The sequence below is a fragment of the Actinomadura roseirufa genome (assembly GCF_900659635.1).
Taxonomy (GTDB): domain Bacteria; phylum Actinomycetota; class Actinomycetes; order Streptosporangiales; family Streptosporangiaceae; genus Spirillospora; species Spirillospora roseirufa.
On the sequence record NZ_CAACVB010000045.1, the window covers coordinates 1 to 41,772 of the forward strand.

At 71.9% G+C, this 41,772-nt stretch carries 43 protein-coding genes; 17 read left to right on the forward strand and 26 right to left on the reverse strand.

The genetic code is table 11. From position 1 onward, the window contains the following. The 6 genes from E1291_RS43890 to E1291_RS12770 all read left to right on the forward strand — a co-directional run. A partial coding sequence (locus tag E1291_RS43890) for a PP2C family protein-serine/threonine phosphatase (RefSeq protein ID WP_242614113.1) occupies positions 1–815 on the forward strand: 815 nt, incomplete at its 5' end. Next, positions 812–2,152: a vWA domain-containing protein gene (locus tag E1291_RS12750; RefSeq protein ID WP_131737982.1), complete on the forward strand. Its 1,341-nt coding sequence runs from the start codon at positions 812–814 to the stop codon at positions 2,150–2,152. The genes E1291_RS43890 and E1291_RS12750, both read left to right, overlap by 4 nt. 2 nt (positions 2,153–2,154) lie before the next feature. Beyond that, positions 2,155–3,054: an FHA domain-containing protein gene (locus tag E1291_RS12755; RefSeq protein ID WP_131737983.1), complete on the forward strand. Its 900-nt coding sequence runs from the start codon at positions 2,155–2,157 to the stop codon at positions 3,052–3,054. Then, positions 3,051–4,547, forward strand: a complete 1,497-nt coding sequence (locus E1291_RS12760; RefSeq protein WP_242614114.1) for a GlnX family signal transduction membrane protein — start codon at positions 3,051–3,053, stop codon at positions 4,545–4,547. Before E1291_RS12755 ends, E1291_RS12760 begins: the two co-directional genes overlap by 4 nt. Positions 4,548–4,558: 11 nt before the next feature. Then, positions 4,559–5,392, forward strand: coding sequence for a glutamate ABC transporter substrate-binding protein (locus tag E1291_RS12765; RefSeq protein WP_131737984.1), 834 nt, complete (start codon positions 4,559–4,561; stop codon positions 5,390–5,392). Between the two features lie 160 nt (positions 5,393–5,552). Then, a complete protein-coding gene (locus E1291_RS12770) occupies positions 5,553–6,752 on the forward strand; it encodes a hypothetical protein (protein WP_131737985.1) in 1,200 nt (399 codons plus the stop codon). Here E1291_RS12770 and E1291_RS12775 read toward each other — a convergent pair. Then, entirely contained in the window at positions 6,713–7,453 is a 741-nt protein-coding gene (locus E1291_RS12775; protein ID WP_207400708.1) for a hypothetical protein, read from the reverse strand. The genes E1291_RS12770 and E1291_RS12775 overlap by 40 nt on opposite strands. Positions 7,454–7,644: 191 nt before the next feature. Between E1291_RS12775 and E1291_RS12780 the strand changes: the two genes are divergently transcribed. Continuing rightward, entirely contained in the window at positions 7,645–8,151 is a 507-nt protein-coding gene (locus tag E1291_RS12780) for a PH domain-containing protein (RefSeq protein WP_131738020.1), read from the forward strand. A 63-nt stretch (positions 8,152–8,214) separates the two neighbouring features. Next, complete coding sequence (locus E1291_RS12785) at positions 8,215–9,396, forward strand: serine hydrolase domain-containing protein (RefSeq protein WP_131737986.1); 1,182 nt, start codon at positions 8,215–8,217, stop codon at positions 9,394–9,396. Here E1291_RS12785 and E1291_RS12790 read toward each other — a convergent pair. From E1291_RS12790 to E1291_RS12810, 5 genes are all read right to left on the reverse strand, one after another. Further along, a complete protein-coding gene (locus E1291_RS12790; RefSeq protein ID WP_131737987.1) occupies positions 9,378–10,217 on the reverse strand; it encodes an ABC transporter permease in 840 nt (279 codons plus the stop codon). The genes E1291_RS12785 and E1291_RS12790 overlap by 19 nt on opposite strands. Then, on the reverse strand, positions 10,214–11,116 hold the full coding sequence (locus E1291_RS12795; protein ID WP_131737988.1) for an ABC transporter permease: 903 nt from the start codon (positions 11,114–11,116) through the stop codon (positions 10,214–10,216). The genes E1291_RS12790 and E1291_RS12795 overlap by 4 nt, the downstream gene beginning before the upstream one ends. Then, complete coding sequence (locus E1291_RS12800; protein ID WP_131737989.1) at positions 11,116–12,312, reverse strand: polyamine ABC transporter substrate-binding protein; 1,197 nt, start codon at positions 12,310–12,312, stop codon at positions 11,116–11,118. Before E1291_RS12800 ends, E1291_RS12795 begins: the two co-directional genes overlap by 1 nt. 44 nt (positions 12,313–12,356) lie before the next feature. Then, complete coding sequence (locus E1291_RS12805) at positions 12,357–13,514, reverse strand: ABC transporter ATP-binding protein (protein ID WP_131737990.1); 1,158 nt, start codon at positions 13,512–13,514, stop codon at positions 12,357–12,359. A gap of 96 nt (positions 13,515–13,610) precedes the next feature. Further along, positions 13,611–15,035, reverse strand: a complete 1,425-nt coding sequence (locus E1291_RS12810) for a gamma-aminobutyraldehyde dehydrogenase (protein ID WP_131737991.1) — start codon at positions 15,033–15,035, stop codon at positions 13,611–13,613. Positions 15,036–15,195: 160 nt separating this feature from the next. Here E1291_RS12810 and E1291_RS12815 point away from each other — a divergent pair, with 160 nt between their 5' ends. Together E1291_RS12815 and E1291_RS12820 are read left to right on the forward strand one after the other, a co-directional pair. Next, entirely contained in the window at positions 15,196–15,684 is a 489-nt protein-coding gene (locus E1291_RS12815; protein WP_131737992.1) for an Lrp/AsnC family transcriptional regulator, read from the forward strand. An 82-nt stretch (positions 15,685–15,766) separates the two neighbouring features. Then, positions 15,767–16,015: a type II toxin -antitoxin system TacA 1-like antitoxin gene (locus E1291_RS12820; protein ID WP_131737993.1), complete on the forward strand. Its 249-nt coding sequence runs from the start codon at positions 15,767–15,769 to the stop codon at positions 16,013–16,015. 33 nt (positions 16,016–16,048) lie between these two features. Here the strand turns inward: E1291_RS12820 and E1291_RS12825 are convergent, their stop codons facing one another. Continuing rightward, the gene (locus tag E1291_RS12825; protein WP_131737994.1) at positions 16,049–16,471 is read right to left on the reverse strand and encodes an HIT family protein; all 423 of its coding nucleotides are present in this window, start codon (positions 16,469–16,471) and stop codon (positions 16,049–16,051) included. 615 nt (positions 16,472–17,086) lie between these two features. On the opposite strand from E1291_RS12825, the gene E1291_RS12830 reads away from it, so the two are divergent. Beyond that, complete coding sequence (locus E1291_RS12830) at positions 17,087–17,890, forward strand: ABC transporter ATP-binding protein (protein WP_131737995.1); 804 nt, start codon at positions 17,087–17,089, stop codon at positions 17,888–17,890. Positions 17,891–17,910: 20 nt separating this feature from the next. Continuing rightward, positions 17,911–18,576, forward strand: coding sequence for a hypothetical protein (locus E1291_RS12835; RefSeq protein ID WP_131737996.1), 666 nt, complete (start codon positions 17,911–17,913; stop codon positions 18,574–18,576). Positions 18,577–18,634: 58 nt separating this feature from the next. Here the strand turns inward: E1291_RS12835 and E1291_RS12840 are convergent, their stop codons facing one another. The 3 genes from E1291_RS12840 to rlmN form a co-directional block, all read right to left on the reverse strand. Beyond that, positions 18,635–19,462 (reverse strand): DUF1963 domain-containing protein, encoded by an 828-nt coding sequence (locus tag E1291_RS12840; protein ID WP_131737997.1) that lies wholly within the window; start codon positions 19,460–19,462, stop codon positions 18,635–18,637. A gap of 112 nt (positions 19,463–19,574) precedes the next feature. Beyond that, positions 19,575–20,087, reverse strand: coding sequence for a DivIVA domain-containing protein (locus E1291_RS12845; RefSeq protein WP_131737998.1), 513 nt, complete (start codon positions 20,085–20,087; stop codon positions 19,575–19,577). A 64-nt stretch (positions 20,088–20,151) separates the two neighbouring features. Continuing rightward, entirely contained in the window at positions 20,152–21,393 is a 1,242-nt protein-coding gene (gene rlmN / locus E1291_RS12850; protein WP_131737999.1) for a dual-specificity RNA methyltransferase RlmN, read from the reverse strand. Between the two features lie 127 nt (positions 21,394–21,520). On the opposite strand from rlmN, the gene E1291_RS12855 reads away from it, so the two are divergent. Continuing rightward, complete coding sequence (locus tag E1291_RS12855; protein ID WP_131738000.1) at positions 21,521–22,666, forward strand: suppressor of fused domain protein; 1,146 nt, start codon at positions 21,521–21,523, stop codon at positions 22,664–22,666. Here the strand turns inward: E1291_RS12855 and E1291_RS12860 are convergent. The 5 genes from E1291_RS12860 to rpsB form a co-directional block, all read right to left on the reverse strand. Continuing rightward, positions 22,663–23,682 carry a phosphatidate cytidylyltransferase gene (locus E1291_RS12860; protein ID WP_242614116.1) on the reverse strand — a complete coding sequence of 340 codons (1,020 nt, stop codon included), beginning with the start codon at positions 23,680–23,682 and terminating at the stop codon, positions 22,663–22,665. The genes E1291_RS12855 and E1291_RS12860 overlap by 4 nt on opposite strands. Next, positions 23,682–24,239, reverse strand: a complete 558-nt coding sequence (gene frr / locus E1291_RS12865; protein ID WP_131738001.1) for a ribosome recycling factor — start codon at positions 24,237–24,239, stop codon at positions 23,682–23,684. Before frr ends, E1291_RS12860 begins: the two co-directional genes overlap by 1 nt. Before the next feature lie 52 nt (positions 24,240–24,291). Then, complete coding sequence (pyrH, locus tag E1291_RS12870; RefSeq protein WP_131738002.1) at positions 24,292–25,071, reverse strand: UMP kinase; 780 nt, start codon at positions 25,069–25,071, stop codon at positions 24,292–24,294. 58 nt (positions 25,072–25,129) lie between these two features. Beyond that, positions 25,130–25,966 (reverse strand): translation elongation factor Ts, encoded by an 837-nt coding sequence (gene tsf / locus E1291_RS12875; RefSeq protein ID WP_131738003.1) that lies wholly within the window; start codon positions 25,964–25,966, stop codon positions 25,130–25,132. Positions 25,967–26,051: 85 nt separating this feature from the next. After that, positions 26,052–27,017 (reverse strand): 30S ribosomal protein S2, encoded by a 966-nt coding sequence (gene rpsB / locus E1291_RS12880; RefSeq protein WP_131738004.1) that lies wholly within the window; start codon positions 27,015–27,017, stop codon positions 26,052–26,054. A 391-nt stretch (positions 27,018–27,408) separates the two neighbouring features. Here rpsB and E1291_RS12885 point away from each other — a divergent pair, with 391 nt between their 5' ends. Next, entirely contained in the window at positions 27,409–28,095 is a 687-nt protein-coding gene (locus E1291_RS12885) for a murein hydrolase activator EnvC family protein (protein WP_207400709.1), read from the forward strand. Between the two features lie 689 nt (positions 28,096–28,784). Here the strand turns inward: E1291_RS12885 and E1291_RS12890 are convergent. After that, positions 28,785–29,696 (reverse strand): tyrosine recombinase XerC, encoded by a 912-nt coding sequence (locus E1291_RS12890; protein WP_242614117.1) that lies wholly within the window; start codon positions 29,694–29,696, stop codon positions 28,785–28,787. A gap of 157 nt (positions 29,697–29,853) precedes the next feature. Here E1291_RS12890 and E1291_RS12895 point away from each other — a divergent pair, with 157 nt between their 5' ends. The 3 genes from E1291_RS12895 to dprA are packed head-to-tail and all read left to right on the forward strand — an operon-like array spanning position 29,854 to position 32,909. Next, positions 29,854–30,207 carry a YraN family protein gene (locus tag E1291_RS12895; protein WP_131738007.1) on the forward strand — a complete coding sequence of 118 codons (354 nt, stop codon included), beginning with the start codon at positions 29,854–29,856 and terminating at the stop codon, positions 30,205–30,207. Then, positions 30,208–31,755, forward strand: a complete 1,548-nt coding sequence (locus tag E1291_RS12900) for a YifB family Mg chelatase-like AAA ATPase (RefSeq protein ID WP_131738008.1) — start codon at positions 30,208–30,210, stop codon at positions 31,753–31,755. Continuing rightward, a complete protein-coding gene (gene dprA, locus E1291_RS12905; protein WP_131738009.1) occupies positions 31,752–32,909 on the forward strand; it encodes a DNA-processing protein DprA in 1,158 nt (385 codons plus the stop codon). The genes E1291_RS12900 and dprA overlap by 4 nt, the downstream gene beginning before the upstream one ends. A gap of 1,034 nt (positions 32,910–33,943) precedes the next feature. Here the strand turns inward: dprA and E1291_RS12910 are convergent. From E1291_RS12910 to E1291_RS12955, 10 genes are all read right to left on the reverse strand, one after another. Then, a complete protein-coding gene (locus E1291_RS12910) occupies positions 33,944–34,258 on the reverse strand; it encodes a DUF2469 domain-containing protein (protein ID WP_131738010.1) in 315 nt (104 codons plus the stop codon). Beyond that, the gene (locus E1291_RS12915) at positions 34,255–34,977 is read right to left on the reverse strand and encodes a ribonuclease HII (protein ID WP_131738011.1); all 723 of its coding nucleotides are present in this window, start codon (positions 34,975–34,977) and stop codon (positions 34,255–34,257) included. Before E1291_RS12915 ends, E1291_RS12910 begins: the two co-directional genes overlap by 4 nt. 821 nt (positions 34,978–35,798) lie before the next feature. Further along, positions 35,799–36,716, reverse strand: a complete 918-nt coding sequence (gene lepB, locus E1291_RS12920; RefSeq protein ID WP_131738012.1) for a signal peptidase I — start codon at positions 36,714–36,716, stop codon at positions 35,799–35,801. 129 nt (positions 36,717–36,845) lie between these two features. After that, positions 36,846–37,196: a 50S ribosomal protein L19 gene (gene rplS, locus E1291_RS12925; RefSeq protein ID WP_131738013.1), complete on the reverse strand. Its 351-nt coding sequence runs from the start codon at positions 37,194–37,196 to the stop codon at positions 36,846–36,848. Between the two features lie 119 nt (positions 37,197–37,315). Then, positions 37,316–38,098, reverse strand: a complete 783-nt coding sequence (gene trmD, locus E1291_RS12930) for a tRNA (guanosine(37)-N1)-methyltransferase TrmD (RefSeq protein WP_131738014.1) — start codon at positions 38,096–38,098, stop codon at positions 37,316–37,318. Next, positions 38,095–38,607, reverse strand: a complete 513-nt coding sequence (gene rimM / locus E1291_RS12935) for a ribosome maturation factor RimM (RefSeq protein ID WP_131738015.1) — start codon at positions 38,605–38,607, stop codon at positions 38,095–38,097. The genes trmD and rimM overlap by 4 nt, the downstream gene beginning before the upstream one ends. 152 nt (positions 38,608–38,759) lie before the next feature. After that, positions 38,760–39,002, reverse strand: a complete 243-nt coding sequence (locus tag E1291_RS12940) for an RNA-binding protein (protein ID WP_021598307.1) — start codon at positions 39,000–39,002, stop codon at positions 38,760–38,762. 1 nt (position 39,003) lies between these two features. After that, positions 39,004–39,453, reverse strand: a complete 450-nt coding sequence (gene rpsP / locus E1291_RS12945) for a 30S ribosomal protein S16 (protein ID WP_131738016.1) — start codon at positions 39,451–39,453, stop codon at positions 39,004–39,006. 339 nt (positions 39,454–39,792) lie between these two features. Then, positions 39,793–41,361 (reverse strand): signal recognition particle protein, encoded by a 1,569-nt coding sequence (gene ffh, locus E1291_RS12950; RefSeq protein WP_131738017.1) that lies wholly within the window; start codon positions 41,359–41,361, stop codon positions 39,793–39,795. 118 nt (positions 41,362–41,479) lie between these two features. Next, positions 41,480–41,772, reverse strand: a 293-nt coding sequence (locus tag E1291_RS12955; RefSeq protein ID WP_131738018.1) for an ACT domain-containing protein, incomplete at its 5' end; no start/stop codon positions are given.

A 41,772-nucleotide genomic window follows, 5' to 3' on the forward strand; every position in this document is an offset into this window, starting at 1 on the left:
AGCTCGCGGCGCTGCTGGACTCCGGCGAGCACCCGGAGGCGGCCACCCGCGCCGCGGCGCTCAAGGCCGCCGCCGCGGTCGCCGCGCTCGCCGGGTCGCCCGCCGAGGCGCCGTCGTGCACGTACGTGTCCGCGGTGACCCGCGACGGGGCGCTGACCGTCGGCTGGGTCGGCGACAGCCGGGCGTACTGGCTGGCCGCCGAACCGGGCCCGCCCGCCGGCGGCGCGGGCGACGACGGCCCCGACACGGCCGAGTTCTCCCTCGACGACCTGGACACCGGGGACGGCGGCGGCGCGGACACCGCCGACATGGCGGACACCGCCGACATGGGGGACACCGGGGACATGGGGGACACCGGGGACATGGGGGACACCGCCGACATGGGGGACACCGGGGACATGGCCGAGCTCGGGCCGTCCCGGCAGCTCACCGAGGACGACTCGTGGGCGGCGATCATGGTGGCGGAGGGCGCGCTGACCGAGGCGGAGGCGGAGGCGCATCCGAACGCGCACGTCATCACCGCCTGGCTGGGCGCGGACGCCGAGGAGGTCCGGCCGCACGTGCGGACGTTCCGGCCCTCGGTGCCCGGCACGCTGCTGGTGTGCAGCGACGGCCTGTGGAACTACTTCCCGCACGCCGCGGACCTCGCGGCGCTGCTGCCCGACCCCGCCCACGGCCCGGCGTCCGACCCGCTCGGCGCCGCGCGGACGCTGGTGCGTCACGCCCTCGACGCGGGCGGCCGCGACAACATCACGGTCGCGGTGATCCCGGTCCCGTCCCCCGTCACCCCACCGAGCCCGGAGCATGACCGATGAGCCAGCAGCCGCAATTCACGATCAAGGTCGACCAGAACAAGTTCCTGCCCGAGGGCGGCCGCGAGGTGCACGCCATCGTGTCGGTGGAGGCGGGCGCCGCGGACGGCGCGCCCGCCGTGCCCGCGGCCCCGGCGGACGCCGCCGAGGTCATCATCATCGACACCTCGGGCTCGATGTCCTACCCGGACACGAAGCTGCGGGCGGCGATCGCCGCCGCGCAGACGGCGATCGACACGCTGCGCGACGGCGTGCACTTCGCCGTGGTGTCGGGGTCCAACACCGCGTCGATGGTGTACCCGCCGCACGCGGCGCTCGTCCCGGCGAGCGACCAGACCCGCCAGCAGGCCAAGCGGGCGCTGAGCCGGCTGAAGGCGTCCGGCGGCACCGCGATCGGGTCGTGGCTGCGGCTGGCCGACCAGCTGTTCGACGCCACGCCCGGCGGGATCCGGCACGCGATCCTGCTGACCGACGGCAAGAACCAGCACGAGTCGCCGGAGGAGCTCGACGCCGTCCTGTTCCGCTGCTCGGGCCGGTTCGTCTGCGACTGCCGCGGCGTCGGCACCGACTGGGAGGTCGCCGAGCTGCGCAAGATCTCCTCCGCGCTGCTCGGCAGCGTCGACATCGTCGCCGACCCGGCGGGGCTCGTCGCCGACTTCCAGGCCATGACGCGGGCGGCGATGGGCAAGTCCGTCGCCGACGTCGCGCTGCGGGTGTGGACGCCGCAGACCTCGAAGCTGCGGTTCGTCAAGCAGGTCATGCCGTCGGTGGAGGACCTGACCGCCCGGCGCGTCGACTCGGCCGCGCAGGCCGGCGACTACCCGCTCGGCGCCTGGGGCGCGGAGAGCCGGGACTACCACATCTGCGTGGAGGTGCCGCCGGGCGAGGTCGGCAAGGAACTGCGCGCGGCGTGGGTGAAGCTCGTCGTGCCGGGCGCGCCGGGCACGGAGGCGGCCGTCCTGGCGTCGGCGAACGTGCTCGCGCAGTGGACCGACGACGAGGCGCAGTCCACCAAGATCAACGCCCGGGTGGCGCACTACACCGGCCAGGCCGAGCTCGCCGCCGTCATCCAGGAGGGCCTGCAGGCCCGCAAGGACGGCGACCTCGACACCGCGACGGCGCGGCTCGGCCGGGCCGTGGTCCTCGCCGACGAGGCGGGCAACGACGCCATCACCGCGATGCTGCGCAAGGTCGTGGACGTCGTCGACCCGGCGACCGGAACCGTCCGCCTGAAGCGCAACGTCGACAAGGCCGACGAGATGCAGCTCGACACCCGGTCGACCAAGACCGTCCGGACCCGCAAGGACGAGACCGTGACCACACGGCGGGGCGAGGGCTGAGCATGGCGACCTGTCCCGGCGGCCACGTCTCCCAGTCGGACGACTACTGCGACGTCTGCGGCGAGCGCATGGGCGGCGCGCCCGCAGGCCCGCCGTCCGGTCCGCCGTCCGGCGGGGCCGCCCCCGGCGGCTCGGGGGCGGGCCTGGCCGGTACGCAGGAGCTTCCGTCGCGGTCCATGGGCGGGACGGCGTGCCCCGACTGCGGAACACCCGCCAGCGACCGTTTCTGCGAAGCGTGCGGCTACGACTTCGCCACCGGGGGCGGCCTGCCCACCCTGCCCCCGGGACCGCCCCCCGCGCCCCCCGCGGGTCCTCCGCCCGCGGACCTGGCGTCCGCGGACCTGGCGCCCCCGACCCGCCCGTCCCAGTCGCCCGCGAGCGGGCCCTCCCGCCCGGCCGGTCATTCGAGCATCCCGGCGCGCCCCCAGAACCCGGTACCGCCGCCCGCACCGGACGGACCGGTTCCCGCACCGCCCGGCCCCGGCACCGCCGCGTGGCTGGCGGTGGTGCGGGCAGACCGCGAGTACTACAACGCCGTCATGGCCGAGGAGGGACCTGACTCGGCGTCCCTCCGCTTCCCCCCATACGCACCGGTGCGGCGGATCCCGCTCGCCGGACGCGAGATCCTCATCGGACGGCGCAGCTCCTCCCAGCCGGTCGTGCCCGACATCGACCTGCGCGAGCCCCCCGAGGACCCCGGCGTCTCCCACACCCATGCGGTCCTGCTGGCCAAGCCGGACGGCACCTGGACGTTGGTGGACCCCGGATCCACCAACCGGACCTGCGTGAACGGTTCCACCGAGCCGATCCCCTTCCACGTCGAGGTCCCCCTCTCCGAAGGCGACCGGATCCACGTCGGCGCCTGGACCACCATCACGCTCACACGAGGCGAGGCGACATGACGGCCGTACAGCAGGCGCCCGCGGCGGGGACGCCCGCTACCCCGCCCCCCGGCGCCCCCCCGGCGACGCGGTCGCCGGCCCGGCTGCGGCGCGCGCCCGCCGCCCCGCCGAAGGGTCTGCGGCGGGCGCTGCCGCGCACCGTCGCGGGACGCGTCCGGGCGTTCACCGCGCTGATCGTCGTCGTGCTCGTGGCGCTGCTCGCGGTCGTCTGGGTCGCGGTCGCCAACGCCCGCCACGGCGTGCGGGTGATCGGGCACGACGCCGGTCCGCAGGTCGTCGCGACCGGCGACCTGTACTTCCAGCTCACCGACATGGACGCCCAGCTCGCCAACGCGCTGCTCGTCGGCGGGACGGGCAGCGGGCGGGACGCGGCGCTCGCCCGCTTCGACGAGGACCGGCGGAAGGCCGGCGACGCGCTGCTCAAGGCGTCCAAGCTCGCCGACGAGTCCACCGAGAACCAGACGGCCCGCCAGCTCCTGGAGGCCCTCGGGAAGTACGAGCGGCTCGCCGGGCAGGCGCTGCTGCTCGACCAGCGGTCCGGCCACGCGCCCGGCCCGCCAGGGGACGAGGTGCTCAGGCTGTACCGCGAGGCGACCACCCTGATGAAGCTCGACCTCCAGCCCAAGGCCTACAACCTGACGCTGGACAACGGCACGCTCGTCCGGCACACCTACGAGGAGCAGCGATCGGCCGTCCTCACGGGCCGCACCTGGACCATCGTCACCGGCGCCGTGCTGCTGGTCGCCCTGGCCGGGCTGCAGCTCTTCCTGGCGGTCCGCTTCCGCAGGCTGCTCAACCCGGCGCTGGCCCTCGCCACGCTCGGCACTCTCGTCCTGCTCGTGGCGGCCACCACCATGCTGTCGGGGCAGGCCGGCCATCTCCGCACGGCCAAACAGGACGGGTTCGACTCCCTCCTCGCCCTGTCGCGCACCCGCGCCATCAGCAACAGCGCCAACGCCGACGAGACCCGGTTCCTGCTGGACCCGGGACGGGCCGACGCGTACGAGCAGGTGTATCTGAGCAAGTCCCAGACCGTCCTCTACCTTCAGGCGCACAACCTGGCCGACTACAACCAGAAGATCCAGGGGGACCTGGAGTTCCGGCCGGGGCGCCCCGTGCCCTTCCTCGGCTTCCTGGGGACGGAGGCCGAGCGTTCGTCCCGTCCGGACCAGGTGGAGGCGCTCAGGAAGGTCCTGGGCGAGTACAGGCGCTTCCAGGCAGGCGACCGCCGGTTGCGCGACCTCGTCAACGGCGGCCGGCGTTCGCAGGCGGTCGCGGCTCGCAGTGGCACCGCGGAGGATTTCACCCGCTACGACCAGGCGCTGCAGTCGCTGATCGGCATCCACCAGGCCGCGTTCGACCGGGCCGTCGACGACGGCGACGGCGGGACGAGCGGCTGGTACGCGGTCGTGCCCGTCGCGGGCGTGGTGCTCGCGTTGCTCGTGCTGGCCGGGGTCCGTCCCCGCCTGGCGGAGTACCGGTTCTCCAAGTGAACGGGGGCGGAATGCGCGGACGCGTCCCAAGGGCGGCCCTGGCGGCGGCGGCGATCCTCGCGGCGGGCGCGTGCGGCATCGCCGACGCTGGGGAACGTTCCGTCGTCGGACGGCATGAGCTGGTCATCGGGGTGAACGCCGACCAGCCCGGGCTCGCCTCGCGCACGGCGTCCGGCGGGTACGAGGGCTTCGACATCGACGTGGCCAAGACGGTCGCCCGCTATCTCAAGGTCCCCGCCGGCAAGGTGCGCTTCAAGAAGGTCACCTCGGACACGCGCAAGGACATGCTCCAGAGCGGCGCGGTGGACCTCGTCGTCGCCAGTTACTCCATCACGCCGGAGCGCAAGGTCGACGTGACGTTCGCGGGCCCCTACTACGTGGCGCACCAGGACATCCTCGTCCGGCCCTCAGAGGTCGTGCGGAGCGTGCACGACCTCAAGGGCAAGCGGCTGTGCAGGGTCAAGGGCTCGGTGTCGTTCCCGCGCGTCCACGACGAGAAGGGCGTCGCCGCGGAGCCCGCCGACGCGACCGGCTACGACGACTGCGCCGCGCGGCTCGGCGCGGGCGCGCTCGACGCCGTCTCCACCGACGACCTCATCCTCGCGGGGCTGTCCGCGCGCGCGGCTCGCGACGGCCGGGCCTTGAAGATCGTCAACGCCCCCTTCTCGGACGAGCCGTACGGCGTCGGCCTCCGCAAGGGCGACGTGAAGGGCTGCGAGGCGGTCAACCGGGCGATCACGTCGATGTACCAGGGCGGGACGGCGCGGCGGCTGCTCGGCCGGTGGTTCGGCGGGACCGGGCTCAACATCACCACGACGGTGCCGCAGTTCGAGGGCTGCGACTGAGCGCGCACCCGCGGTCACCGCGCGGGACCGGGGAGCACTCTTGAGACCGGAGGGTCACTGAGATCAGTCGGTTACGTAAGTTCCGGTCGGCGCACGTGATCGTAAGTTATGGTCGCGATCAAAACCCGAATCGGTAAGAAACGGCCGCCCGAGGAGTGCGATGACGACGGTCATCCTGGTGGTGATGTGCGTCGTGGTCGGGGCACTGGAGCTCTACGCCGGCAAGCAGAGCAGGGACCAGGCGAACGCGTTCACACGCCGGATCGAGGAGCTGAACCAGCAGGTCACCAAGCAGAACGGCGTCCTCGTCACGGTGGGCGAGCAGCTCACCGCCGAGCTGTCGCGGGTCAAGCAGGACGTGCTGCCCGCGCTGGACTCCCGGCTCCGCCAGAACACCGGCCGGGTCGAGGAGCTGGCCGGGCTCGTCCACCAGGCCGACGAGTTCCTGCGCACCCAGTCCGGCCGGCTGCACGACCTGGAGCAGCAGCGGATCACGCTCGCCGCGCTGCGCCGCAAGCTGGGCGAGGTCGAGACGTCGGTGCGCGCGGCCACCGGAGCGGGCGCCGCCGCCGTCGAGGGACGCGTCGACACCGCGCTGGATCGGCTCGCCGACCTCGAACGCGGCGGCGCGGAGATCCTCGAGCTGCAGCGCACGCTGACCCGGACCCTGGAGGACGTCGAGGACGTCGTCACCGAGCTCCTGCAGTTCACCGAGAGCGGGCTGGACGACTCGGTGACGGCCGCGCTCACGGGCCGCCCCCGCACCGACGCGTCCGCCGCCGTCACCACGACGGGACGGCTGTGGACGCGCGACGACCAGCTCCAGGACATCCTCGCCGACATGTACGAGCGATGCGTGCGCGCGAACCGGCTCGGCGTCCGCTTCCGCACCGCGGAGGGCACCGACGGCCAGGCCCCCGACGCGCCCGGGCGGCGCCGCTACTTCCTCGGCGGGCAGGCCGCCGACGACCTCGCGGGCGCGTTCAGCGCCCTGCTGATCTCCACGGGCGCCGACCTCCCCCACAACGGCCTCACCCAGAACGGCGGGCGCCGCGGGCTGGCCAGGGTCGAGCCGGGCGTCCCCGCCGGCGTGGAGCCGCCCCGTCCCCCAGAGGACGAGGCGGCGCTGAAGGCGCTGCTGCGGACGCTGTTCGAGAGCTCGGGCGCGGTCGCGCAGATCGGCCCGCTGCTGGCCGTCCGTACGCGCGACGAGCTGGTCTGCGCGGTGCTGACCGCGGCGCAGTCCCTGGAGCTGGAGAGCGACGAGGTGTTCTGGGACCCGGCCGCCGCCGCCGACCGGCTGCGGCGGCTGCCCGCCCATCAGCTGTGGGACCTCACCGCCTGGGCCTCGACCGCGTAGGCGCCCGTGGAGGCGCCGCCCGGGTATGCGTCGTCCGGGTGGGCGCCGTCCGTCCCGTAGACCCGGACGCTCCGCTCGGCGGGGCCGCCGAGGCGCATGTACAGCGGGCACCGCACGGCGCGCGTGACGGGCTCCACCTCGACGCAGAGCCCCGCGCCCGCCGCGCGGTCGAGGAAGACGACGTTCTCCACCGCCCGCGCCCCGCGGACCGCGTAGGGCACCGAGTCGGCGTCGGCGGTGTCGTACAGCTCCTCGAAGGTCAGCCGGCGCGCGAACCGCATCAGCGCCGCCGCGGTCACCAGCCGGCTCCCGACGGCCGCCGCGGGGCCCGCGACGACGATGCCGAAGCTCGGGTTCTCCCTGCCCCGCACGTAGATCTCACGGTCGGGCTCCAGCCCCCGCCGCCGCTCGGGCACCTGCAGCCCGAACCCGGCGCCGCCGTCCAGGAACGCGGGCGGCCCGAACCCGGGCGCCGCGCCGCCGGGCACGGCGGACACCGGGACGGCCCCCGAGGGCGTCTCCCAGCCGGGCAGGTAGATGGCCAGGCCCCGCAGCAGCAGCCGCCAGACCGGCCGCCCGGTCACGTCGGGGACCGGCGCGCCCCACGCGCCCGGCCCGCTCCGGGGGTCGGCACGCGGGCCGGCGGCCCCGCCCGCGGAACCGCCCCATGCTCCTTCGCCCGGATCACGCACGCCGTCCATGCGGAACATCATCAGCCGCCGATCCACCGCGCACAAGGCCGCCGGCGCGGGCGTCGCGGACCGCCATGCCTAACCCCGCGGACCCTGCGGCGGCGCCGCGCGTTCGGCTACCTTTGAACCCGCCGGATCATCACGAGCCGGATCATGACGGACCGCATCATGACGAGGACGCCGCCGTGAATCTGCAGGACATGATGGTCTACCGCGACGACACCGGTGCGCGGACGGTCGACCGGTACCTGATGCCCTACGAGGGCCGGGTCATCGCCGTCCGGCGGCACCCCGCCGTCCTGATGGTGCCGGTGGGGGCCGTGGTCGGCGGCCTCATCGTGTGCGTCGCCGCCGGGGTGATCTCGGGCCTGCTGTGGGTGTGGTGGCTGTGGCTGGCGTCCCTGGGCTACCTGGTCTGGAAGGCCGTCGCCTGGTCCCTGGAGTTCTTCCTGGTCACCGAGCACCGGGTGATGCTGGTCAGCGGCGTCCTCAACCGCAACGTCGCGATGATGCCGCTGGCGAAGGTCACCGACATCGCGCTGGAGCGCTCCGTCGCCGGGCGGATGCTCGGCTACGGCGAGTTCGTCATGGAGTCGGCCGGGCAGAAGCAGGCGCTCCGCAACGTCGGGTTCATGCCGTACCCGGAGCAGCTCTACCTGGAGGTCTCGTCGGTGATCTTCGGCGTGACCGACTGGTCGCCGGACTGACCCGGCGATGACTTCCGCCGCGCCGCCGGGTCTCCACTTCCGTAACCCGATCGGAGTACCGACATGACCTTTTCCAAGGCGCGGCTCCATCGCCTGCGCGAGACCATGGCCGCGCACGTGGAGCGGGACGCGGTGCCGGGCGTCGTCACGGTCCTGTCCCGGCACGGCGAGACCCACGTCGAGGCGATCGGCGCGGCCACGCTGAGCGGCACCGCGATGCGCGCCGACACGATCTTCCGGATCTCCTCGATGACCAAGCCCGTCGTGGCCGTGGCGGCGCTGACGCTCGTCGAGGAGTGCAGGCTGCGGCTGGACGACCCGGTGGACGCCCTCCTGCCCGAGCTGGCGTCCCGGCGCGTCCTGCGCCGTATCGACGGCCCGCTGGACGACACCGTCCCCGCGGCGCGCTCCATCACGGTCCGGGACCTGCTCGACTTCCGCTGCGGCCTCGGCGTGGCGATGGACCTCTCCACCTTCGGGACGCCGTTCGACGCCGCCGTGCGCGAGATGGACATCATGGGCTTCGGCCCCCCGCGTCCGGATGCGCCCCACACCCCGGACGAGTGGCTGCATCTTGTCGGAACACTCCCGCTCCAGGCCCAGCCGGGCGAACGGTGGCTCTACACCACCGGCTCCACCATCCTCGGGATCCTGCTGGAGCGCGTCACCGGGCGTCCCCTGGAACAGTTCCTGCGCGAACGCCTCTTCGAGCCGCTGGGCATGCGCGACACGGGCTTCTCGGTGCCGCCGCCCGCGCGGGCCCGCCTCGCCGACGCCTGCTCGATGGACGACCAGGACGGCGGGCTCACCCTCTACGACGGCGCCGACGGCCGGTGGAGCCGGCCGCCCGCCCTCCCCGACGGTGCCGCCGGGCTCGTCTCGACCGCCGCCGACTACCTCGCGTTCGCGCGGATGCTCCACTCGGGCGGCGTCCACGACGGCGAGCGGGTGCTGTCGCGTCCGGCGGTCGAGCTGATGACCACCGACCAGCTCGGCGCCGGGCAGCACGCCGCCGCGCTCGGCGCCGCCCGCGGCTGGGGGCTCGGCGTCTCGGTCGTGCTGCGCCGCGACGAGCTGTACGCGACGCCGGGCCGGTACGGGTGGGACGGCGGCCTCGGCACCACCTGGGCGAACGACCCCGCCGAGGATCTGGTCGCGATCCTGCTGACCCAGCGGCCGATGCACCCGGCGCGCTCTCCGCTGCACGCCGACTTCTGGAACTCGGTCTACCAGGCCCTGGAGTGATCCGGCGCGCGGGCGCCGCGCCGCGCCGTCACCGCGGTGACCACCGCTCCGACCGCGAAGATCAGCGTGCCCAGCACGTTGACCTGCGGCGGCGTGCCCGTCCGCGTCGAGCCGTAGACCCACAGCGGGAAGGTGACCGTCGCGCCGCTCGTGAAGCCGGTGATGACGAAGTCGTCGATCGACAGCACGAACGCCAGCAACGCCCCGGCGACCACGCCCGGCATGATCATCGGCAGGGTCACCAGCCGGAACCGCGTCCACGGCCCGGCCCCGAGATCCCGCGCCGCCTCCTCCACCGCCGGATCCAGCCCCACCACGCGGGCGCGCACCGTCACCGCGACGAACGCGATGGAGAACATCACGTGCGCGAGCAGGATCGTCAGATAGCCGCGCGGCAGGCCGAACGTCACGAACATCGACAGCAGCGAGGCGCCCATCACGACCTCCGGGCAGGAGATCGCCATGAGCAGCAGGAGGCCGGTCGCGCCCCCGCCGCGGAACCGGTACCGGCCGAGCGCGAGGCCCGCGAGCGTTCCCGCGACCGTGCTGAGCAGCGTGCTCAGCAGTGCGATCGTCAGCGAGTTCACCACCGCCGTGACGAGGTCGTCCTTGTCGAGCAGGTGGGCGTACCACCTGAGGGTGAACCCCTCCCAGCGGTAGTTCTGCTTACCGTGCACGTCGTTGAACCCGAACGCGATCATGATCGCGACGGGCAGTATCAGCCAGCCGATCAGCAGCAGCGTGTAGGCGTGCAGGCCGTCGACGCGGCGTCGGCGGGGCGTCCCCCGCCGGGCGGGCGCCGGCCTCGTGCGCGTCGTCATCGTCCGGCCGCCTCCAGGACGTTCCGGGTGCCGAGCGCTCGCGCGTACGCGAAGACGCCGAGCAGCAGGATCGCCATCAGCGCGAACGACAGCGCCGAGGCGACCGGGTAGGCGCCGTTGTCGAAGTACTCCGACTGGATCACGTTGCCGATCATCGTGTCGCCCGGCCCGCCCAGCACCTCGGCGTTGACGTAGTCCGCCGACGCCGGGACGAACGTCAGGATCACGCCGGCGAACACCCCGGGCAGCGACAGCGGCAGCACGACACGCGCGAACGCCCCCGCGCGGCCGGCGTACAAGTCCCGCGCCGCCTCCACGACCCGCGGATCGATCCGCTCCAGCGCCACGTAGATCGGCAGGGCCATGAACGGCAGGAAGTTGTAGGTCAGCCCGGACACCACCGCGAAGCCGGTGTCCAGCACATGGAATCCCGGCGGCAGGATCCCGTGGCCGCGCAGCGGGCCGAGGACGGGCCCGTCGTCGGTCAGCACCAGCTTCCACGACACCGTCCGCAGGACGAACGACACGAAGTACGGGAGCAGGAGCAGCATCAGGTACGCCGTCTTCCCGCGGCCCCCGCGGAACGCGATCCAGTACGCCGCAGGATAGGAGAGCACGGCGCACGCGACCGTCGCGAGCAGCCCGTACCAGAGCGACCGGACGAACTGGTCGCCGTAGGTGTGCAGCCCGTCGGTGTAGTTCCGCCAGTGGAAGGTCTGCCGGAACCCGTCGACGAGGTCGCCCGTCTGGAGCGACAACGACACCATCGCGACCATCGGGACCACGAAGAACACCAGCAGCCACAGCCCGGCCGGCAGGACCATCAGGTAGGGCGCGAGCGCGCCGCGTACCCGCCCGGCGGACCCGCGCTCCCCGGTGCGACCTGCGGAGTCCGCCATCACGACCCCTTGGCGATCGGCTCGAAGGTCCTCTGGTAGCGGACCTCCTCGGCCTGCGTCAGCCGCCGGTAGTGCCGCAGCCGGGCCAGATCGCCCTCCGAGGGGAAGACCAGCGGGCTGGTGCTCAGCCGCGTCAGGTCCGCCCGGGCCTCGCCGGTCGCCCTCGCCGCGTCCGCCACGATGATCTGCCTGGTCGCCGGAACGGGCGTGATGTAGTTGACGAACTCGGTGAGCGGCGCGTTGTTCGCGGGGACGTACAGCCAGTTCATGAGCGTCAGCGCGTCCACCGGGTTCTCGGCCGTCCTCGGGATGCAGAGGTTGTCGGTCCAGAGAGTGCCGCCCTCCCTCGGCACCACGAACCGCACGTCCGGGCCGGCGAGGCTGTACACGTCGCCCGACCACGCCATCGTCAGCCACACCTCGCCCTTGCTGACGGCGTCGACGTAGTCCTGCGTGTAGTACTTGCGGACGATCCCGCGGTCCCGCTGCTCGCGCAGCCTCGCCGCGGCCCTGTCCCAGTCGGCCGGGGTCGACCTCTCCGGGTCGACGCCGATCAGGAACATCCCGAAGCTGCCGAGTTCCTGCGAGTCGCCCATCATGCCGACCCGGCCCTTGTACTTCGGGTCGAACAGCTGCGCGATGCTGGTGATCTCCTCCTTCACGTACTTCGTGTTGTAGGCGATTCCCGTGATGCCCGACTCGTAGGGGACCGTGAACGCGTTGCCGGGGTCGTAGGACGGGTTCCTGAACGCCGCGCCGGCGTGCGCGGCGACGTTCGGCAGCCGGGACCGGTCCAGCGGCGCCAGATAGCCCAGCCGGCGGCACTTCTCCAGCTGGATGCCGTTCGTCATCACCATCAGGTCGAAGCCGATCGACTGGCCCGCCGCCAGCGGCGCCTGGATCTTGCCGAACCAGGGGCCGGTCTCCTGGATGACCTCCTTGTAGGAGACCGTGATGCCCGTCTCCTTCTCGAACGCCTTGATGGTCCGGTGGTCGTCCTGCATGTACCCGGGCCAGTTCGCCCAGCTCAGCTCGCCCGTCCCGGACCTGCCCGACCAGAACTCCCGCACGTCGTCCCGGCCGGCCTCCGCCCTTCTCCCCTGTCCCTTCACACCGCACGCCGACAGCGCGGCCGCGGCGCCCGCTGCGCCCAGCAGCCGCAGCGCGTCCCGCCGCGCGAGGGTGGAGCGTGCCATCCGCGGCCGCGTGAGACCGCGCGAGAACGCGGGATCGACCCCGCTCACCGAGGGGCTCCAATGGCGTAGGAGTGAAGCGGATCCCACGACAGCCACACGCCGTCCCCGCGGGCGGCGGCATCGTCGGCGGACGTGGCGTTCTGCTGGAACACGACCATGTCGGCGCCCGCGGACGTGGTCACGTTGTAGCTGGTCGAGGTGCCCAGGTAGACGACCTCGGTGACGGTCCCGCGGACACCGCACAGGCCGTCCGCCGGCTCGTCCGCCCCGATCCCGATCTTCTCCGGGCGGATGGTCAGCTCCAGCCGCTCCCCCACCGCGACCCGCAGCCCGTCCCGGACCGGCACCTCCACGCGCCCGTCCGGGCCGAAGGACAGCGCCGCCCGGCTCCCCCCGCCGGTGACCTCGCCGACCTCCCCGGCCAGCAGGTTCGACGTCCCGATGAACCCGGCCACGAACCGCGTCGCCGGACGCTCGTAGATCTCCCTCGGCGTGCCGAGCTGCTCGATCAGCCCCTCGTTCATGACCGCGATCCGGTCCGACATGGTGAGCGCCTCGTCCTGGTCGTGCGTCACGTACAGGAACGTGATGCCGACCTCACGCTGGATCCGCTTCAGTTCCACCTGCATGGACTGGCGGAGCTTCAGGTCCAGCGCACCGAGCGGCTCGTCCAGCAGAAGCGCGCGGGGGCGGTTGACCAGCGCGCGCGCCAGCGCCACACGCTGCTGCTGCCCACCCGACAGCTCCGACGGACGGCGCCGCTCCCGTCCCGCCAGGTCGACGAGATCCAGCATCGCTCCCGTCCGCGCCCGGATCTCACCTTTGGGGACGCCGCGGCGGCGCAGCCCGAACGCGACGTTCTCGAACACGCTCATATGCGGGAACAGCGCGTACGACTGGAACACCGTGTTGACGTCCCGCCGGTTCGGCGGGACCCCGGTGACGCCGCGTCCGTGCAGGCGGACCTCGCCGGCCGTCGGCTCCTCGAAACCGGCGATCATCCGCAGCGTCGTGGTCTTGCCGCAGCCCGAAGGGCCGAGCAGGGAGAAGAACTCCCCCTGCCCGACCTCCAGATCGACGCCGCGGACCGCGGCGACGTGCTCGCCATGGACGCGGAACGCCTTCTCCACTCCGGCGAGCTCGATGGCGGGAACCGCACGACCGGGGTCGTCGCGCGCGGGAGCGGGCTGGGTCTCGGTCATGGCAGGGGGTTCCTTCACGGGTCGGTGCGGCCCATGACCGCGCGGTCGGTCACTCCGGGGGACGCCACCCGCCCCGGCCGCGCCGGCGCTCGGCGGTCAGCCGCCGATGTAGTGCATGACGTGCTTGACGCGGGTGTAGTCCTCAAGTCCGTACATCGACAGGTCCTTGCCGTAGCCGGAGTGCTTGAAGCCGCCGTGCGGCATCTCCGACACCAGTGGGATATGGGTGTTGACCCACACGGCGCCGAAGTCGAGGGCCTTGCTCATCCGCATGGCCCGTCCGTGGTCGCGGGTCCACACGCTCGCGGCCAAACCGTACCTGACACCGTTCGCCCAGGCCACGGCCTGCTGCTCGTCCGAGAACCGCTGGACCGTGATGACCGGGCCGAACACCTCGTCCTGGACCAGCTCGTCGTCCTGGCGAAGCCCTCCGACGACCGTCGGCGCGAAGAAGTAGCCACGGTCACCGATCCGCTCACCGCCCGCGAGGACCTCCGCATGCCCCGGCACGCGCTCCACGAACCCCTGCACGCGCTCAAGCTGCCCCGCGCTGTTCACGGGACCGTAGAAGGCGTCCGTGTCGCTCGGAGGCCCGACCGCGGTTCCCTTGGCCGCCTCCGCCAAGGCGGCGGTGAAGTCGTCGTGCAACCGGTCCGCCACCAGCACGCGGGTGGCCGCCGTGCAGTCCTGGCCGGCGTTGAAGTACCCGGCCTCGGCGATGCTCGCCGCCGCGGACTCCACGTCCGCGTCGTCGAACACGACGACCGGCGCCTTGCCGCCCAGCTCCAGGTGCACCCGCTTGAGGTCCCTCGCCGCCGAGGCGGCGACCTCCATCCCCGCGCGCACGCTGCCGGTGATGGACACCATCTGCGGCACCGGATGCTCCACGAGCGCGCGGCCCGTGTCCCGGTCACCGCACACCACGTTGAACACGCCCGCCGGAAGGAACTCCGCCGCGATCTCCGCCAGCAGCAGCGTGCTGACCGGGGTCGTCTCGGACGGCTTGAGCACCACCGTGTTCCCAGCCGCCAGCGCGGGGCCGATCTTCCAGCCCGCCATCATCATGGGGTAGTTCCAGGGCGTCACCTGGGCGCACACCCCGATCGGCTCCCGCCTGATCGAGGACGTGTGGTCCGCCATGTACTCCCCGGTGGCCTTCCCCTCCAGCACCCGGGACGCCCCGGCGAAGAAGCGGAGGTTGTCCACCATCGGCGGCACCTCCTCCTCCAGGGTCAGCTGGATCGGCTTGCCGGTGTCGCGGCTCTCCGCCTCGACCAGCTCGCCCGCACGCGCCTCCACGGCGTCGGCGAACCGCAGCATCGCCAGGCTCCGCTCCCGCGGCGTGGCGTCACGCCAGGCGGGGAACGCGTCCGCGGCCGCCTGGAAGGCGGCGTCGACGTCACCGGCGCCCGACACCGGCGCCAGCGCGTACGGCTCGCCGGTACTCGGGTCGACCACCTCCTGGGTTCGCCCGTCCTTGGCGTCCACGTACTCGCCGCCGATAAAGTTGCGCAGCCGCATCCTCGACCCTCCCTGGGCACCTTTGCCCGCCGTGTCCTGATGGCCCGACCCTGACAGAGGATCAGGCCCAATACAAGTGATTCCGTTCTTACGATCAAGTTTCACGACTGATTCACTTGAACCGACCGCTTGCACCCCTGTCGCACCGAGGAGGCCAACGATGCCGGGACAGCCGCCCGCCCGCCGGGGCTCGGCCCGCCCCGCCGTCCCGCTCGACGAGACCGCCAGGCAGATCATCGAGCAGCTCCAGCAGGACGGGCGGCGCTCCTACGCGGCCATCGGCAAGGCCGTCGGCCTCTCCGAGGCCGCCGTCCGCCAGCGCGTCCAGCGGCTCCTCGACTCCGGCGTCATGCAGATCGTCGGCGTCACCGACCCCCTCATGCTCGGCTTCTCCCGGCGGCTGATGGTCGGCGTCAGGTGCGAGGGCGACCTGGAGCGGATCGCCGACGAGCTCGCCGCCGTCGACGAGATCGACTACGTCGTCATCACCGCCGGCTCCTTCGACGTCCTCCTCGAACTGGTCTGCGAGGACGACGAACGCCTCCTGGAACTGCTCGGCCGCATCCGCGCCGTCCCCGGCGTCGTCTCCACCGAGAGCTTCGTCTATCTCAAGTCACGCAAACAGACCTACTCCTGGGGCGGCCGCTGAACCGAGTTCTCGTCCTAAATGGGGATGCCCGAGCCGCTTCTCCCGGCGTACGTTGAAATGCCGTAAGGAAGGAGACCGGCCCATGCCCGAGTCGGTTCGCCAGGGCCTTCCCGCCGACGACCACATCGTCCTCCGCACTTCTCCCGAACAGCACCGCGCGCTCCTCAGGGCCGCCGACCTCATCGGCTGGACGCTCCACGACTACGTCCTGTCCGCCGCTCTGGACCGTGCCGAGCGCGACCTGCACGAACACGCCGCGTCCCAGGAGCCCCCGCCCCCGGAACCCCAGACCCCGGAACCCTTCGTCGCCGTGATAGCGGCCCTCACCTGACGCACCGGACACGACGCCGCGCACGGCCCGCGTTCAGCCCCGCCCGCCGGAGGCGTCCGCGAGCCGTGCCGCGATCCCGGCCGCCTCGGCGTCGGACTCGTACTTCTGCCGCGGCCAGAAAAATCCGCGCAGACCGTCCTTCCGGTTCCGCGGCACGATGTGAACGTGGAGGTGCGGCACGCTCTGGCTGACGCGATTGTTCATGGCCACGAACGACCCCGCCGCCCCGAGCACCGACTCCATCGCCCCCGAGAGCCTTTGCGCGTGCCCGAAGAACGTCCCGAGCGACTCTCCCGGCAGATCCGTGAGCGTCTCATAGTGCGTCCGCGGAACCAGCAGGGTGTGCCCCTTGAACAGGGGCCGCATATCGAGAAAGGCGAACACATCCCCCTCGTCCAGCACGACGTGCGCAGGCCGCTCACCCTTGACGATCTCGCAGAACACACAACTCTTCACGCCCTCACCTCATCCTCCATTCTTCCGACCCCCCCCCCCCGGCCACAACCCACCGCCACCCCCGGCCCCAGCCCCAGTTCTGGCCCACACCACCCCACACCTCCCCTTTCGCCGCAGCCCACCCGTCCCCTTTTCAGCCCGCCCCTTCCAGGTCCGGCGCTCCCCGCTCAATCCACGCACCCGAATTCCCGGCCACACCGCCTCCACTCCAAACGCACCGCCTCCAAACCACTCGCCCCCCACACCGCGAACAACACTCAGCACGCACACACACCCCGCACTCCCCGCCCAACACCTCCAGGTCGCCGCCAGCACCTGCCCACACACCGTGCGCGACCCCACGCGATGCTCCAAGACACACGGCCCCGGCTCTCCCCCACCACCCCCCAACTCCGATATTCCTCGTGCAGGCACACGGCTTGGTCCTGAGCCACGACGTCCTGCCTGCGTGTACGCGTCCCTGGCCGGCAGCCGATCAATGTGGACAGTGGCAACCCGAGCAGGGTGCCGAGCATCGGTGCGTTCGAGCTCCCCGGCCCAGTGCTTCGGGGCGGTTACGCGTGGCTCGCAGGCCTAACGGGCGCCTTACGCTGCGATCGTTAGCGTCCGGGGACTATGCGGCTTGAGAGCGTCGCCTTCAGGTATCACCGGAACGATCCCTGGGTTCTCAGGGATGTCACGCTGTCCCTCCCGCCAGGACAGGTCTTCGAGGTGACCGGGCGCAACGGTGCGGGGAAGTCCACCTTGCTCCGGCTGATCGCGGGGCTGCGGAAACCGCGCAAGGGAGTCGTCAGCGACCGGCCCGAGCGGGTCGGTTACGCGCCCGAGCGCTTTCCCGTGGATCAGCCGTTCGCTGTCCGCGCGTACCTGACGCACATGGCCGCCATCCGCAAGGTCTCCGCCGACGCGGTGGACACCTGGGCCGAGCGTCTCGGATTCGGGCACCTCCTCGATGTGCGGCTTCCCGAGCTGTCCAAGGGCAGCGCTCAGAAGATCGGGCTCGCGCAGGCTCTGATGGACGACCCCGGCCTGCTCATCCTCGACGAGCCGTTCGCCGGTCTGGACGCGGCCACCCGGGACGCGCTTCCCGGCCTGATCGGCGAGCTCGCCTCCGCCGGCACGACCGTGGTGGTCAGCGACCACCAGCGCTGTATTGAGGCCCTTCCGGGCGTCGACCGGCTGCGCGTGGCCGAGGGGACGGTGCGCCGTCTCGCCCCGGAGGACATGGCGGAGCCCACCAAGGGCGACGCGACGGCCGCCATGAAGGGCGACGAGGGCGATGCGACGGTCGGCATGACGGGCGACGCGAACGACGCGCCTTGGACCGTGCTCGAGATCGTGGTGCGGGAGGACGAGGCCGAGACCGTGAAAACCAAACTCCGCGCCGACGGCTACCAGGTACGGAGGCCCGCACAGTGATCGCCCTAGCCCGCTTCCAAATGACCGGTTACATGCGCTCCCTGCGCCTCCTGCACCCCCTCATCGTGGTGGCGCTCATCGTGGCGCTCGTCCTCCTGCAGGGCCCGAGCGGGTCCGAGGCGGGCAAGCTGGCCGTGGGGACGCTCGGGGACGTGGCGGCGTTCATGTTCCCGGTCTGGGCGTGGGCGGCGCGCGCGCTGCTCGACACGCAGCCCGACGAGCAGCGCGCGCTGTCGTCCACGGCCGTGCGCCGCGCGTCCGTACCGGCATGGGCGGGGCTGCTGGCCGCGTACTGCGTGAACCTGTGCCTGGGCGTCCTCGCATTGGCGGTCCCTCTCCTTCAGGCGTTCGCGGCGGAGTCGCCCGGCCGGGCGATCCTGACGGGGGTGGCGCTGTGCCCGCTGGTGGCCGTCGCCGGGACGCTGCTGGGCGCGTGGACCAGCCGGGCCGTCCTGCCGGACCCCGGGGTGTCGCTGCTGGCCCTGCTCGGCGGTGCGGTCGCGCTCCTCCTGCTCGGCATGGGACGGCTCTCGCCGCTCTCCGTGCCGATGATCGGCTGGATCCGGTCCGCCCATGACGGCCCCGGCAGGTTCGTCTCGGACTTCCCCGCCATCGCCCTCCATCTGGCCCTGTGGTCACTGGTGGTCGGCGCCGGGTACGTCCTTCACCACCGCACCCGGCACTGACCCCCATGGCGAACGGACGCCGAGCCGTCGTCGCGGCCGATGCCGTGCCGGTGCCCCGTCAGGTCGCCTGGACGGTCAGCCAACTCTGCTCCAGGGGGTCGCGCTCGCGGGCGCAGAAGTAGACGCGGCCCGGGTCGCCCCAGTGCCAGCCGAGGCGCTTGTCGGAATCGAGTTGCAGTAAGAGGCGCCACTCGTCCACGGCGGCCTGCTCATCCGCGGACAGGTGGACGTCGTCAAGGGATTCGAGCGTGCGACCGGACGAGGCGTACAGGCAGTCGGGGCCGACCGGGCGCTGAACGAGGGCCGGCCAGCCGCCCAGCTGGTGGACGGGAGCGTCGTCCGGCCAGGCGTGCTGGGACCAGGCCGCGTGGAGCTGCTCGTACACCTGCAGGAAGCCGCTGTAGGTCAGCTCCAGCCGCCGGGCCACCGGCTCCTGGGGCGAGGGCAGGGACAGGAACGGCGCCACTCCCAGTCGGCATCGCGGGAAAGGCGACGCACCGGGCGGGGCCTCCGCGGGCTCCAGGTAGCCGGTGAAGACGCGCCAGCCGTCCCGCTGGGCCGCCTCGTCGCCCCACGGACGCGGCGCCTCACTGGCGTAGTAGAACGCGGCCTTTCCGGCGGTGGGCAGGCCGGGGATCTCGCCCAGCGAGGCGAGACCGGCGAAGTCGATCGCGCCGAGGAAGTCGAGCGGGCGTCCCTTCCACAGTGGCCAGGCTCTGCCGGGCGGGAGCAGCGGCGTGCCGCCGAGATGGACGCTGACGTCTCCCTCGGCGCCGAGCCGGAGCGCGGGTCTGGTCAGGGGCAGCAGCGCGGCGGTGACCTCGGGCGCGAAGAAGAGGCCGAAGAGGGAGCGCAGCCGCCGAAGCTGCGCGGCGAAGTGATCCATGTCACGTAGCGTCGCGCGCTCGGGGGCTCCGCGCCAACCCCTCCGCGAGAATGTGGATAACTTCGTTGCCGACGTCCGGCCACCGTCCGGTCAACGATCGTTCACCCGCAGGTCAGCGGCGTTCGAGGGCTCCCGCCAGCTGGACGAGGAACCGGTCGACCTCCTGCTCGTCGTAACCGGGTCCGAGCCTGACCACGCGGAACGCGCTCTCGCGCACGTCGCGGGCGGTCACCGGCGGGGCCGCGCCGCGCAGCCCGGCGACGATCCGGTCGAGGAACGCGTCGACGTCCCGCACGTCGTACCCGGAGCGCAGCCGCGCGCTGGAGAAACGCGCGTTCTGGATCCAGTTGACGAGCCAGCCAGGGTGCACACGGGGACGGCCCGACCGCTCGCCATTAGGGGCGACCGTCTGAAGCTCCCTGATGCACTCCCGGACCAGCTCGTCCACCGCACGCTGCTCGTAGCCGCGCAGGACGATGTCGAACCTGGTCGCGCGGACCTCGTCGGCGGACAGGGGCGGCCCGCCGGTCAGCGCCCGCGAGATGCGTTCGAGCAGGACGTCCACCTGCCCGCGGTCATAGCCCCGCAGCGCCACCGGCGGCCGCGCACCCGTCTTCCCCGGCACCCGTGCTCCTCAGCCCGCGTCCCCGCGCGCCCTCGGCGCGCCGGGAGCGCGCCCGCGGGCGCGCTCAGTCCCTGGTCGCCGCGGCCAGCTGCCCGCAGGCCCCGTCGATCTCCCTGCCCCGAGTGTCGCGCACCGTGACCGGGACCCCGTGGGCCTCCAGGCGCCGGACGAACTCCCGCTCGTCCTCGGGACGCGAGGCGGTCCACTTGGAACCGGGCGTCGGGTTCAACGGGATCAGATTGACGTGTACGCGATTCCCGCGCAAGAGCCTGCCCAGAAGATCGGCCCGCCAGCCCTGGTCGTTGATGTCCTTGATCAGGGCGTACTCGATCGAGACGCGGCGGCCGCTGCGGTCCGCGTACGCCCACGCGGCCTCCAGGACCTCCGCCACCTTCCAGCGGTTGTTGACCGGGACGAGGTCGTCGCGCAGTTCGTCGTCCGGCGCGTGCAGGGACACGGCCAGCCTCACCGACATGTCCTCGGCGGCCAGCTTCTCTATGGCGGGGACGAGACCGACGGTGGAGACCGTGACCGAGCGTTGGGAGATCCCCAGCCCGGCGGGGGCCGGATCCGTGATGCGCCGCACCGCGCCGATCACCGCCTTGTAGTTGGCCAGGGGTTCGCCCATGCCCATGAAGACGATGTTGGAGACCCGTCCGGGGCCGCCCGGGACACGGCCGCGGGCCAGGGCCCGCGCGCCGGCGGTGACCTGCTCCACGATCTCCGCGGTGGACAGGTTGCGGGTCAGGCCCGCCTGTCCGGTCGCACAGAAGGGGCAGTTCATGCCGCAGCCGGCCTGGGACGAGACGCACATCGTCGCCCGGTCCGGGTAGCGCATCAGCACCGACTCGAACAGGACGCCGTCGAACGCCCTCCAGACGGTCTTCAGCGTCCTGCCGCCGTCGCAGTCCATCTCGCGGACGGGCGTCAGCAGCGAGGGCCACAGCTCGGCGATGAGCCGCTCCCGCAGCGCGGCGGGCAGGTCGGTCATCGTGGCCGGGTCGTCGGCCAGGCGGGCGAAGTAGTGCCGCGACAGCTGGTCGGCGCGGAAGGGCTTCTCCCCGAGCGCGGCGACCGCCTCGCGCCGTTCGGCGGCGGACAGGTCGGCGAGGTGCCGCGGCGGCTTGCCCCGGCGCGGGGCGGCGAACACGAGCTTGGCCGGGGTCTTCCGGGGGCCGCCCGCCGTGGCGTCGGTGGCGGCGGTGGGGTCCCCGGCGGCGGCCGGAGCCTGGGCGGCCTGAACGTCGCCCTCGGCGGCCCCTGGGGCGGCCGGGCCGTTGGCCGGAGAGTCGGTGGTGGCAGACATGGTCCTCCCAGTGTCGCAAACACCCGTGGATGCCTCGTCCGTGGACGGCGCGGTCGCCGCGCGGCCGGAACACAAGCGAGACGCGACAACCCTGCACATGACCTTGTCTGCGGCTAAGGTTCCGATCATGTCGGTATTGCGCAGGGGTACCGCGTCCCCCCGGAACCCGGCGGCCACCGTCGTCCATGCCGAGGCCAGCCCGTACGGCAGCCGCCGGCTCGTGATCGAGTCCGACGGGGACGTCACCGCGGCCTACCTGAAGGACGCGCGGGACTCGGTGGTCGGGGCGGTCTGGGTGGCCAACCACCGCGAGGCCCCCGCCGAACTGGACCGGACACGGCTGGACTCGGGCAGCGCGCCCCTTCTGCCCGAGTCACATGTGCGGCATCCGGAAGGCCGCGCGGAGCTGGACGCCTCCGCCCTGGAGGTCGTGTGGTTCGAAGAGGGCGACGGAGTGGCCGTCCTGGAGGGCGGGGAACCCCTCTTCGTCATCCCCGGCTGGTCGGACATGGGCCGCGGCATCCCCGGATACGTCCGGGACGCGACGGAGCAAAGCCCCTTCGCCTTCCCCCTGGACGAGGAGATCGAGGACTTCGCCCCCAGGATCGAGCGGGCACGCGAGCATTGGGAGACGTGCCGCGCGGAGGGCTCATGGGCCGACTTCCAGCAGTCGGTACTGGGCCACCTCTTGCAGCGTCTCGGGCCGGGCGGCCACTACTGGCACGACGTCGGACGCCAGTTGGCGGGCGGGAGGGCGAACGTGGCCCCGACGGTCGGAGTCTCAGAGCGTCCCGCACGGGGCAATCGCGAGTTCACCGTGCTGAGCACCGTGGGGATGAGCCGCCAGAGGATGCCCACGGTGGAGCTGTACGAGGACGACGTCGCCCCCTACGGCCGTATCGAGCTCGCCGTCGCGAGCAGCCTGCCCAGCCAGCGGGCGGGAAGCATCTTCCCCTGGCTGGCGCAGTACCCGTGGCGGTCGGTGACGTGGTTCGCCCCCGGGGACGTGGTCAAGTGGTACCACGAGGCCCGGACGTTCCCACTAGGCAGCGGTGAGCAGGCATGGGAGGGCGTCCTGCTCCTGGAGGACCCCAACAGGCTCGCGGGGCCGCCCGCTCCCAGCCTGACGGGGCTGACGTTCCAGGAGGACACGGTGCGCTGGCTGTGGCTCGTCCCCATCACCGGTGAGGAGCACCGCTTCGCCAAGAGCGAGGGGTCGGACGCCCTGGTGCGGCGGCTGGCCCAGCAGAACCGCTCCTGGGTCATCTCCTAGCTCGGTACGAACAGCTCCAGCAGCAGCCAGACCACGGGTGCCGTCGCGACCAGCGAGTCGAGGCGGTCCATCACGCCTCCGTGGCCGGGCAGGAGCGTCCCCATGTCCTTGATGCCGAGATCCCGTTTGATCATCGACTCGATGAGGTCGCCGACGGTCGCGGTGACGACGGCGGCGAGACCGATCAGCACGCCCTGCCAGGGCCGTCCGCCGTCCAGCAGCCACCACACGAGCCACCCGCCGACGATCATGCAGGTGAGCGCGGAGCCGGTGACGCCCTCCCACGTCTTCTTCGGGCTGATCGCGGGCGCCAGCTTGTGCCTGCCGAGGAACGACCCGGCGAAGAACCCGCCGATGTCGCTGGCCGCGGTGACCGCAACGAAGATCACGATGCGGTCGTCGCCGTCGCCGGGGCGCAGGAGCAGCGCCACGATCCCGCCGATCAGCACCAGGTAACCGACGATGAACGCGCCCGCGGAGACGTCGCGCACGTAGCCGTCCGCGCCCTCGGCCATGCGCGTCATCAGCAGCGCCAGCAGCGTGAGGGACACGGCGGCGACCGTGGCGGTGGGACCCCACACGTAGGCGACGACGGGTGTCGCGACCATGCCCGTGGCGAGCGGGATGAACGGCACGCGGATGTCGCGGGTCTCGAAGGCCTGCGTCAACTCGCGCATGCCGAGGAACAGGAAGACGACCATCACGCCAAGGAAGATCTCCTTGACCGTGTAGAGGGACACCAGGACCAGCGCCCCGAGGGCACTGCCCACGCCGATGGCGAGGGGCAGGTTACGGCCGGTCCTGCCTGAGCGCTTCCCGTCGGATGCTGTCGCTCCGGACGATCCGTCCGCGGCGGACTGACCGTCGGCAGGGGAAGCATCGTCGCCGGTGGACGGATCGTCCACGGGGGACGTACCGGAGGGCGATTCCAATGCTTCGCCGGGCGGCGGGCCGGGCATGTCGACCTCCGGCTCGTCCGGGGAGCCCGCGGGCCCCCCGGCGTCGTCGAGTTCCATCAAACCTCGAGCAGTTCGGCCTTCTTGTGCTCGAGCAGTTCGTCGATCTGCGCCACGTACCGGTGCGTGGTGTCGTCGAGTTCCTTCTCGGCACGGCGGACCTCGTCCTCGCCGACCTCGCCGTCCTTGGCGAGCTTGTCGAGGGTGTCCTTGGCGCGCCGGCGGACGTTGCGGATGGAGATCTTGCTGTCCTCGGCCTTGCCGCCGGCGACCTTGATGAACTCCTTGCGCCGCTCCTCCGACAGCTCGGGGAAGACCACCCGGATGACGTTGCCGTCGTTGGTGGGGTTCACGCCGAGGTCGCTGTCGCGGATCGCCTTCTCGACGGCCTGCATGGACGACTTGTCGAAGACCTGGACGATCACCATGCGCGGTTCCGGCAGCGTGAACGACGCGAGCTGGTTGACCGGCGTCGGCGTGCCGTAGTACTCCGCCGTGATCTTGTTGAACATGGCGGGGGTGACCCGGCCGGTGCGGATGGCCTGGAAGTCCTCCTTGGCGACCGCGACCGCCTTCTCCATCTTCTCCTCGGCCTCGAGGAGGATCTCGTCGATCACTGTGACTCCCGTGTCATCTGGTCGGCCCTTGCCACTGCGGTCCGGGCTGCGGTCAGCCCTCCGCCGGGCTCACCAGCGTGCCGATCTTCTCACCCCGGACGGCCCGGACGATGTTGCCCTGCCCCATGAGGTCGAAGACCACGATGGGGAGCGTGTTGTCCATGCAGAGGCTGATGGCCGTGGCGTCCATGACCTTCAGGCCCCGCTGTAGGACTTCACCGTAATCCAAACGGTCGAACTTGACCGCGTCTGGATTCTTTCGGGGGTCGGCGTCGTAGACGCCGTCCACCTGGGTGGCCTTCAGAACGGCTTCCGCACCGATCTCCAGCGCGCGCTGGGCGGCCGTCGTGTCGGTGGAGAAGAACGGCTGGCCGAGGCCCGCGCCGAAGATGACCACCCGGCCCTTCTCCAGGTGCCGGATCGCGCGCCGCGGGATGTAGGGCTCGGCCACCTGGCTCATGGTGATGGCCGTCTGCACGCGGGTGTCCATGCCGAGCTTCTCCAGGAAGTCCTGGAGGGCCAGGCAGTTGATGACGGTACCGATCATCCCCATGTAGTCGCCGCGGCCGCGGTCCATGCCGCGTTCGGCGAGCTGGGCGCCGCGGAACATGTTGCCGCCGCCGCAGACGACCGCCACCTGCACGCCGTCTTTCACGGCCTCGGAGATGGCCTCGGCCACGTGCTGCACGACCTCCGGATCGATGCCGAGCGGCTCACGCCCGGCGAAGGCCTCACCCGAGAGCTTCAGCAGTACGCGCTTCCAGCCCGCGCGGGGCGCGTGCTGGTCGGACGACGAGGCCGCCGTCGCGCTAGTGGTCGTCTTGTCCGGCACGTCGGCGGCCTCCTCGTAACGTCGTGGAATCTCGCGGGTCCCTGTCTCCAGAGTGCCCTTACGCCTGCCCGACCTTGAAGCGGGCGAAGCGGGTGACCTTCACGCCGGCCTCGTCCAGGACCTTGGCGATGGTCTTCTTGCCGTCCTTGACGAACGCCTGCTCCACGAGGACGAAGTCGCGGAAGTAGGCGTTGACCCGGCCCTCGACGATCTTCGGGATGGCCTGCTCGGGCTTGCCCTCGTCGCGGGTGAGCTGCTCGGCGAGCGCCCGCTCCTTCTCGACCGCCTCGGCGGGGATCTCGTCGCGGGTCAGGTACTTGGGGGCCATCGCCGCGATCTGCTGAGCGACGTCCTTGGCGACCTCGGCGTTCTCGCCGTCCAGCTCGACCAGCACGCCCGTGGTCGGCGGCAGGGACGGGTCGGACTTGTGCAGGTAGCTCGCCACGTAGGCGCCCTGGAAGTGGGCGAAGCGACGGAGCTCGAGCTTCTCGCCGATCTTGGCGCTGTTCTCCTCGATCAGGGTCTGGACGGTCTTGCCCGGCTCGATCTCGGCGCCCAGCAGCGCCACGGCGTCGGCGACGCCGCTGCCGGCGGCGAACTTGACCAGGCGGTCGGCCAGCTCGATGAACGACGCGTTCTTGGCGACGAAGTCGGTCTCGCAGTTGAGCTCCAGGAGCGCCCCGTCACCGGAGTTCTCGAAGTGCTCGGCGACCAGGCCGTTGGCGGCGGTGCGCTCGGCGCGCTTGCCCACGTCCTTGGCGCCCTTGAGACGCAGCAGCTCCGTGGCCTTCTCGAAGTCGCCGTCCGCCTCGGTGAGGGCGTTCTTAACGGCCATCATGCCGGAGCCGGTCAGCTCGCGAAGCCGCTTGACGTCTGCGGCGGTGAAGTTAGCCATCGCTCTCTTCGCTTCTCTCGTCGGTGGTCGTACGGCCCGCGAAGGTCCCGGCGGCCCCGCGCTCGGGGCCGCCGGGACCGCGGGATCAGGCCTGCTCGGACTCGGCGTTCGCCTCGGAGGGCTGCTCGGCCGGAGCCTCGGTGGCGGCCTCGGCGGGAGCGGCCTCCTCGGTGGGGGCCTCAGCGGGGGCCTCGGCGGGGGCCTCGGCGGGCGCCTCGGTGGCGGCGGCCTCCGCCGGGGCGGCGGCCTCGTCCGCCGGCTTGCCCTCGAGCAGGTCGCGCTCCCACTCGGCCAGCGGCTCGGCGGCACCGGACGCGGCGCCCTCGGCGGGCTTCTCGTCGCCGCCGGACGCGGCGCCCGCGCGGGCGATGAGGCCGTCGGCCACGGAGTCGGCGACCACCCGGGTCAGCAGGCTGACGCTGCGGATGGCGTCGTCGTTGCCGGGGATCGGGTAGTCGACCTCGTCGGGGTCGCAGTTGGTGTCGAGGATCGCCACGACCGGGATGCCGAGCTTCTTGGCCTCGTTGACCGCGATGTGCTCCTTCTTGGTGTCCACGATCCAGATGGCGCTGGGGACCTTCGCCATGTCGCGGATACCGCCGAGGGTGCGCTCGAGCTTGTCCTTCTCACGGCGCAGGCCGAGGAGCTCCTTCTTGGTCATGCCGGAGCCGGCCACGTCGTCGTAGTTGATCTCCTCCAGCTCCTTGAGCCGGGTGAGCCGCTTGTGGACGGTGGAGAAGTTGGTGAGCATGCCGCCCAGCCAGCGCTGGTTGACATAGGGCATCCCAACCCGGGTGGCCTGCTCGGCGATGGCCTCCTGGGCCTGCTTCTTCGTGCCGACGAACAGGATGGTGCCGCCGTGGGCGACCGTGGCCTTGACGAACTCGAAGGCGCGGTCGATGTAGGACAGCGACTGCTGCAGGTCGATGATGTAGATGCCGTTGCGCTCGGTGAAGATGAAGCGCTTCATCTTCGGGTTCCACCGACGAGTCTGGTGGCCGAAGTGGACGCCGCTCTCAAGGAGCTGCCGCATGGTGACGACGGGTGCCATGGCCCGTGTTCTCCTTCTCTGGCCCTGAGGCCGCATTTGGTTGTCTGCCCGCGTCCGGGTACCGCCCCACCGTCGCCGCGGCGACGGACCAAGGGGCGGCGCCCCACATGTGCAGTGGCATGCGGACGCGTGAAATCAGCCGCCGGGATACCCCAGGCGGCTGTGATCCGGAGACTTTCCCGAATCTTTTGGCCCTTCCGCTCACCGGGAGCGGCTTCCCGCCTCACCATCGTCAAGCGGTTCAGCGGCGGCCTGGCCTGGCCGGTGTCCTTCCGGGCACGGCTACAGATTATCAGGGCTCGGAGGCGTCCGGGAATCAACGGTCATGGCAGTTATCCACAGTTCACAGCCTTCGGGACGCGCGGTGGCCGCGGACGCCAGGCTCGTGGACATGACCTTGCTCACGTGTCTGCTCGCCTGCATGATCTCTACGGGCGCGCCAGGGCCGGGCGCCTGGCGGTGGCCCCTGGGTCCGCCCGCGCCGAAGGTTGTCCGGGCGTTCTCCCCACCGGCCGTCCCTTGGGGAGCCGGTCATCGCGGCGTCGATCTCGCCGCACGTCCGAGGCAGCGCGTCCTGGCCGCCGGGCCGGGCCGCGTCTCCTACGCCGGACGCCTCGCCGGGCGCGGCATCGTCGCGGTCGATCACGGCGTGGTGCGCACGACCTACCTTCCCGTCCGTCCGAGTGTCCAGGTCGGGCGGAAGGTGTCCGCAGGGACTCCCCTGGGAATTCTGGAGTCCGGGCTGAACCATTGCATGACGCCTTGTCTGCACTGGGGGCTGATCCAGGGACGGACTTATCTGGACCCGTTGACCCTGGTCACCCGCAAGGTCCGGCTGCTGCCCTATTGGGAGACTCCCGCATCTCCCCCGCGGGGAGAGCACCACCAGGCACCTCAGGAGCCGAACATGGTCCTGCGCGACGCCACCTCGGCCACTGGAGGCGCGCTGACAGGCGTCGTCGTCGCCTACGGCCTGGCCTTCGCCTGGCGCCGCAGGCGCAGGCGCCTTCGTTCCCGCCGCCCCCCGCCGGGCGTGATCGACCTGACCAGGGAACGCCGCCTGCGCCGCACCCCCTGACGCTCTCCGCACGGGCCCCGCAGCCCGGCCCGGCAAAGCACACGCTCCATGGCAGCCGACACCGGCACTGAAACCGGCCTTCAACAATCTGCCGGATCGTGATCGCGTTCCGGGCCGGTCTCACAGCGCCCCGCAGCCATCGCGCGAGCGTGCCCTCCCCAGCGAGGTACCGCCGAAGGCGGCCCCCAACCCAGGCTCGGAAACACCGCCAAGGGGACCTATCACAAGGCGCCCCGCAACCATCGCGCGCCTGCCCACCCCAGCGAGGCGACACCAAAGGCGGCCCCAGACCGGGCTTGGAAACACCGCCCAAGGGGGCTGTCACAAGGCGCCCCACAGCCGTCACGCGCGTGCCCTCCCCCGGCGAGGCGACACGGAAGGCGGTTCCCACACCGGGATCGAAAACACCGCCAAGGGGCCTGTCTCAAGATGGCCCTCAGCCGTCGCGCGCGCGTGGCCAGGCCGCTTGGTACGAAGCCGGAGGCGCGCCTCAAGCCGGCCGGCGGGCTGATCGCGGAGCGATACCGCGCTCACATGAGCAAGCTCTCGGGTGAGCCGCCGTGCCCGGCCCAGTGTGCCGGATATGCAATCAGCACCGAATTGCCAGGCCGACGCCTCGGCCCGGGCATGCGGTCAACTACTACGAAGCGCCGGGCCGGGGCCGTTGGCCGAGGCTGCGGTCACAACGCTCAGGATTCCCGGGTGCCCCGGGGGTGGGCTTGGCGGTGGACCTTTTTGAGCCGTTCCGCCGAGACGTGGGTGTAGAGCTGGGTGGTCTGCAACGAGGCGTGCCCAAGGATCTCCTGAACGCTTCGGAGATCCGCACCGCCCTCCAGCAGGTGGGTCGCGGCGCTGTGGCGCAGGCCGTGCGGGCTCAGGTCCGGCACTTGGCCGACCTCGGCGATCCGTGCGTGAACGACGCGCCGGGCACTCGTCGGATGGAGACGGCCTCCACGTGCGCCTAGGAAGAGCGCCGGGCCGCTCGCCTCGTTCGCCAGGGCGGGGCGACCCGCCCGCAGCCAATCCTGGACGGCTCGCTCGGCGGGTTCACCCATGGGGACGGTGCGTTCGCGTCCGCCCTTGCCCATGACGCGGACCGTCCGGCGACCGCCGTCCAGATCGTCGATGTCGAGTCCGCACAGTTCGCTGACGCGAACACCCGTTCCGTAGAGGACTTCGAGGATCGCCAGATCGCGGAGCCCCACGGGACCCTGCGCGTCCATCCCGTCCAGCAGCCGCGCGGCGTGGTCCTGGGTGAGCACCCCCGGCAGGTCTCTCTGGCTCTTGGGCGTGCCCAAGAGCAGCCCTGGGTCGTCCTTGAGCAGACCACGCTTGTGCAGGTACCGCGTGAACGCACGAACGGCGGCGGTGCGGCGGGCGAGAGTGGCTCGGGACCGCCCGACGGCGTGCTGCCGGGCCAGCCACGCCCTCAGCAGGGTGACGTCAAGGTCCTGAGGCTCTGCCACGCCCACGTCAGCCGCATGGCCGCACAGGTCTTTCAGGTCTCCCAGGTAGGCGCGCAGAGTGTGGGGCGAGACGTCGCGTTCGGCGCTCAGGTGCCGTCCGAACTCGAGGACGACCTCGTCCAAGGGGTTGGTCACAGCCGCCACGCTGCGGCAACCGCCGGGCCGAAGCAAGCACCCTCCGGCAGTTTCCCGTGATTCGCGGCATTTGCTCACCGGGGTTATCCACAGTGCGCCATTTTTCGGTCTGCGGGTGCCCGCCTCCGGCACCGTCGAAGACCGGAGGTGAGGCCCCATGACCACTCACATCGGCCTCGGCCGGCGCGGCGAGGAAGCCGCCGCCGCCTACCTGTCCCGGCTCGGCTGGACGATCCTCGACCGGAACTGGCGCTCCCGCGACGGGGAGCTCGACATCGTCGCCCACGACGGCCGCGAGCACATCGTCTGCGAGGTGAAGACGCGAAGCTCGGCGCGGTTCGGCGACCCGCTGGACGCCATCACCCCGGCGAAGGCGGCGCGGTTACGCCGCCTGGCCTGGCAGTGGGCGGCCGCCCGCGGCGTCGGCGGCACCTCGGTCCGGGTGGACGTGCTGGGGCTCGTCGCCGACGGCGACGGCTTCTCCGTCGATCATCTGCGGGAGGTGTGCTAGATGACGCTCGCGAAGACCCGCTCGGTGTGCGTCGTGGGCGTCGACGGCTTCATCGTGGACGTGGAGGCCGCCATCACCAGCGGCATCCCGGGCCTGCACCTGGTCGGCCTGCCCGACACGGCGCTCAGCGAGGCCCGCGACCGCGTCCGCGCGGCGATCTACAACTCCGGTGAGGACTGGCCCAACCGCCACGTCACCGTGTCGCTCTTCCCCGCCAGCCTCCCGAAACGCGGCTCGAGCTATGACATCGCCATCGCGGTCGCGCTCCTCGCCGCCGCCGAGGTCGTCCCCGCCCAGTCCTGCGCGGGCCTGGTGCTGATCGGCGAGCTCGGCCTCGACGGGCGGCTGCGTCCCATCCCCGGCGTCCTGCCCGCGGTGCTGGCCGCCGCGAACGCCGGGTGCCGCACGGTCGTCGTCCCCCGGGCGAACGCCGCGGAGGCAGAGCTCGTGCCCGACGTGGAGGTGGTCTCCGCGAGCACCCTGCGCGGCCTCCTCTGCGTCCTGCGCGACGAACCCCCGCCCGTCGAGGAGGACGAGCCGGCAGCGGCCCCGGCCTCTCCCGAAGGGACGGCGATCCGCCGCCAGGAGGCCCGCAGGGACCTCGACCTGGCCGACGTCAAGGGCCAGGCGGAAGCCCGCCACGCCCTGGAGATCAGCGCTGCCGGAGGCCACCACCTGTTCTTCTCCGGCCCGCCCGGGTGCGGAAAGACGATGCTGGCCGAGCGCCTGCCCACGCTCATGCCGCCGCTGGAACCCGACTCGGCGCTCGAGGTCACCGCGATCCACTCGGTCGCCGGGACCCTCCCGCCCGGCCGGCCGCTGATCGTCCAGCCCCCGTTCTACGCGCCGCACCACACCGCGACCCGTGCCTCGATGGTCGGCGGCGGCTCCGGCCGCGTGCTGCAACCGGGCGCCGTGTCCCTGGCCCACAGGGGCATCCTGTTCCTGGACGAAGCCCCCGAATTTCAGGGCGGGACGCTCGACGCCCTCCGCCAGCCCCTGGAGGACGGTGAGGTCCGCATCTCGCGGGCCGAGGGCACCGCGACCTTCCCGGCCCGCTTCACGCTCGTCCTCGCGGCCAACCCGTGCCCCTGCGCGGCGGCCAAGCAGGTCGACTGCTCCTGTGCCCCGGGACTGCGGCGCAGGTACACCTCCCAGATATCCGGTCCGCTCATCGACCGCATCGACCTCAAACTCGAACTGGCCCCGGCGAGTCGCGCCGAACTGCGGTACGACCTCGAGTTCGCCGAGGCCAGCCACGTGGTCGCCGACCGGGTCCTGGCCGCGCGGGAGAGAACACTCAAACGCCTGTACGACACCCCATGGCGTTCCAACTCCGAGATCCCCGGTCCGGAGATGCGCCGCCGCTTCACCCCCTCGCCGGAGGCGATGCACGCCGCCGACGAGGCACTCCACCGGGGCACGCTCAGCGCCCGCGGCCTCGACCGCGTCATGCGCGTCGCCTGGACCATCGCGGACCTGTCCGGCCACGACGAGCCCAGCGCCGACGACATCGGCGGCGCGCTCGCCCTGTGGAGCCGTCCATGACCCCCGAGCACACGGCCCGCGCCACGCTCACGGCGGTGGCGGAGCCCGGCGACGCCCTCCTCAACCGGATCATCGACCGCACCGGCGGCGTGGGGGCGCTCGAGGCGATCCGCACCGGCCGTCTCCCGGGCGACGTCCCCGTCACGCCGCAGGAGCTTCAGCGCCTCGACCACTGGCGGGTCCGGCTGGCCACCGGCGACGCCGACCAGGATCTCGCCGTCTGCGCCCGCTTCGGCGGCCGCCTGATCTGCCCCGGAGACCCCGAATGGCCCACCACGCTCGACGACCTCGGCGCCAACCGCCCTTACGCGCTGTGGCTGCGCGGCCCCGGCGACCTCCGGAACGGGTGCCTGCGTTCGGTGGCCGTCGTCGGCTCCCGCGCCGCGTCCCCGTACGGGCTGCGCGCCGCCGCCGAGTTCGCCTCCGACCTGGCCGACGCGGGCTGGACCGTCATCTCCGGCGGGGCGCTCGGGATCGACGCGGCCGCGCACCGCGGCGCCCTGGCCGCCGACGGCACCACCGTCGCGATCTTCGCCAACGGCGTCGACGTCCCCTATCCCGCCTCCAACGAGGGCCTGTTCGCCGAGATGGCCCGGCGTTCGCTGCTGGTCAGCGAGTCGCCGCCGGGCGTGCCGCCGCACCGGCTCCGCTTCCTCGTCCGCAACCGCCTGATCGCCGCTCTGTCACGCGGCAGCGTCATCGTCGAGGCGGAGGCGCGCAGTGGTGCGCTCAACACCGCGACCTGGGCCCGCAGGCTCGGCCGCGTCGTCATGGCCGTCCCGGGCCCGGTCACCTCACGGACGTCCGTCGGCTGCCACCGGCTCCTCCGCGAGGAGGGCACCGTCCTGATCAGCCGCACCGCGGAGATCGTCGAGGCCGTCGGCCTCATCGGCACCGACCTCGCCCCGCCGCCGCACACCCCCGTCCTGCCCCGCGACCGGCTGGACCCGGTCACCCGTTCCGTCCTGGAGGCGCTCCCCGCCCGGGGCTCGGCAGGCCCCGCCCAACTGGCGGCCAAGGCGGGCGTCGACCTGCCCACGGCCAACGCGAAGCTGGGCCTGTTGTCCGCCGCCGGGTTCGTGGAGCGCGCCCCCACCGGATGGCGCCTGACCAAGTCGGCCAAGTCCCCCACCCGGGCGCCCGCTCCCCCGTGAACGCCTCACCTTCGGCGCCACCAAGCCCTTCCACCCTCTTTCGGGCAAGGAGAGCCGTGACCTCACCTAGCGATCACCCCCGTCCACACCCCGAACCGCGCCCCGCCGCCAGACCGCCCCCGGAACCGCCAACGCCCCGAGCACACAGCCCCACACGCGCCCCACCCTCACAGAAAAGCCACAACACAAGGAGGTAGAAGCCCCGCCATCGTTCCGCACCACCCAGACAAGCCCAGACACCAGAACTCCCGGGAACCTCCAACGACCCGAGAACGCGGCGCCGCTCACGGCCCACCGCGCGCACCACAAGCACGCACCATAAGGAGACGAGAAGGTACGCCACCAAGCCCCGCCGCCCAAGCAGCCCTGATACCTGACCCCCTAGACCTCCAGCGACCCCGAGCGCACCCCACACAACCCGCTCAGTACAGAACAAGCACGCACCGCACAGGGGCGAGGTAGTGCGCGGCGATCCGTACTGCCCTGCGCGCCTCAGGGCTTCTAGCGAACCGAGCATGTGACCCCGCCCCCAAGCCGCCCCGCAGAGGGCGAGCACGCAGTACAAGGAGGTGAGAACGCCCACCGGCGATCCGCACCGCCCCGGCCGGGTCCTGATACCCGGGCGCCTCAGGGCCTCCAGCGAACCGAACATGTGACCCTCCCCCCAAGCCGCCCCACAGAGAGCAAGCACGCAATCCAAGGAGATGAGAACGCCCACCGGCGATCCGCACCGCCCCGGCCGGGTCCTGATACCCGGGCGCCTCAGGACCTCCAGCGAACCGAACATGTGACCCCGCCCCCAAGCCGCCCCGCAGAGGGCGAGCCCGCAGTACAAGGAGGTGAGAAGGCGCGCTGGCGATCGGTGTCGCCCAGGCGGGGTTAGGCCCTGTCTTCCTCGTGGATCCTGATCGCGGTTCTGACACACGTGAACGTGTGCAGGCGGAGATGCCGGCGGTCGTGTGGAAAGGGCGGGTCCTCGGTGACGAGAAGCCGATCGGGGCGGGCCGGTCGGCCCGTTTGGGCGGAGGGGTCGGCTACTGGTCCGCGGGGAGTTCGAACTCGCTCTTCGCCAGTTCTTCGACGTTGACGTCCTTGAAGGTGACGACACGGACGTTCTTGACGAAGCGGGCGGGGCGGTACATGTCCCAAACCCAGGCGTCCTGCATGGTGACCTCGAAATAGATCTCACCGTTGTCGGCGCTGCGCACCTGGAGGTCGACGGAGTTGGTGAGGTAGAACCTGCGCTCGGTCTCCACGACGTAGGTGAACAACCCCACGACGTCGCGGTACTCGCGATAGAGCTGCAGCTCCATCTCGGTCTCGTACTTTTCGAGATCCTCGGCGCTCACGCTCGTGCCCCTTCCGTCCGGCCTCCGCCGGGGACCTGCCCTTCGGTCTCCTCTCTCAAGGCCACCTCTCCATTGTTACGCAACGCACGTCCGACATTGACATAGGAGAACCGATGCTCTGGACACGGTCCGTGTTCGGCCAGGGCCGTCCCGTGCGCGCGGGTGACGTAGCCCTTGTGGACGTCGAACCCGTAGGCCGGGTAGCGGTCGTGGAGGTCCACCATGATGCGGTCTCGCGTCACCTTCGCGACGATGGAGGCCGCCGCCACGCACGCGGCGGCCTGGTCGCCCTTGATCATCGAGAGGGCCGGGACGCCCAGGCCGGGGACGGGGAACCCGTCGCTCAGGACGTAGGCGGGACGCTCGTCCAGCGCGGCGAGGGCCCGGCGCATCCCGGTGATGTTGCAGCGGTGCAGGCCGATCCGATCGATGTCGTGACAGGGGATGATGACCGCGCTCCAGGCGCGCGCACACGTGGTGATCTCGGCGTAGAGCTCCTCGCGGCGCGCCGGGGTGAGCAGCTTGGAGTCGGTGAGGCCGTCGATCCGCTTCGCGCCTTGCAAGATCACCGCACCGACGACGAGCGGCCCCGCGCAGGCGCCGCGCCCCGCCTCGTCCACTCCCGCCACGGGACTGAACCCGCCGTGCGCCAAGGCGCGCTCGTAGGCGTACAACCCCGCGTCACGGCGCGGCGTGAAGCGGAGTGGTCGACCGTTCATGCTCCGCAGGGTACGTTGCCGGAACCCTGTGCCGCCTCCCGAATGCCATCGTTCCCACCATGTCTCCGATCACCCCCAACGCACCCGGACCGGCCCCGCACCGGCACCCCCGTCTTCCGTTGCCCCGCACGAGGCCAAGGGCTTGCCCGCACACCTTCCCGTCGCTGATCGAACTACCGAGAAGTGCGAGGCGGTGTCGTGCCGATCTAGGCAAGGTCACGCAGCGCTGAGCGGTGCCACGGGCGATATGGGCGGTGCCATGTCGCTCTGGGCGGCTTCATGTTGGTCCGGGGCGGGCCCCGCAGCGGGCTCAGGGTAGGCGGGGGCCGTTTCGAGACGGCCGCAGTCGCGCGGCCCGTGCTGCAGGAGGGACACGGTGCCGACGGCGGGGGGCAAGCCTCCGCCTGCGATGACCTTTGCAGGTAGTGCGACGTGGGGTGGGTGGTCGCGGCGCGTAGGGGGTTCCGGGGTGGACGTGAGCGGGGTGCGCGGGTTGGGCTTTGGCGCTTGGTTGGAGCGGCAAGTCCCTCAGCGCTGGAGAACATCGGGGTGCCGATGCGTCCGCCGTGGCGCACTGTCCACGCGCTCCCTTCCGTCGTGTGGACGGAGCACCGAGAAGCGCTGGGCGGGTGGAGTGGGTGGTTGTGGTGGGTAAGCGTGCGCGGGGGTCTTCGGGGCGGGTGTGGGCCGGGTGTGCGGGTCGGGGTTTGGTGCTTGGTTGGAGGGGGGCGTCTCGTGGGGCTGGAGAACGATCATGCTGTGGTGGGGCGGGGGCGTCGTTCGGCTGTGTGCTGGGCGGGCCGCTCTCGGTCGGGCGGGGGTCAGTGGGAGCTGGGCCTTGAACGGTGGCGGCGTCTCAGGTAGGTGACGGGGAGGGCGCCGGCGAAGCCGAGGACGAGCGGGGTCGCGGGAGCGGCCAGGGAGGCGGTCTTGAAGCCGGCCTGTTTGAAGGTTCCGGGGATCGGGAGCGTGTCGAGGCGGTTCAGGGGCCAGACGATCACGAAGGCGCGGCCGATGACGCGGTCGGTGGGGATGGTGCCGCCGCCGGGGTCGCCGCGGTGGGAGCGGGAGTCGTAGGACAGCTCGCGGTGGTCGCCCATCACCCAGAGCTGGCCCGGCTTGACCGTGACGTCGAAGGGCTCGTTGGACGGCTTGTTCTGCTCGTGCGTGATCGGGTCGGTGAACAGGTAGGACTTCTCGTCCAGGGGGACGCCGTTGACCGAGACGCGGCCCTGGGCGTCGCAGCAGGTGACGTGGTCGCCGGGGACGCCGATGACGCGTTTGATGTAGTCCTTCTCGTTCGGCGCGACGCCGAAGGCGCTGCCGACGGCGTGCAGGGCCTTGGAGATGGGGTTGCCGGGCTCCTTGACCTGGGTCTCGGGGTCCCAGGAGTCGAGGCCGTTGAACACGACGACGTCGCCGCGGGCGATGTCCCGCGTGTGATAGACGATCTTGTTGACGAGGACGCGGTCGCCGATCTGGAGCGTGTTCTGCATGGACCCGGACGGGATGTAGAACGCCTGGACCGCGAACGCCTTGATCACCAAGGCGAGGACGACGGCGACCACGATGAGGACGGGCAGTTCCTTCCAGAACGAGCCCGGCTTCTTCTTGCGCTTGCCCTCGCCCGGTCCGTCGTCGTCGGCCGTCTCCTCGGCGGAGGTCACGGTCTGCTCTTCTTCGGGCACCGCGCCCTCGGCCTCGGATCGCACGTCTCTCCGATCGTCCTCGTCAGTCATCAGAGCGAAAGCCTAGCGGCGCCGGGGCCCAGGAGCCCCGTCGGCGGGCGTGTCGCCCGGGACCGTCCCGGTAAAACGGGCAACGCCCCGGAGACCGCGAAGGGTTCCCGGGGCGCGGCGCACGTCGGCTCAGAAGTCGCGCTTCTCCTTGATGCGCGCGGCCTTGCCGCGCAGGTTGCGCAGGTAGTAGAGCTTGGCGCGGCGGACGTCGCCGCGGGTCACGACCTCGATCTTGTCGATCGAGGGGCTGTTGAGCGGGAAGGTCCGCTCGACGCCGACGCTGTAGCTGACCTTGCGGACGGTGAAGGTCTCGCGGGCGCCGCCGCCCTGCCGCCGGATCACCACGCCCTGGAAGACCTGGATACGGCTCCGGTTTCCCTCCGTGACGCGGACGTGCACCTTGAGGGTGTCGCCCGGCCGGAAGGCCGGGACGTCGTCGCGGATCGCGGCCTTCTCGATCTCCTGGATCAGGGTGTGCATCGCAGCGGTTCCTCATGGTCGAACGCGGGCGCCGAGAGGCCCCGGTGGGACGTGCGTGGGGGCGTCGCGCCGCGGAGATGGTCTTCGGGGTGCCGCGCGGCCGAGCGCACGGCGACACTTCAGTGTGCCATACCTTCGCCGTCGACCGGACAACCGGCCTCGCGCAGGACGTCGCGGTCGTGCTCGTCAAGGGCCGTGCGTGCCAGCCTGGCGACCAGTTCCGGCCTGGTCCGGGCGGTGCGGCGGAGGGCCTCGTCGCGGCGCCACCGGGCGATGGCGCCGTGGTGGCCCGACAGCAGGACCTCCGGGACGGCCCTGGCGCGCCAGACCGGCGGCTTGGTGTAGACGGGGCCTTCGAGCAGCGATTCCATCGCGCCGGGGGCGAAGGAGTCGTCGGTGACGGAATCGGCGTTGCCGAGGACGCCGGGCAGGAGCCGGCCGACGGCCTCGACCATGACGAGGACGGCGACCTCTCCGCCGGCGAGGACGAAGTCGCCGAGGCTGACCTCGTCCACGGGCATGCGGGTGCGGGCCTCTTCGACGACGCGGTAGTCGATGCCCTCGTACCGGCCGCAGGCGAACAGCAGCCACGGTTCGGCGGCGTACTCGGCGGCGAGGGCCTGGGTGAAGGGGCGGCCGGCGGGCGTCGGGACGACGAGCCGCGGCGCGGCGCCGGGCGGTGCGACCGCGTCGAGGGCCTCACCCCAGGGTTCGGGTTTCATCACCATCCCGGGACCACCGCCGTAGGGGGTGTCGTCGACGGTGCGGTGCCGGTCGTGCGCCCAGGCGCGCAGGTCGTGCACGTGGACGTCGAGCAGCCCCGTCCGCCTGGCCTTGCCGAGGAGGGAGACCTCCAGGGGGGCGAAGTAGTCGGGGAAGATCGTGATGATGTCGAGTCTCATGGTCCGTCGAGCAGTCCGGGGGGCGGGTCGATGACGAGCCGCCCCCCGGGCACGTCCACCTCGGGGACGAGCGCGGCCACGAACGGGACCAGCGTGTCGCCTCCGGTGCCGCGCACGACCAGGAGGTCCTGGCCGTGGTGGCGGACCTCCGCGACCCGGCCGACGTCGGCGCCGTCCGTGGTGACCACGGCGAGGCCGATCAGTTCCTGGTCGTGGAAGTCGTCGGGGTCGGCGGACGGGGTGATGTCGTCCGGGGCGACGACGAGCCAGACGCCGCGCAGTTCCTCCGCGGCGTCGCGGTCGTCGATCCCGGCGAAGCGCACGAGCAGGCGTCCCGAGTGCCAGCGGGCGCGCTCGATGGTGAGGGGCCCGGCCGCCGCGGGGTCGGTGGCGATCTCGGTGCCCGCCGCGAACCGGGTCTCCGGTTCGTCGGTGCGGACGTCGAGGGTGATCTCGCCGCGGACTCCGTGCGGGCGGCCGATCCGGCCCACCACGAGCGGCTCGCTCATCGGGACCGCCCCGTCCGGTGCCGGCCGTCCCGGGGGGATCGGCGGGCGGCGCCGGGGACGGGGTCCCCGGGCGTGCCGTCCCCGGCGCGGGCGCCGGGGAACCGGGCGGGGGCGCCGAGAGGCCCCCGGCATGCGTGATGCCAGGGGCGCACTCAGCGGACCTCGTTGACGTCGAGCAGGTCCACGCGCACGTAACGGCCCCCGGAGAGGGCACTGATCACGGTGCGCAGGGCCTTGGCGGTGCGACCGCTGCGGCCGATGACCTTGCCGAGGTCCTCGGGGTGCACGCGCACCTCCAGGACCCGGCCGCCCCTGATCCGGCGGGCGCGAACCCGGACGTCGTCCGGGTTCTCGACGATCCCGCGGACCAGGTGCTCGAGCGCTTCTTCGAGCACGTCAGCCCTCGCTCTTGACTTCGGTGGTCTCGGTGGCCTTGGCCTCGGACTTCTTCGGCTCGGCCTTCTTCTTGCCCCGGGTCGCGGTGCCGCCGGTCTCGTCGTCGCCCAGCGACTCCTTGACGGCGGCCTCGAAGACGGCCTTCTTGTCGGTCTTGGGCTCGGCGACCTTGAGGGTGCCCTCGGCGCCCGGCTCGCCCTTGAACTTCTGCCAGTCGCCGGTGATCTTCAGCAGGTTGAGGACGGGCTCGGTCGGCTGCGCGCCGACGCCGAGCCAGTACTGCGCGCGCTCGGAGTCGATCTGGATGAGCGACGGCTCCTGCTTGGGCTGGTAGAGCCCGATCTCCTCGATGGCCCGGCCGTCCCGCTTGGTGCGGGCGTCGGCCACGACGATCCGGTACTGCGGGTTCCGGATCTTCCCCAGACGCTTGAGCTTGATCTTGACTGCCACGGGTGTGGTGTACTCCAGACTTCATTACAGGGTGAGCGGCCCGTACCAGGTGGGGAACACCGGCTCACGGCCGCCCGATGGACTCCGGTCGCGCAGGACGAGAGAGGGCGCCTGGCGATTCCGGGGTTTCCAGCCTGACATTCTGCCAGACGAACGCGGGAAAAGCGCAATCGCACGAGGACACGCGGCGACGTGTCCTCGTGTCCTCATGATCGGCACGCCGCGGACGGCGGGAACGGCCCCCGGAACACGCGGTGACGTGGGACGTCGTCCGGCGCGCCGGCCACGGGCGGAACCGCTCGCGGCGGCCGGGCCCCGGGGGGCCGGCCGCCGGGAGGGTCACTTCTTCTTGCGCCCCTGGAGCTTGTCGAGGTCGGGCATCTGGAAGCCGGGCGGGAGCTGGCCGCCGAGACCCGGGAGGCCGCCGCCGACGCCGGGGGGCAGTCCCTGGGGCATCGCGTCCGCCGCGGGCTGCTCGGGGCGGGCGCCGCCGCCGGCGCGCTTGCGGGGGTCGCCGCTGCGCTGCTTGCCCTTCTTGTTCTTGGCGGCCTTCGCGGCCTTGGCGGCCTTGCGGCGACCGGGGCCGCCCATGCCGGGCAGGCCCATGCCGCCGGCCATCTGCCGCATCATCTTCTGCGCGTCGAAGAAGCGGGTGACCAGGCTGCTGACCTCGCCGACGCCGACGCCGGAGCCGCGCGCGATGCGGGCCCGCCGGGAGCCGTTGATGATCTTGGGCTGAGCGCGCTCCTGCGGGGTCATCGAGCGGATGATCGCGGCGACGCGGTCGAGGTCCTTGTCGTCGATCTGGCTGATCTGGTCGCGGACCTGCCCCATGCCGGGCATCATCCCGAGCAGGTTGCCGATCGGGCCGAGCTTGCGGATCATCATCATCTGCTCGAGGAAGTCCTCGAGGGTGAAGTCCTCGCCCGAGGCGAACTTGCTGGTCATCTTCTCGGCCTGGGCGGCGTCGAACGCCTGCTCGGCCTGCTCGATCAGGGTGAGGACGTCGCCCATGTCGAGGATCCGGCCCGCCATGCGGTCCGGGTGGAAGACGCTGAAGTCCTCGAGCTTCTCGCCGGTCGAGGCGAACATGATCGGCCGGCCGGTGACGTGCCGGACCGAGAGGGCGGCGCCGCCGCGGGCGTCGCCGTCGAGCTTGGTGAGCACGACCCCGTCGAAGCCGACGCCGTCCATGAACGCCTGGGCGGTGTTGACGGCGTCCTGGCCGACCATCGCGTCGACGACGAACAGCACGTCGTCGGGCCGGACGGCGTCGCGGATGTCGATGGCCTGCTGCATCATCTCGGCGTCGATGCCGAGGCGGCCGGCGGTGTCGATGAGGACGACGTCGTGCTGGGCGTGCCTGGCCTGGTCGATGGAGCGGCGCGCGACGTCGACGGGGTCGCCGACGCCGCTGCCCGGCTCGGGCGCGTACACCGGCACCCCGGCGCGCTCGCCGACGACCTGGAGCTGCTGGACGGCGTTCGGGCGCTGCAGGTCGGCGGCCACCAGCAGGGGCGCGTGGCCCTCGCCCTTCAGCCACCGGGCGAGCTTGCCCGCCAGGGTGGTCTTTCCGGCGCCCTGCAGGCCCGCGAGCATGATGACGGTGGGGGGGTTCTTGGCGAACCTGATCCGGCGCGTCTCGCCGCCGAGGATGTTGATGAGCTCCTCGTTGACGATCTTGACGACCTGCTGGGCGGGGTTCAGCGCCTGCGAGACCTCCTCGCCCGCCGCCCGCTCCTTCACCCGCGCGATGAAGTCCTTGACCACGGGCAGCGCCACGTCGGCCTCGAGCAGCGCGATACGGATCTCGCGGGCCGTCGCGTTGATGTCGGCCTCGGAGAGCCGGCCCTTGCTGCGCAGCGACGAGAAGACCGTCGTCAACCGGTCGGAGAGCGTCTCGAACACGTGTCTGGACCCGTCCTTGGAAAGCTTCTGGGATCGCCTATCAGCGTATCGGGTCGGCGGCAAAGCCCCGCCCGGTCGCGCGTCCGGCCTTCCGGCGACGGGCTGGGCGGCGCGGATGTCAGGTCAGGGCGGCCAGGACGGCGGCGCGGACGGTCTCGGGCGCGGTGGGTCCCGTGAGGGGGCGGCCGTCGCCGTCGACCACGTAGAACACGTCCACGGCCTCCGCTCCGAGGGTGTCGACGCGGGCGGCGCGAACGTGCAGGCCGCAGGCGCCGAGGGCGCGGCCGATCCGCCACAGCAGGCCGGGCCGGTCGTGGGCGCGGACCTCGACGACGGTGGCGGTGCTGGAGGCGTCGTCGACGACGCGGACGCGGGGCGGCGCGACGGCCGCGCCGGGGCGGACGCGCACGG

What these genes read in the sequence shown, in the direction of transcription:
- E1291_RS12775 (WP_207400708.1), bottom strand. Translation starts at nt 7,453, where the DNA reads ATGGACGGCGTGCGTGATCCGGGCGAAGGAGCATGGGGCGGTTCCGCG.
- tsf (WP_131738003.1), bottom strand. Translation starts at nt 25,966, where the DNA reads ATGGCTAACTTCACCGCCGCAGACGTCAAGCGGCTTCGCGAGCTGACC.
- E1291_RS12795 (WP_131737988.1), bottom strand. Translation starts at nt 11,116, where the DNA reads ATGGCGGACTCCGCAGGTCGCACCGGGGAGCGCGGGTCCGCCGGGCGG.
- E1291_RS12895 (WP_131738007.1), top strand. Translation starts at nt 29,854, where the DNA reads ATGACCACTCACATCGGCCTCGGCCGGCGCGGCGAGGAAGCCGCCGCC.
- E1291_RS12840 (WP_131737997.1), bottom strand. Translation starts at nt 19,462, where the DNA reads ATGGATCACTTCGCCGCGCAGCTTCGGCGGCTGCGCTCCCTCTTCGGC.
- E1291_RS12805 (WP_131737990.1), bottom strand. Translation starts at nt 13,514, where the DNA reads ATGACCGAGACCCAGCCCGCTCCCGCGCGCGACGACCCCGGTCGTGCG.
- E1291_RS12835 (WP_131737996.1), top strand. Translation starts at nt 17,911, where the DNA reads ATGACCGGTTACATGCGCTCCCTGCGCCTCCTGCACCCCCTCATCGTG.
- E1291_RS12765 (WP_131737984.1), top strand. Translation starts at nt 4,559, where the DNA reads ATGCGCGGACGCGTCCCAAGGGCGGCCCTGGCGGCGGCGGCGATCCTC.
- rpsB (WP_131738004.1), bottom strand. Translation starts at nt 27,017, where the DNA reads ATGGCACCCGTCGTCACCATGCGGCAGCTCCTTGAGAGCGGCGTCCAC.
- dprA (WP_131738009.1), top strand. Translation starts at nt 31,752, where the DNA reads ATGACCCCCGAGCACACGGCCCGCGCCACGCTCACGGCGGTGGCGGAG.
- rimM (WP_131738015.1), bottom strand. Translation starts at nt 38,607, where the DNA reads ATGAGCGAGCCGCTCGTGGTGGGCCGGATCGGCCGCCCGCACGGAGTC.
- lepB (WP_131738012.1), bottom strand. Translation starts at nt 36,716, where the DNA reads ATGACTGACGAGGACGATCGGAGAGACGTGCGATCCGAGGCCGAGGGC.
- E1291_RS12860 (WP_242614116.1), bottom strand. Translation starts at nt 23,682, where the DNA reads ATGGAACTCGACGACGCCGGGGGGCCCGCGGGCTCCCCGGACGAGCCG.
- E1291_RS12915 (WP_131738011.1), bottom strand. Translation starts at nt 34,977, where the DNA reads ATGAACGGTCGACCACTCCGCTTCACGCCGCGCCGTGACGCGGGGTTG.
- E1291_RS12885 (WP_207400709.1), top strand. Translation starts at nt 27,409, where the DNA reads ATGACCTTGCTCACGTGTCTGCTCGCCTGCATGATCTCTACGGGCGCG.
- E1291_RS12900 (WP_131738008.1), top strand. Translation starts at nt 30,208, where the DNA reads ATGACGCTCGCGAAGACCCGCTCGGTGTGCGTCGTGGGCGTCGACGGC.
- E1291_RS12750 (WP_131737982.1), top strand. Translation starts at nt 812, where the DNA reads ATGAGCCAGCAGCCGCAATTCACGATCAAGGTCGACCAGAACAAGTTC.
- E1291_RS12800 (WP_131737989.1), bottom strand. Translation starts at nt 12,312, where the DNA reads ATGGCACGCTCCACCCTCGCGCGGCGGGACGCGCTGCGGCTGCTGGGC.
- E1291_RS12855 (WP_131738000.1), top strand. Translation starts at nt 21,521, where the DNA reads ATGTCGGTATTGCGCAGGGGTACCGCGTCCCCCCGGAACCCGGCGGCC.
- E1291_RS12780 (WP_131738020.1), top strand. Translation starts at nt 7,645, where the DNA reads ATGATGGTCTACCGCGACGACACCGGTGCGCGGACGGTCGACCGGTAC.
- E1291_RS12770 (WP_131737985.1), top strand. Translation starts at nt 5,553, where the DNA reads ATGACGACGGTCATCCTGGTGGTGATGTGCGTCGTGGTCGGGGCACTG.
- E1291_RS12815 (WP_131737992.1), top strand. Translation starts at nt 15,196, where the DNA reads ATGCCGGGACAGCCGCCCGCCCGCCGGGGCTCGGCCCGCCCCGCCGTC.
- E1291_RS12820 (WP_131737993.1), top strand. Translation starts at nt 15,767, where the DNA reads ATGCCCGAGTCGGTTCGCCAGGGCCTTCCCGCCGACGACCACATCGTC.
- E1291_RS12760 (WP_242614114.1), top strand. Translation starts at nt 3,051, where the DNA reads ATGACGGCCGTACAGCAGGCGCCCGCGGCGGGGACGCCCGCTACCCCG.
- E1291_RS12810 (WP_131737991.1), bottom strand. Translation starts at nt 15,035, where the DNA reads ATGCGGCTGCGCAACTTTATCGGCGGCGAGTACGTGGACGCCAAGGAC.
- E1291_RS12755 (WP_131737983.1), top strand. Translation starts at nt 2,155, where the DNA reads ATGGCGACCTGTCCCGGCGGCCACGTCTCCCAGTCGGACGACTACTGC.
- E1291_RS12785 (WP_131737986.1), top strand. Translation starts at nt 8,215, where the DNA reads ATGACCTTTTCCAAGGCGCGGCTCCATCGCCTGCGCGAGACCATGGCC.
- rplS (WP_131738013.1), bottom strand. Translation starts at nt 37,196, where the DNA reads ATGCACACCCTGATCCAGGAGATCGAGAAGGCCGCGATCCGCGACGAC.
- E1291_RS12790 (WP_131737987.1), bottom strand. Translation starts at nt 10,217, where the DNA reads ATGACGACGCGCACGAGGCCGGCGCCCGCCCGGCGGGGGACGCCCCGC.
- trmD (WP_131738014.1), bottom strand. Translation starts at nt 38,098, where the DNA reads ATGAGACTCGACATCATCACGATCTTCCCCGACTACTTCGCCCCCCTG.
- rlmN (WP_131737999.1), bottom strand. Translation starts at nt 21,393, where the DNA reads ATGTCTGCCACCACCGACTCTCCGGCCAACGGCCCGGCCGCCCCAGGG.
- E1291_RS12830 (WP_131737995.1), top strand. Translation starts at nt 17,087, where the DNA reads ATGCGGCTTGAGAGCGTCGCCTTCAGGTATCACCGGAACGATCCCTGG.